General features: G+C 45.1%; 29 protein-coding genes and 1 pseudogene. 12 read left to right on the top strand and 18 right to left on the bottom strand.

Annotated elements, in window-relative coordinates:
- The 3 genes and pseudogenes from ACO0K1_RS16085 to ACO0K1_RS16075 form a co-directional block, all read left to right on the top strand.
- Positions 1–98, top strand: a 98-nt coding sequence (locus tag ACO0K1_RS16085) for a transposase domain-containing protein (protein WP_423027520.1), incomplete at its 5' end; no start/stop codon positions are given.
- Between the two features lie 28 nt (positions 99–126).
- Positions 127–489 (top strand): annotated as a pseudogene (locus tag ACO0K1_RS16080) (DDE-type integrase/transposase/recombinase); the annotation flags it as partial.
- Positions 490–571: 82 nt separating this feature from the next.
- Complete coding sequence (locus ACO0K1_RS16075) at positions 572–1,366, top strand: TRAFs-binding domain-containing protein (RefSeq protein ID WP_423027518.1); 795 nt, start codon at positions 572–574, stop codon at positions 1,364–1,366.
- 115 nt (positions 1,367–1,481) lie between these two features.
- Here ACO0K1_RS16075 and ACO0K1_RS16070 read toward each other — a convergent pair whose 3' ends face one another.
- From ACO0K1_RS16070 to ACO0K1_RS16030, 9 genes are all read right to left on the bottom strand, one after another.
- Positions 1,482–3,797 carry a DUF4062 domain-containing protein gene (locus ACO0K1_RS16070; RefSeq protein ID WP_423027516.1) on the bottom strand — a complete coding sequence of 772 codons (2,316 nt, stop codon included), beginning with the start codon at positions 3,795–3,797 and terminating at the stop codon, positions 1,482–1,484.
- A gap of 235 nt (positions 3,798–4,032) precedes the next feature.
- A complete protein-coding gene (locus ACO0K1_RS16065; RefSeq protein WP_423027514.1) occupies positions 4,033–4,716 on the bottom strand; it encodes a hypothetical protein in 684 nt (227 codons plus the stop codon).
- Between the two features lie 36 nt (positions 4,717–4,752).
- Positions 4,753–5,583 carry a hypothetical protein gene (locus ACO0K1_RS16060; RefSeq protein ID WP_423027512.1) on the bottom strand — a complete coding sequence of 277 codons (831 nt, stop codon included), beginning with the start codon at positions 5,581–5,583 and terminating at the stop codon, positions 4,753–4,755.
- A 59-nt stretch (positions 5,584–5,642) separates the two neighbouring features.
- Positions 5,643–8,912, bottom strand: a complete 3,270-nt coding sequence (locus ACO0K1_RS16055; RefSeq protein ID WP_423027510.1) for a type I restriction endonuclease subunit R — start codon at positions 8,910–8,912, stop codon at positions 5,643–5,645.
- 22 nt (positions 8,913–8,934) lie between these two features.
- Positions 8,935–9,972, bottom strand: coding sequence for a PDDEXK nuclease domain-containing protein (locus ACO0K1_RS16050; RefSeq protein WP_423027508.1), 1,038 nt, complete (start codon positions 9,970–9,972; stop codon positions 8,935–8,937).
- A gap of 224 nt (positions 9,973–10,196) precedes the next feature.
- On the bottom strand, positions 10,197–11,546 hold the full coding sequence (locus ACO0K1_RS16045; RefSeq protein ID WP_423027506.1) for a restriction endonuclease subunit S: 1,350 nt from the start codon (positions 11,544–11,546) through the stop codon (positions 10,197–10,199).
- Positions 11,543–12,562, bottom strand: a complete 1,020-nt coding sequence (locus ACO0K1_RS16040) for a PDDEXK nuclease domain-containing protein (protein ID WP_423027504.1) — start codon at positions 12,560–12,562, stop codon at positions 11,543–11,545. The genes ACO0K1_RS16045 and ACO0K1_RS16040 overlap by 4 nt, the downstream gene beginning before the upstream one ends.
- Entirely contained in the window at positions 12,559–14,892 is a 2,334-nt protein-coding gene (locus ACO0K1_RS16035; protein ID WP_423027502.1) for a type I restriction-modification system subunit M, read from the bottom strand. The genes ACO0K1_RS16040 and ACO0K1_RS16035 overlap by 4 nt, the downstream gene beginning before the upstream one ends.
- 254 nt (positions 14,893–15,146) lie before the next feature.
- Positions 15,147–15,878: a tyrosine-type recombinase/integrase gene (locus ACO0K1_RS16030; RefSeq protein ID WP_423027500.1), complete on the bottom strand. Its 732-nt coding sequence runs from the start codon at positions 15,876–15,878 to the stop codon at positions 15,147–15,149.
- Positions 15,879–15,952: 74 nt separating this feature from the next.
- Between ACO0K1_RS16030 and ACO0K1_RS16025 the strand changes: the two genes are divergently transcribed.
- Positions 15,953–16,210, top strand: coding sequence for a hypothetical protein (locus ACO0K1_RS16025; protein WP_423027498.1), 258 nt, complete (start codon positions 15,953–15,955; stop codon positions 16,208–16,210).
- Between the two features lie 510 nt (positions 16,211–16,720).
- Positions 16,721–19,675, top strand: coding sequence for a hypothetical protein (locus tag ACO0K1_RS16020; protein ID WP_423027496.1), 2,955 nt, complete (start codon positions 16,721–16,723; stop codon positions 19,673–19,675).
- A gap of 401 nt (positions 19,676–20,076) precedes the next feature.
- Here the strand turns inward: ACO0K1_RS16020 and ACO0K1_RS16015 are convergent, their stop codons facing one another.
- From ACO0K1_RS16015 to ACO0K1_RS15980, 8 genes are all read right to left on the bottom strand, one after another.
- Positions 20,077–21,285, bottom strand: coding sequence for an alpha/beta hydrolase family protein (locus ACO0K1_RS16015; protein ID WP_423027494.1), 1,209 nt, complete (start codon positions 21,283–21,285; stop codon positions 20,077–20,079).
- Positions 21,286–21,844: 559 nt separating this feature from the next.
- Positions 21,845–22,477, bottom strand: coding sequence for a glutathione S-transferase family protein (locus ACO0K1_RS16010; protein ID WP_423027492.1), 633 nt, complete (start codon positions 22,475–22,477; stop codon positions 21,845–21,847).
- 32 nt (positions 22,478–22,509) lie between these two features.
- Positions 22,510–23,385: a glutathione-dependent disulfide-bond oxidoreductase gene (gene yghU / locus ACO0K1_RS16005; protein ID WP_423027490.1), complete on the bottom strand. Its 876-nt coding sequence runs from the start codon at positions 23,383–23,385 to the stop codon at positions 22,510–22,512.
- A 293-nt stretch (positions 23,386–23,678) separates the two neighbouring features.
- On the bottom strand, positions 23,679–24,566 hold the full coding sequence (locus ACO0K1_RS16000; RefSeq protein WP_423027488.1) for a patatin-like phospholipase family protein: 888 nt from the start codon (positions 24,564–24,566) through the stop codon (positions 23,679–23,681).
- A gap of 22 nt (positions 24,567–24,588) precedes the next feature.
- A complete protein-coding gene (locus tag ACO0K1_RS15995) occupies positions 24,589–25,182 on the bottom strand; it encodes an OmpA family protein (RefSeq protein WP_423027486.1) in 594 nt (197 codons plus the stop codon).
- Positions 25,183–25,491: 309 nt separating this feature from the next.
- Positions 25,492–26,922 carry a saccharopine dehydrogenase C-terminal domain-containing protein gene (locus ACO0K1_RS15990; RefSeq protein ID WP_423027484.1) on the bottom strand — a complete coding sequence of 477 codons (1,431 nt, stop codon included), beginning with the start codon at positions 26,920–26,922 and terminating at the stop codon, positions 25,492–25,494.
- On the bottom strand, positions 26,915–28,123 hold the full coding sequence (locus ACO0K1_RS15985; RefSeq protein WP_423027482.1) for an MFS transporter: 1,209 nt from the start codon (positions 28,121–28,123) through the stop codon (positions 26,915–26,917). Before ACO0K1_RS15985 ends, ACO0K1_RS15990 begins: the two co-directional genes overlap by 8 nt.
- A gap of 45 nt (positions 28,124–28,168) precedes the next feature.
- Positions 28,169–28,624: a cache domain-containing protein gene (locus ACO0K1_RS15980; RefSeq protein ID WP_423027480.1), complete on the bottom strand. Its 456-nt coding sequence runs from the start codon at positions 28,622–28,624 to the stop codon at positions 28,169–28,171.
- 764 nt (positions 28,625–29,388) lie between these two features.
- Between ACO0K1_RS15980 and ACO0K1_RS15975 the strand changes: the two genes are divergently transcribed.
- The 4 genes from ACO0K1_RS15975 to ACO0K1_RS15960 all read left to right on the top strand — a co-directional run bounded on the left by ACO0K1_RS15975 (position 29,389) and on the right by ACO0K1_RS15960 (position 36,363).
- On the top strand, positions 29,389–33,447 hold the full coding sequence (locus tag ACO0K1_RS15975; protein ID WP_423027478.1) for a Pls/PosA family non-ribosomal peptide synthetase: 4,059 nt from the start codon (positions 29,389–29,391) through the stop codon (positions 33,445–33,447).
- A 17-nt stretch (positions 33,448–33,464) separates the two neighbouring features.
- On the top strand, positions 33,465–34,097 hold the full coding sequence (locus tag ACO0K1_RS15970; protein WP_423027476.1) for a 4'-phosphopantetheinyl transferase superfamily protein: 633 nt from the start codon (positions 33,465–33,467) through the stop codon (positions 34,095–34,097).
- A gap of 473 nt (positions 34,098–34,570) precedes the next feature.
- Positions 34,571–35,461, top strand: coding sequence for an alpha/beta hydrolase (locus ACO0K1_RS15965; protein WP_423027474.1), 891 nt, complete (start codon positions 34,571–34,573; stop codon positions 35,459–35,461).
- Positions 35,462–35,517: 56 nt separating this feature from the next.
- Positions 35,518–36,363 (top strand): SGNH/GDSL hydrolase family protein, encoded by an 846-nt coding sequence (locus ACO0K1_RS15960; RefSeq protein WP_423027472.1) that lies wholly within the window; start codon positions 35,518–35,520, stop codon positions 36,361–36,363.
- Positions 36,364–36,564: 201 nt separating this feature from the next.
- Here ACO0K1_RS15960 and ACO0K1_RS15955 read toward each other — a convergent pair whose 3' ends face one another.
- Positions 36,565–36,792: a hypothetical protein gene (locus ACO0K1_RS15955; RefSeq protein ID WP_423027470.1), complete on the bottom strand. Its 228-nt coding sequence runs from the start codon at positions 36,790–36,792 to the stop codon at positions 36,565–36,567.
- 307 nt (positions 36,793–37,099) lie between these two features.
- Between ACO0K1_RS15955 and imuA the strand changes: the two genes are divergently transcribed.
- The 3 genes from imuA to ACO0K1_RS15940 are packed head-to-tail and all read left to right on the top strand — an operon-like array spanning position 37,100 to position 42,739.
- Complete coding sequence (gene imuA / locus ACO0K1_RS15950) at positions 37,100–37,870, top strand: translesion DNA synthesis-associated protein ImuA (protein ID WP_423027468.1); 771 nt, start codon at positions 37,100–37,102, stop codon at positions 37,868–37,870.
- Positions 37,871–37,879: 9 nt separating this feature from the next.
- Positions 37,880–39,502 carry a Y-family DNA polymerase gene (locus ACO0K1_RS15945; protein ID WP_423027466.1) on the top strand — a complete coding sequence of 541 codons (1,623 nt, stop codon included), beginning with the start codon at positions 37,880–37,882 and terminating at the stop codon, positions 39,500–39,502.
- An 18-nt stretch (positions 39,503–39,520) separates the two neighbouring features.
- Positions 39,521–42,739, top strand: a complete 3,219-nt coding sequence (locus ACO0K1_RS15940; RefSeq protein ID WP_423027464.1) for an error-prone DNA polymerase — start codon at positions 39,521–39,523, stop codon at positions 42,737–42,739.
- Positions 42,740–42,907 lie beyond the last annotated feature (168 nt).

Here is a 42,907-nt window from a genome sequence, read left to right as displayed (position 1 = left end):
TCGCTTGGCTTAAAGATACGTTGGAAAAACTCCCTACCTGTAAAAATAATCGTATTGATGAATTGCTGCCGTTGCGATTGAATTCGTCAAATCACTGATTGTTTAGGTGGATCTGTCGGACGCATACGCAAGGTGTTGTCATGGCGATTGTCGAATACGATGGATGCAGGGTTTTGCGTGGACTGCCTGGAAGAAGCAATCAGGCACTATGGAAAACCAGAGATATTTAATTCGGATCAGGGATCGCAATTTACCAGCGATAGTTTTACTAAGGTTCTGCTGCACCGCGACATCAGGATCAGCATGGATGGTCGAGGTCGAGCGTTGGACAATATCTTTGTAGAACGGCTGTGGCGCAATGTGAAGTACGAGGACATCTACTTAAATGGTTACGCTACGGTGCCGGAGCTGATGCTTGGTTTAACGAAATACTTTATGTTTTACAACGAAGAACGCCCACATCAGGGTTTGGGCTATCAACACATTTAAATATGAGCACCTTGGGACAGACATTGGATATCGGGAAGCGATAAGAGCGAGACTCGAACTTGAGAACCTAATCAAGAGCGCGATGCTATCTCAAAAACCCGATAGCCCAGTCTACACCTACATACCAAAACTTAAGCAACCCATGCTTTCTGATGAGCAGTATAAAGAACTGGTCAAAGAAACCGAAGCGTTTCAGGATAATCTTTCCAACCTCATTGAAGCTGGCAAACACGCAATGAGTGCAAGTTCATTTGGCGATGCAATTAATGCATTTAGCAGAGCTAATCGACTAACACAAAACGATCCATTTGTTTTACAGCAACTCGCTTTAGCAACCTATAAATTTAAAAAACCAACAGAATTAGAAGCCTTGCATGCTGGCTTAGCGATTATCAAGCAACTGTTGCCTGACGATACTAACGACCCTGAGACATTAGGAATAACGGGAGCGATCCACAAGCGACTCTGGTTAGCGACAAAAAACGCGACACATCTTGATTTCGCTATTCAATACTACAACCGCGGCTATGAAGTACGTCGAGACTACTATAACGGCGAAAATTTAGCCCTCTGTCATGATTATCGATCAACGTTGCAAGACAATGCTGAAGAGAAAATTTATGATCGCATTTGCGCAAGAAAAACACGAGAGGCTATCTTGGCGTCTTTGATCGTGTTGATGAATTCCCCATCCTTTGATGATCGGTCAGATAAAAAGTGGATTTACGCAACCGCTGCAAACTGTTGCTTTGCTTTGGGTAATGAAGAACAGGGAATGAAACATGAAAACCAATTCTTTGCTTTACTGCCAGCCGAATGGGAAATCACTACTTACAGAGAAAACAAAACCCACACGCTAAGTTTCATCAACCAGTAGCGATATAGCACCATTAAAAAATGTCATTGTCATGTATCGATATACTTTTGAATACAGCGCAATAAAAGCAATACGAAGACCTGACAATGACAGTCATATTAAACAACTCAAATTTTTACGGGAAATAGGCCTTTTTTCTTGAAAGCTTGATTTCGCTTCCATTCTTCTGCTCTACACGAAATAATCCGAGATTATTTTTTATCTGAAGTAACTCATCATCGATAATGACAACGGTCATTCCTAATTTTTTGGCATAAGTGTCGATCGTTTTCGTATCTACAACGACCCAATCACCTATCCGTGCGCTACGAATACCCGTAAAAGGCATCACAACTGATAACAATGAAATCGCCTTCTTTTCGAAAATATCAATCGCATCGAGTAACTGCTTTTTCACACTAACAGCTTGGTTCTGTATTTCAGAGATATTGTCTTCAATCGTTTTAATCGCCAGATTTAATCGACTGATATCCGCTTCGCTTTGCGCTATTTGCTTACGCAGCTGTGGCAATCGAGAAAACGCTCTGAAACCATTACTCAAACCATAGGCGGCAGTAACAGCGGCTGCTAACTGAAAGAATGAAAATTCCATCCAAGGAAATGCACAAATAGCGCCAATGGCACCGAGCGCAAATCCTCGTCTTTGAGAATTAATTTCGTTTTTTTCCTTCTCTCCTAAAATTGATTTCTCACGCACTTTCCGAGCAAGATCTTCGTTGTAGTTCTGTTCTTTGGTTCTGTATTCTTTTACCGAAGTAGACGTAAGCTTAGGACTCCACGTTAAAATTTTGTCCTGTCCAGTAAACGTAACATCCTTCACTTTGGACATACTACGAATCTCGAGAGAAGTTGGTGCAAGCCACGTATGGATGACTGTTGAACCAGAAAGACGATAACAAAGCACCACGTCGCCAGTGGCGAACGTCTTTCCTATTTCTGGCGCTTTGGTAATTTCAATGATATGTTTGATGTTTAAGGTCATCGCACCGACGTCCAGTGCATACTCATCACTCTCGCAATGTATTTCCCTGCGCATCCTATTTGCCTGGATATAGTCTACTGCTTTCGCACGAATGTCTCGCAATTGACGTCGAATCATGCGTCTGCAGGAGAAAATTCTCTGAGACAGGACTGGGCTCGACATGAAGCTCTGATCTCTTGAGTTAGATCGACCTAAGATGTCAGAAATTTTACTTTGTGCGAACAGAATATTTTGCGCAGGAATATCTATCTCTGTCTGAATCCCGTTGATAAGATTCTCAAGATCCGCTCTGTGTTTCTCAAAAGCGAGATCACCGAGAATGTTGTCTAGAACAATTGGATGACAGTAAAAGGCTCTTTTCAATGACGCCTTCGAATCGACTATCTTTCCAGCATGAATACGCTGCCGGGCAAGTTCCAAATGTGCTTGTGCATACCATCCGGCTTGCTCAACAGCGCTTTCTGCGTAGCTCTGTGCCTGTTCTTTATCAACATCTGATCTTGCGCGAGCGGCAAGAATTAATGAAGTAGCAGCACGTAAAGGCTGATCCGTTTTTTCATAAATTCGGGCCGCTCTCTCTGCGTATTTGCTGGCCTCTTGCGCCACACTTTTTTTACCCTTACTTAACAAAACACGAGCGAGCCATTCGTTCGTAACAGGATCCAACGGTCTGAGTTCGTACGCCTCTCTCAGATGTTTCTCTGCAATTCCCCTCTCACTAATTTGCAGTGCAAGCTGAGCTTCACGCAATTGTTCATCTGCAGCAAATGCCCTCTGGTTTCGGGCGATATCTTGTGCTGATTCAGCGGAAGGTGGCTTGAGTAGTAATGCAATCTCCGAAATTGGTTCCGGACGAATTGAAGTTAACTTTGTCAGCTCGGTATCAGATATTCCAGTGACATCGTCACCGATTTCCCAGTCTGTTTCCGCCGTCTGTTCATTGTCTTGAAACCGAATTTCCCAAACGGTACGAATAATAGTGTGGACAATGCTATCGATAATCAATTGCAAATCGTCTTCTGTCTTGGGGCGATCATAAACCGCAGCGCGTTGATTACTCAGCACCTCCGATTTAAATTCGGCAAGCTTTTTCTCATCAAAAGAAGAAGCGGAGCCTTTCGGCGATGATGAAATGAAAAAAGGTAAAACGCGTGTTTCGCTCCCCTCCTCCATTGCAGTACGATATTCAATATGTGTACAGCTCAAATCAGTGCCTTGAACAATAGGCCCGTAGGTATCACCAACAATCAGAATCAATAGCTCGGAGCGTTTTACCCAATTGATGCAAAGTGATGAGGGTGATTCGGTATCAGCACCGTTATCATTGAGCTCAATAGGATGTAAAGGGACATAGGCAAAATCATTTAATTTCCGCGCTATCGCCTTACGAAGATCGTTGAATTCAGCAAAACGAGATGAGATAAAAATTCCTATATGTTGAACTGACAACTAATTTCCCCTTACATCAAAATAAGATTTTTAAAAATGAAAAGCGATATATAACGTGTCGTGTGTCATGACAAACTTTTTTTACTGACGACGCTCAACGTCTGACAGCTTCTACGTCACTTATTAAATCAAGTATAACGTGTGGCTATACGAAGAATCACCACCTAAACGAGTGGAATAAATGACTTAAATTTGGCGAGCATGCGTTCACTTGTTCAAATGGACGCTTGGAGTACTAGCTTAAGCCTAAAGATACTTTCAGTGCGTTCTGTGCGCCGTCTTGAAATTCACTAATCCTCGACATCAGTCCCTCATCATCCAAAAATTCTTCCAAGAGATAAGATTTGCTATAACGACGAATGTTGTTATTTAGATTTTCTTTTTTGAAGTTATCTAGAAAGTCGGCTTTCGATGCATTTGGCTTGAAAATACTGTCGTACCAATTCAACTTTTCTGTCCGATCAACGTCATTAACATAGATCGACAAAATCAGGCGACTCTCGGCAGATTCAGGCGCCGCAAACTTTAAAGGGTCAGGTTCGGATTTTTGTTTAGCATAAACGTCTGAAAAACCGCTATCAGATACCAGCAGAATATGTAAGAGCATTTCGCCCTTCAACGGATTGTTACTTTGGTCACCTGGGCGAGTAACGATCGTTCCATCTTCTTTTTTATTTGGCCTCAACATCAGCCACCCTGTTGTGACGGTAGGAAGTGCATCCCAAGCCCATCGTGTACAAAAATCTGAACCGCTACTTTTAGGCGCGATCCAATTGTCTGTGTAATAGAAAGTAAATCCAAGCTGCTCGTTAATTCTTTGTACTATATGAAAAACGCGTTTGTTATAGGCCCACAGTAAACGAAATGCTTTTCGCACGTCGGTGAGCGCTGCTTTTGTTTCTTCAGAAGATTGAGACATCGTTACCTTAATTTAATGAGTTTATGGGTTAATGATTTAATGTGATTTCCAAAAAAAGCTTGGTTCAGTCGTAATTTTTAATGAAGTAAATGTCGTTGAAACAGCGTCCACATTTTCAGACAGCAACTCCGTCGGCGTAAAACAAGTTGGAATGTGGCTGGGGAGCATACGAAATTTTTGCCAAGCCTCGTTAGTCAGTTCGTACAACCAGACTGGTGTAGACCTACTTAAGCCGTGTGCGTCCAGCGCTGACTCAATGTCGATAAAAATTCTTCTTGCGGCGTTGCTGTTTTCAAGTGACACACAGTTACGCGTGAGTTCAAGTAAATTCGCCCATGAAATACCAGCAAAACGAATATCAGCATTGCGAGTCTTAGATGGTGTAAGACCATCAAGAGCCGTAATAGTTTTTGCTTTTAATTCCCGTATCGTATTCGGTTGATCATTTCCCAAACCACCAACACAAAGGATCAAGATTTCTTTCTCTGTATATTTATTTTTTACTGCAAGATATTCTCGCGCTAGCTGCTCCGGATTTTGTTGAATTTGATAATCCCATCGCTTCGCTTCTATGACTACGATACATTCATTAAAAATAATGACGCAGTCAGGCTCGACTTGTTGCTGCGGCAACTCAAATTTCGGCCAAAATAAAATTTCTTGCACAACATCATTTCGATCATAGCGAAGTTCTGGCCATAATTGAGGCGATAGGAAAATATCTTGAAGCACCTTATCTTCAAAATAAAATAATCGTTCCAAAAATGAAGAAGTCAAAAGATCTTCAGATCCATCAAAGCTATCGTGCAAGCTCAGACCTGCTAGCCCACTTCCTACTTTTTTCCCGCTTAATATTGCATTGAGCACGTTCGACCTTACAAAAAAAAATTTCAATGGCTTCTTAAAAAAATATTGTCACTACCAAACTATCTTGTCGCGCTGGTCACAATCTCAAAAATAAGCTTAGAAAATAATCTAGCCTTGCTCGGATCAGACAACAACTGCATCATCTGATTCTGATGTGCGTCTGCACTACCCAAAATTGCATCATCCACCGCCCTAGGAAAATCCCCCAACATCGCCTGCTCCGCACTGTTATTGGCGATTTGCTGCATGACGATGTCATTTTCACGTACCTTGTCGCTAATCGTGTAGGCGTAGCTAACCAAATCGCCATCGGTGAGTTGATCGGTGATGAACAGCTCATTTAAGCGGTGAACAATTTGGGATAAGAACTCGGTCTTTTTGTCTTTCGCTTTTGCGGTACCTGCTCCCTCGCCTGGTTCCAGCTTGTATTCTTCGCTGTTCTCTTGTAGCGTTAAATGTTGTTGGCGAATTTTAGAGACGCGGTAGTGGCTTAGCACGATGCTGGATAAGTCGATGTCGTCGTCGTCCATGATCGTCTCGCGCAGCATGGGGCGCAGGTTACGGGCGTAGAGGCTGAGTTTTTCCAGGTCTTTGTCGTTGTAATCGACGATTTGCGACATGAACTCGTAAAAGCGCACAAAGGTGCCAAGGTCTTTTTTGAAAATCTCTAGGGCGTCTTTTGCACGCTTACACTCTTTGAAGCTGTTTTCGGCATTCGCAATCAGCACGGCGTCGTTCAATTTCTTTTGGCGCTCAAACATCTCTTTGGCTTGCTTGTACGCTTCTACTGCGTGCTTATAGCGCTTCTGCCAGCGCTCTACGGCAGGCTTGCAAATATTGGCGATTGCAGCGTTGCTCTTACTTTTAACGAAGAAAGCATCGCAGAATTGTTCGACTTCTGTCCAGGTAAAGATATCGGCAGCGCGTAGTTTGTCGTAGAGATCAAATATCAGATTAGGATTCGACACGTCTGCCAACTCCGCCGTCTGGAAGTACGGCTGAAACGCCGCCAGAATCTCTTCCGGCTCGTTAAAGAAGTCCAGAATGAATGTGCCCACCTCAGCCTTGCCCGGATAAGTACGGTTTAGGCGTGATAGTGTTTGTACGCACTCAACACCGCCCAGCTTTTTATCGACGTACATCGCGCACAGCTTAGGCTGGTCAAAGCCGGTCTGAAACTTGTTCGCTACGATCATGACTTGATAATCGTCCGTATCAAAGGCTTTGCGCATGTCGCGGCCTTTGAGATTCGGGTTCATATTGGTTTCAGTGAATTTCTGCCCAAGGAACATCTCTGCATTCGGGTCTTTGTCGTTGAACTCGACTTCGCCAGAAAACGCCACCATGGCATGGATCTGTTGATAGCCTTGCTCGCTCTTCATTTTTTCAATGAGATATTTATCAAACGCTTGTTTATAGCGCACCGCCTCTTTACGCGAGCTGGTGACCACCATCGCCTTCGCTTGGCCACCTAACAAGCCCATCACGTGGGTTTTAAAGTGCTCGACGATCACCATCACTTTTTGGCTGATATTGTGATCGTGCAGACGCACCCATTGATTGAGCTTGACCTTGGCTTTTTTGCTTTCGACTTCTTGGTCGACATCCTTCATCTTCATCGCCAGGTTATAAGCGACTTTGTAGTTGGTGTAGTTCTTCAACACATCAAGAATAAAGCCCTCTTCGATGGCCTGGCGCATGCTGTAGACATGAAATGCGGCTGGCTTATTGGTCTTAGAAGCTGGCTCTTCAGGGCGCGGCAAGCGACCGAATAATTCTAAGGTCTTAGTCTTAGGTGTGGCGGTAAACGCGAGATAGCTAAGGTTGTTAGAGGCGCGGCGTGAGGAGACGGCGGCATCCAGAATATCTTCTGTCGATAACTCATCCTCCTCGCTGGCGCTGCCATCGACCATCAAGACTTCTTTTAACTGCCGGGCAGTAGAACCGGTTTGCGACGAATGCGCCTCATCGGCAATGACGACGTAATTACGCTCTTTAAGGCTGACGCTGTTTTCGATCGCTTTTAATACAAATGGAAAGGTTTGTATCGTGACGATGATAATGGGCTGAGAGTTTTCTAATGCCTTGGCAAGCTTTTCAGATTTAGAACCATCGCCTTCTTGATTATTGATGCGTCCCACTACACCGTCAGTTTGCTCAAACTGGGCAATCGTGTCTTGCAGTTGCGCATCCAGCACCGTGCGGTCAGTGACGACGATCACCGAATGGAATAGCTTGTTACCTTTGTCATCGTAGAGTGACGACAATTGATGCGCTGACCAGGCAATCGAATTGGATTTACCAGAACCGGCGCTGTGTTGAATCAGATACTTGTGCCCCGGCCCTTCTGTGCGCGCGGCATCAAGCAACTTGTTCACCACATCCCATTGATGGTAGCGCGGAAAAATCAGGCTTTCTTTTTTGTACTTGCGCCCTTCCCAGTCTTCTTTGTCTTCGATCTGCAAATGCACATAGCGGCCAAGGATTTTGAGCAGGTTATCGGGCAATAAGACTTCGTTCCACAGATAATCGGTCGCGTATTGGTTCACGTCTACAGGGGCATCATTCCCCGCGCCGCCATCATGCGTGCCTTTGTTAAACGGCAGGAAGAAAGTGCTTTCGCCTTCTAAACGCGTGGTCATACAGACTTCGTACTGACTCACCGCAAAATGCACCAACGCACCGCGCTTGAAGGTCAGCAAGGGTTCTGGCTTTTTGGTGATTGGGTCCACGGGCAAACGTGTAGTGCGATACTGCTTCATCGCATTGTGTACCGCTTGCTTAAATTCAGACTTCAACTCCAACGTCGCAACCGGGATACCATTAACGAACAAGACCAAATCAATACGCCATTCTTTGGCTTTAACGCCCGTTTCTGCCAGATGCGCAGCGGTCGCCCACGGGCTGTACGTCAGCTCAGGCACCACGCGCAAACGGTTCTGCTTGTAGCGCTCCAGCGTATCCGGGTTGAGATCATGTTCCGGTGCAAACTGGCATAAAGTAAAGCGCGTGCTACGATCTTTGAGCTCATGCCGCAACACGCCCAGCGTACCAAAGCTGCGGATTTCTTTATTCGCCGCATTGGGGTCAGCCTTATTCAATTGCTGCGCCAAACGCTCCAAGAACTTTTGCTCAGGCTGCACCGGATACAAGGCACAAAATTTTTGCCATTGCTCATCTTGCGTGTCTTTGACAAAGCCCAGCACATCCTCAGGATACAAAGCCAGTTCGCGGTTGTAATGCTCTGCTTTGCCTAGCAACCAGCCGTTGGCTTGTAGCTGGCGGATCATGTCATTTTGAAAGGTCAGTTCGTTGGCTTTGCTCATCATTGCGCTCTAATTTCTATTGTCATTATGCATCGCTCTTTCTTTCGGCCAATTGCAATTGCACGCGTAATCGTTCGCGCTCTAACTCTTGTTTCAATTCGGCTTCGCTGGGGAGTTCGGTGAGGTATTTCGAACTAAACAATTGTTGGCTATCTTTTAAAACAGAGTATTTAGCCACGGTGTGATTGTGCTCGCTGCATAAAATTAAACCGATGGTCGGGTTGTCGTCGGCTCGGCGTTTTTGCTCTTCGTACATACGCACATACATATCCATCTGCCCGACATCTTGATGCGTCAATTTATTGAGCTTTAAGTCGATCAGCAAAAAGCACTTCAGATGGAAGTTATAGAACACCAAATGAATGAAATAGTCACCATCCTCAGTCTTGATACGCTGCTGTCTTTCAACAAAGGCGAAGCCTTTACCCAGCTCTAATAAGAATTTTTGCAAATTATTGATGATGCCATTTTCCAAATCGGCTTCCTGGTAAGCACCGCTGTCCAAATTCAGAAAATCCAAAATATAAGGATCGCGCAAATAGTCTTTAGGATGCAATTGCAGCGCATCGGTTTGAACTTTGGCTTCCAGCTCTACCGGCAATCGTTCCTTACTGGCAAGCAGACGCTCGTAGTAAAGCACGCCGATTTGCCGCTCCAAGGCTCTGGCACTCCAGCCCTGTGTAATAGCTTCCTGCGCATACCACTCGCGTGCGTCAGGATTTTCGATGCGAATCAGACAACGATAATGCGTCCAACTCAATTCGGTACGCAGTGCGTACCGAATTGGAAATGCTCGAAAAAAAGCACGCATATTGCGCAGGTTGCGTACATCAAACCCTTTGCCAAATTCATCGGTCAATCGTGTACTTAATTGCTCAAGTTGTTGCGCGCCGTATTCGGCCCGAGCCTCGCCCTGCTGTTCATCTTCCACAATCAAGCGGCCAATATGCCAATAAGTTTGCACCATCGCGCTATCCACACTGCGCTGGACTTGCTGGCGTGCCTGCTGAACTAGCTCACGTATGGCTTGCAGTAAGGGGTTTTGCGGGGCAATTTGATTCATTTTTGGAGTTCTCACTTCTCGATTGAACTATCTTGTTACGCTATAGAATTTAAGTTGACACCCATTTGAAATCCGAACACACCCTTCGTCATTCCCGCGAAAGCGGGAATCCAGCGGCTTTAACTTCGCATCGCGCCATTTTTGATAAGACGCTGCGCGTAAATTCACGTCACTGGATTCCCGCCAAAAACATGCGGGAATGACGGCGCGGGCGCTTGCGCTGCTCATGCGGCTTGTGCCTCTGACACAGGCGGCTGCCAATCGCGTACGTCGATTTTTCCTGTGACGGCGGCGGAGATTAGGGCTGTGCGGCGTTCCTTGATTACGTCTATCGCGTCTACAGCTCTCTGGATAAGATTATCAAGTCTGTTTGAGGTCGTCTGTATATGATTTACGATATTCAGTTGCTCGCTCATCGGAGGTACCAAAGCCCGCAAATACACAAGCCTTTCAACTTTTATCCCTAGAGCAGTTGAACCAGATGCAAACATAAACAAACTCTGCTGAAATTGATCCGACATAATTAAATATTTTAGATAGTCGTTACTTAGGACACCTGCATGACCATCAAATTTAATAATCCTCTGTGCTAAGGCGATATCTTCTCTATCTACGCTAGCAACTTCACCCAAAGGTGCTTCAGTTGTAAATAGGATCTCGCCAATTCGGGGTTTACCGCGACTCATTACAATCTCGTAGTCGCGTTCCGCGATGTATTCCTGCGATGCCTCATAGTTAATTTTCCCGTTTTTTATGTTGCGAGCGGTAACTAAAAAAACTCCGGAATCGCATTTCTCTGGTGTCTTTCCACGATAATCGACAATGTTGTTCAAGTATTTCTTAAATCCAGCAACGACCCAATGCGCTGGCACTTCACCCAGCCACTCAACGCCGGAGTCGCGCATGGGGGCGTTGGGGTTGAGGCCTTTGGTGACGGCATGACTAATCACCGCCTGCCGTTTTTCTTTCAGCAGCTTGATCAACTCTTGCTGCTTCGCGATCAGGGTATCAATCTTAGCGGTTTCGTGGTCGAGGAAGCTGGCGATTTTTTGTTGTTCAAGAAATGATGGCAAGGCTGCGGTAAAGTTTGTAATTACATCAGAAGGAACGCGTTTCAAGCCACCAGCACCGGTCATCGCTGCAGTAGCGACATCCATAAAGGAATCTTCCTGAAAGCGGTAAAACCAATATCTATTGCAAACGTCTCTTTTGGTTCGTATCACGTAAATTTCGGACGAGCCAAATCCAATTCCGTTCGCCAAGTTTTTTGCAACTGCAATATTTTTATTTTCAAAACATGGCGTCACTTTGGCCATCAATATGTCGTCATCTTGAAAATACGTGTAGCCATCATAAACGTCACCGACAACGCGGGATTCATCTAACATTATCGAATCGGTCTTAAGCTTTTCCATTGGAATGAAACTGCACTCCAAGCTTCTTTCTATGATGGGCTTCTTCGGCGTCAGTTCAGATATATATTTAACTCGCGTAAGCTTCCATTGAATAGGAATTTGCCCCAGCCATTCTACTTCTGAGTCTTTGTACTCAGGATAAGCCTTATACCGACTCATACCTCCCCCTCCTGCGCCAGATTCAACATATAAAACTCATGCAGCTTGGCTTGCAGCAATTTCTTATCGGGCAGTTGGGTTTGGTATTCAGCGATCATCGCGGGAGACAAGCTGCGGCTCAGTGCGTATTCGACGACTTCATCATCTTTGCTGGCGCACAGCAACACGCCAATGGCAGGGTTTTCGTGTGGCTTTTTGTGGTCGCGGTCCAGCGCTTCCAGATAGAAGTTGAGTTGCCCCAAGTGTGCTGGGCTAAAACGATCGACTTTCAATTCAATCGCGACCAGGGCATTCAAGCCGCGATGAAAGAATAAGAGATCGAGGGCAAAGTCCTGTTTGCCGACTTGGATAGCGTATTCGCTACCGACAAAACAAAAGTCGCGTCCCAGTTCGAGCAAGAAGTGCTTAAGCTTGGCGAGCAAGCCTTGGTGAAGATCCGCCTCGCTGTGTTGTTCTGGCAGACTTAAAAAATCAACGATGTAGCTGTCTTTGAAGACGCTGAGGGCTTCTGGGTGTAATTGTGTCACCGCTGGTGAGACTTTTATCGGATTCAACACCACCCGTGCAAACAAGGCGGTATTGAATTGTCGCTCCAGCTCGCGTTTGCTCCAGCGTTCTTGGACTGCCATACGCAGGTAAAAATCACGCTCTTCAGGGCGCTTGCTTTGGCTCAAGATAATCAGATTGTGTGTCCACGGCAATTGTCTCACCAGTGGTGCGACAATCTTATCATCCTGATATGTCTCGTAAAACTGCCGCATACGAAACATATTGGCACGGGTAAAGCCTTTGAGGTTAGGCTGCGTGGTCGCTAAGTGTTTTGCCAGTGCGTCTACCACGCCATCGCCCCATACTGCGGCTTTAATTTTATTGCTGATGATGGCACCAACCTGCCAATATAGTTCGATCAGGGTGGTGTTGACCGCTTGGTACGCTTGCTGGCGGGCGGCGGTGATCAGGTGGACGACTTCGGCAAAGTCAGGCTGCGCAACATGACTCACATTGACGTTGCTCATGAATGCACCTCTTGCAGCAGCTTCATGATTTCTGCGCTCACGGCATCCAGATCGGCGTCGATTTCTGCAAGATCGCGCGGTGGTTGGTATTGGTAGAAATGGCGATTGAACGGGATTTCATAACCGACGATGCCGATTTGCTGGTCTTTATCATCCTTCTTGCTGGCGTCGATCCAGGCGTCTGGTACGTGCGGCTGAACTTCTTTGTTGAAGTAGGCTTCGTTGATGTCGTTGACTGTTTTAGACGGATCGAGGGCGACATTTTCAAAATCCCGTAAATCACCATCGGCTTTGTATTCGATGGTTTTGCCCTCGACGTTAAACAAGCCGTAGATTGGGGCGACTTTGGCTTTGTGGATTTTTTTGATGACTGGCTGAGCCGACGGGTTTTTCCAGCTGACGGCGGATTCGATGGCTTTTTTGTCTTTGGCATCCAAGCTGATGCCTGCGGCTTTGGCTGCGCCAGCGATGGCATCGTCGTAGTGATTCATGTCGTCAAATTGCGCGTTGCCTAGCTTAGATTGCAGCGCCTGGGCTTTGAGCATGGTCGCTTTGGTACTGGTCCAGGTATCGCGATTGAGCAAGTCTTTGATTTGCTTTTCTTTGAGGTCAGCAAAATGGATCTTGATGTGGCGGCGAATCGCTTCTTCATGGCTGCTGAGGTCGCCGTAATGCCGACAATCCGCTGCGTCGCTCCACAGCGCGGCGGGTAGATGGGCGAATTCTGTGTAGACCCATTGCATCACGCTATTTAACGCACCGGATTCAAAACGCAAAGTGGCGATACGTTCATCGCTAAACTGATAAGACTGGCGCAACGGACGTTCTATGGTGATGCGGCGGTAGCCAAATTCATGGGTTTTGAAGATTTTGGCGGCGAAGGTTTTGGCGGCTTCTGTCTTGGGATTGGCAGATTGACGACCGCGATTGCTTTTAGCCTCAGTCGGTTTATCCAGCTCACGTGCATCGACGACTTCAAAGTGACCAAAGCATTGCGTGATGGTGCGGATATCGTCATCGCTCATCTCATTGCGCTTGCTACCCAAGGATTTGCGCATCTTGCCGCAGAGGTTGCTGCCGTTAATGAGTTGTACCAAGCCTTTACGCTCAGGTACTTTTTTGTTCGACAAGACCCAGACGTAGGTAGCGATACCGGTGTTATAGAACATGTCGGTGGGCAAGGCGACGATAGCTTCGAGCAAATCGGATTCTAAAATATAGCGACGGATTTCTGATTCACCGCTACCAGCGCCACCGGTAAATAAGGGCGAGCCATTGAGAATAATGCCGATGCGACCGCCTCCTTCTTTGCTATCGCGCAGCTTGCTGATTAAGTGCAGCAGGAATAACAAGGAGCCATCCGAGACACGCGGCAAACCAGCACCAAAGCGGCCATCAAAGCCTTTTTCAGTGTGTTCTTTGGCGATGTCGTCTTCGATTTTTTTCCAATCAACGCCAAATGGTGGATTAGAGAGCATGTAATCGAATGTGGTCGCGTAGAGCTGATCGTTAGACAGGGTATTGCCCAGCTTGATGTTGCTGACCTCTTGGCCTTTGATCAGCATATCCGCTTTACAAATGGCGTAGCTTTCGGGGTTTAATTCTTGGCCGAAGGCACGCATGACTGCGTTGGGGTTGAGCTCGTGCACATACTCCATACCGGCAGACAAGAAACCGCCTGTCCCTGCGGTAGGATCGTAAATGGTGCGGATAATGCCAGGCTTGGTCAGTGCTTCATCATCTTCCATAAAGACCAAAGAGGTTGTCAGCCGGACGATGTCGCGTGGGGTGAAGTGTTCACCTGCGGTGTCATTAGAACTCTCTGCAAAGCGCCGGATCAGTTCTTCAAAGACCAACCCCATATCATGATTCGAGACGACATTGGGGCTCAGATCAATGGTGCGTACCTTTTGTACGACCTTGTAGAGTAGATTGGCGTCGCTCAGTTGGCCGATGAATTCAGCAAAATTGAAGTATTCAAAGATTTCACGCGCATCTTTGGAGAAGCTTTGGATGTAGCTTTCTAAGTTGGCTTTGATACCGCTCTCACCAAGCTTGGATAGATCCATTTTGGACGTATTAAAGAAGCTCAATCCACCCGTCGAGCGCAAAATGAGTTTTTCTTGCGCTTCTTCTGGCAGATTCATCGCCTGTACTTTTTGGTGTTCAGCGAGTACTGCTTCTTTGCTTGCTTCCAGCACGCACTCTAAGCGGCGTAGCAAACAAAACGGCAGAATAATGCGGCCATATTGGCTTTGTCTGAAGTCACCGCGCAGCAGGTCGGCAATTGCCCAAGAGTCGGTGGCGAGGTTATTAGATGTTTGGGACATTTATTATTCTTTGTCTTTTGATTCGAGTTGTGCAATTGATAGCCCTCGTAAGTAGATCTTTAGTAAAATTATTACAATGACATCTAGCTACATAGAGGAACTTTTGTGAACGCAAAGATATTACTCTAAAGGCAACCTAGTGACTAGAGAATGAATCACTTTTCATTCACGAAGTGCTTAAGGCAAATGGATTACGTTTTTTATTGAGTTGGACAACACGAATTCTTCTGTATCACTGCCACTCATCGCAATTCCTAAGTAATTACCAAGCAAGTCCCACACCTCTTTAGTTTCCCGGCGTAATCATGGTGCAAATAATGTCTGTTCACCTTCTCACCCGGAACAACGTGATTTTGGCAGCGGTTGATAGTAACTAAGGGGATATTCAATCTTTGCATGATGGTGGAACCTGTCCGGCGAACGTCATGAGGTGTCCATTTGCCGTTTTCGCCACGGCCCAGCACCAGTGAGTTATCGTTCTTACGATTCTTCTTTGGGCGCGCTGGGTTACCGTCTGCATCAAGCTTAAACATCACTTGACGGTCGCTAATTTGATCTGCGATGACCTTTCTACCAATGCAGTTCTCACCTGTCGAGTCTGGAAAGCACCAATCACTGTAACCTGTAATTTCATAGAGCTTTTTGAAGTAATAAAAAGCATAGTCAGTCAGAAAGATCACGATTGCAGATACTTTGTTTTTAACGTCCTTTTTAGGGATTTGCCACGTTTTCGAGTCGAAATCGACATGTTCACAGCGGGACATACTTAATTCCCCTACCCTACAAATTGTCGACAGCATGATCCAGAATGCAAGTTGCGTCGTCTTTACTACGGGTCGTTCTGCAATACGGCGGTTAGACGCATTCTCATATTTCATTTCTTGGATTTGGAGGAGCATATTCAGCTCAAATATTTCATGATCTGACAAAATCCTTGATCGAATATTATCCATGTCGTAATCTGGGCTGACGATATTATCGATCATTGACCCCTCAGCCTACGTTAGATCGCCTTTTTGTCGTTCACAGCGCCACAAATGACAGGGCGAATGTGCGCAATTTGCTACTTCATTCTGCTCTTGGCAGTCAAAGCGATATAAACTTTGATCCTACTTTTCTGGATAATTTCCTCAACGACGACACTGCTCATATTATTGCTCAAAGCAATGATTATGACTGGACGGCACAATCACTCATTCTGTTATTCCATGGGGGTGATGATACGACTGTCCCCCATGGCAACACCGATTCAGCATTTCAAACCATGACACAACGAAGAGCGGCACCGCTGATCGAACGCACGGATTGCACGTCGTAGCCCTCGGAGCATATCCCCTGCGTGACAACGTTCTTAATCGACGACATTACTCGACTTGGGGCTTTGGCTAAAGGATTGTGATATAAAAACGGTTCCACATCGTCCTTCTATAAGAATGTTGGGTGCTTTGCTACTACTGCCATTCATTAAGTAGCCTAGGCTGCACTTGCTGGCAGGTGGCACAAAACCCTCGGCCGTCCTAAAGGCTAATCATCACGGTACCGTCCCACATTTTAAAAAGGAATTGATACATGGATTCGATAATGTCGTTTGTCCCGATTATTTCTAGCGTTGGTATTTTCGGATGTTTAATCAAGTTGGCTGCAAAACTTTAGCATTTAATAGAATAAATGAAACATTATGACTATATTTAATTCAAGCGAAACGAGGTTTTAGCGTCGCTAGGCATCTACGGAACATGCCAAGTTCTAGCTACAGCGGCATAATTTTTTCAGATTCATTTAAGCAGTGTATTTATTTTTTTGTTTTTTGAAGTTAATGGAGGCGGACGTGAAAAATAAGAGAAATAAAATTTTAATACCACTTATTTTTATTATTGTGGTTGGAAGTGCCGCAGCTGGGGTGGGTTACAAGCCTTTTCTCCCAAACTTATTGTCTGCGATCTTTGTTGCCCAGCAGGCTCTTCTTAATGTACAAGATAAGCTGGCTAATTTTTATTACGCTGATAATTCTGGCAAGGTAAGTAGCGAAGATTTACAGAAGAAGATTATAGAACCGATTGCCGGTATAGCTATGGAGGAAGAAAATGGCAAGCTAGAAGGTGAGAGTGATGAAGAGTATCAGTTGAGAGTAGCGACTTTATATAGGGCGATGGAAAGCAATGTAAGGGCATTTACTGAGGCTGAAACCAAAGTAAAGGGTAAAACGAAAAGACCTGAAGTGTATACTTGGGCGGATATTGAGCCTCGTCGATCAACCGTTGCCGATGTTAATCCTGGTGCTGAGTTAGATGGACAAGGTCAATCGTTGGCAATGTTCTTAAAAATTGCCACGCACCCCAGAAATCTGCTGATTTATTCAAGTTACTATGTCAGCGTAAAATTGCCGCAATTTGATGATAACGGTACAAAAATAACTCAAGGCGCAATTAATGTTCAAACATGGAAGGATCCATCAGCTAATGGGGGATTTTTCTGGTCGGAGAGCAGTAACCTGATCTATGTTGGCGAAGACCATTGTCTTGAATTAGATGGTGGATCGGCAAGTAGTTATGTTACGTTGAATTGGTGTACTTTAGATTCACCGAAACAAATGTGGCGCCGAATTGTTAAAAAGTACAGTCAAACGAATGGTGGCGCAGTTGCTGTCGCCTATGAGTCTTTAGCGTACCCAGGAAAATGCATGGGATCCACCGCACCAGGGTCCACATTGACAAGCCTTTATGCCTATGATTGCAAGTACGCCAACAGTGACCTATACCCAAACGTCATTTTTAGCTATGAGAGTGACGTGTATTTGCCGCCTCTGGAGACGACGACATTCAAGTATGGGCGTAGAGCGGGTGAGTTTGAGGCGCAACATACAAGTTTTTCATGCATACAAAAGCTAGTTGCTGCAGAACAAAATAGTAAAACTGATAATTCGCAAGTTTGTGAAAACTCCTCATCGAAAAGTCTATCTCGGCAAGTGCGCGCTACAAATGATAATCAAGATGTAAATCGAATCAACGGACAGGGCCCTTTCAAGGTATACCTTAGAACGGGTGGTGGTAGTACTCAGTTTTTGTTAGATCGCCATTATTACATGGGAACTAAGGCGATAGCCCCTTTACTTCCAGGCCAGTGGCGTAGCTATGTGATGAATATTGGTCAAGGATCCTTCACCGTTGTTGACGGTTATGCTTGGCCACATCCCGTGATTATTGATATGGGTTCAGCCACGAGAATTACCCCCGCAGGTGATGTTAAAAAGCATGCAGTGGAACTACTTAAATTTATGAACTGGACGATGCAGACCGGACAATCAATCAGAATCAAAATGGATCAAAGTGAAGTATCGAGCACTCATTATGTTCGTAATCCTATCCTTATCATTTCACATGGTGACTTTGATCACTATAGTTTATTGGAGTTTATGTTTAAATCTAGTGGCGACGACCCTAGTTTGACGAAATTACCCCAGCCCTTTGCCGTATATATTGGAGGTAGTCTCGAAAGTTTCAAAACAAAGTCGACATCAGCGGATGCACCATCTGTAAAAACTCGTACTTGGCTTACAGAGTTGGCGAGAGTAAATAGTGGGACACTATTTTATGAAAATATAAATTTCTCTGTTGGTCCTACCAATAGCAGCGGCCCTGAAAAGCTATTTGCGACTGATAATCGTGGGACTGAAGTGCAGATCGATGCCGCTATCCCGTTAGTATTACCTGTTCCTACTTCGAATACACAAACGGTTTCTTTGGAAGACCGAACAGATAGACCGTGGTTGTATTTTCTTGAATCAAATCCAACCGCAAAGGGTAAAAATTCTAAAAATCGACAGAGTCTCATCGTATCAGTTGCCGATGGTTTTTATAGTATCACCGCTCCGGGAGACGGAGATAAGGAAAATGAGGCCAATGCTTCATCAAGAGCGGCAAAGTTTGGAATACGAAATTTAATGGGCTTAGTGCTATCGTCGCATCATGGTGCGAAGACTAAAGGTAGTAATAGTCCCCAGTTTTATCAGGAATTTAAGCCCTCTAGTGTTATTTTTTCTGCTGGCAATTCCAATTCCTACGGACATCCAACTTATGAGGCGTATAAAGCAATTAAGGACAACAGCGGACAGTTATTGTGCCTAAGTGCTGATGGTCGCGGCAATAAAAATTATGTGGATTGCAATACCGATCGCGCACACGAGGGCTATATTGGCGAAGAACGTACGACATTTCCAAAGGGGGGGCAAGCCGTATTTTTGACTGATAATACGACTTATATCGATCCTAACGCCAAGGAGGATTTAAGTTTTCGGCAAGATATAGCTGTTGGTGGTGATATTGTGGTTACCGTAACACCCATAGGCGGTATGTTAAGTCAATACTATCCGAAGGGAAAAGTGGCTGACATGAAGCTGGGAGCAATAGTGACAATCCCAACGATTGAATATTATTTTAGTAACTATAAGACAGGCGTTCCATTGGGTACTGATTTGGTTCTCCGCGACTCTCCGACGCGATTATTTAATTCTTATGCAGGAAAAATACGGGAAAGCCAATACTGTTCAGATTTATATCTCGAGAGCCCTATTGGTAAAGATGGTATGACGCCAGGTTATTTTCATCGTACAGAGTCAAACACTGGTCCATACTATTCTGATAGGTATACCTTATTTTTGTCGGCAGGTCAGATGTCAAATTATAAATTTAATTTCCCAGACTCTGATACATATGGTAAGTATGATTACCTGAAAGACCGAGCGATTACGCAGATTCCAATGATCTGCAATGCAAGTCCCAGATAAGATTTTGGCTTCAATCGAATCATCGATCGCTCCGTTGGTGTCATTGATGATTCGAGGTGAATTTATGATATGGATAATCCCTATACTTATGCATCGATCGTTATCCCGCTCTGCCTGGACATCTCGATCAAAGTCACGAGTACAACGAATGCCGTTCACCTAATTCAACTGGTTGCCGTCTAATTCAACCAATCAAATCTCTGGAGACGCTTATCACACGGTCATTTGAACAATGCACTGCATAAAAAACAGTTTTCGGTCGCATGTACTGCTTGTTCACCGCCCTTTTTCGCTAAAACCGTTGCCGCTTCAGTTGAATTATACTCACGTCACTCTGTGAAAGATTGCCTTCAGTTGTTTCGGACATTACCTTCTTTCCATTTGATATCGCATTGAGCGTTTCACAATCCTTTAGCCAAAGCGCCAAGTCTCGTAATGTCGTTGATTAAGAATGGCGTCACGCAGGGGATATGCTCCGAAGGTTTTGCGGTGCAATCCATACGCTCGATCAGCGATGCCGCCCCGCGTTGCGTCATGGTTTGAAACGCAGAATCGGTGTTGCCATAGGGGACAGTCGTGTCATCACGTCCATGGAAGAACAGAATGGGTGATTGTGGCGTCCAGTCATAGTCATTGCTTTGAGCAATAATATGAGCAGTGTCGTCGTTGAGGAAATTATCCAGAAAAGTAGGATCAAAGGTTATATCGCTTTGACTGCCAAGAGCAGAATAAAGTAACAAATTGCGCACATTCGCCCTATCATTTGCCCCCAGATTTTTTAAAAATCCTGGACTGATGAGCGCGCCAAGGATAGGGTTATTTTTACGAACGGCATCCAGCATGGCATTTAATGTCAGAGCAACATCATAGGGACCTGCGCCAACAAATGTAGTGACCGGCAGTGTGGTACTCGCCGTCTTGTTTTGTGTTAATTGGCGCAGCGTTGCCATTGATGCATAAGCGCCTTCAGAATAGCCCGTTAAAAATACCTGTCCATTGTCAGCTATGGTATTCATCTGACGCCAGCGTGACGTGGCCGTCATAAAATCAATGACCGACGTTGCCGTCGGCGTTGCCAGCAAATACGGATGCGGCAGACCTTTGCTCGCTCCATAACCAACATAGTCAGTTGCACTTACCAGATACCCCATCGAGGCGAATAGCACCGCAGGCTCGTCGGGTGTTGCATGATTACTGGGCGCCCCAGCATCAGTTTTGATGGTGGCGTGTTGATAGCTTAAGACCGGGCTCGTCTGGCTGCTAGCCTTGCGCGGGATCGCCGCGAGGCCAGACGCAATAACACTACGCCCACCAGAATCAGTCGTGGTGTAAGTAATTTTGTAAGTATCAACTGAATACAGTGGTTTAACTGCTGCCGCCAGATCATTGGAAAGTGCCGCCGTCACATCTGCGACATTGACCGTAGTGATAAAAGTAGCGTTTTCAAAATGGCCGGGACCTGGTGGATTGGCGACATCGGGTGTCACGACTGGTGGCACGCCACTGCTTGACGAACCGCTTCCACCACATGCTGCGACCGCTGCAGAAGTTAAGATGGCGATTGCCAATGCTTTACCGGACGAGAAGGCATACAAAATATCAGATTTCATCGCTTTTCCAATGCAGAGAATTCAAAGAATAATTCGATATTATTTGGTTTTCTAATGAACGAACCCGCGTTACCGTGTTGTTAGATTAACTATCGCCCTTAGCGTCAATACATGGAGCGAGTCAGTTAAATTTTTTACTCGCGAAGGTAACGTTCAGCGTTGATTTTTTTGGCTGATCTGGCGAAATTCTTAAAATATCGGTATAAAGTTTTGATGCCGATACTTGCCTTTAAAATAATATATTAATTTAGCAATAATATACACTTAATGGCTAAGATTGATCGGATATTTTTTCGAGGCTGTCTGCATGACCAAGCTGCATTGTCCCCCTGCACTGCCCACCTGCCTTGACCGCCAGCATTTACAACCTTCACAAGCTTCTTTATTTCGTAGCCAAGTGGCTAATAATGAGGACTATTCATACCCCGTCGGAATATTTTCCAAGGGGATATGAAATCCAATAGATCTATCGAAACTAGCGCAGTCATTGAACAGAATTTTAGGGTAAAAAAGGGTGTTATTAACCTATACAAAACTCGGTTGCGCCACTTTGCCGCGTCTAGAGTGACATTGATTCACGCTGTGCCATCAATGCGCGCCAGCGTTGTATGTGAGGGTATTGTTCATCGACTTTGATTTTTACGACGCGCGCGAAATCAACCGTAACAACAGCGGTAATATCGGCAATACTGAAACGGTCAGTCGCAACATATTCCCGATCTGCGAGATGGGCGTTCAAGGTGACGAAAAATTGCTGTATTCGCGCCAATCCTCGTTGTGCCAGTTCTGGGATCTGTTGATAGTTCACTGGGCCTGGTAATGCGCGTTCCTTCATTGAAGGCGAACTATTTCGCAAGGCTTCTGCGATTGCAAGTAATCCTTCAAATTCAACCCGCCAGTTCCAACTCGCTATCTCAGCTTTTTCCTCGAAAGTTATACCTAAGAGTGCTGGCGCTGGGTATTGTGCCTCCAAATAGGCTGTGATTGCCGCGTTATCGGTTAAAACAGTGCCACTTTCAAGTTGCAATGCCGGAACCGTTGAGAGCGGATTGATGCGACGATACGCCTCTCCTAGTTGTTCACCGGTCTTTAAATCAACCTGGACGGTCTCATGGGAGATGCCTTTTTCAGCCAAAAGGATGCGTGCGCGACGTGGACTAGGTGCAGTGCTGCAGTCATAAAAAGTAATCATAGTGCGACTCCTCAGTGGGATAACTAAAAAGATCAGGCTGGCTTTGCGATTTTATCTTGTGTTTTCGTATCGAAATCACTTGCTTCATGGCGTTCATGTAGTTGGCTGGCGGGATCGCCAAAGGCACGATTCACCATACGTCCTCTTTTGACTGCAGGTCGCTGCGCAACTTGGTTTGTCCAACGCAATACGTTTGTATATTCTTGAACTTGCAAAAACTCTCCAGCTTCATACAGCTGCCCTTTTGCAAGGCTACCGTACCAAGGCCAGATCGCCATATCTGCAATGGTATAGCTATCCCCAGCGATAAATTGACTTTCTGCAAGACGTTTGTCTAACACGTCCATTTGCCTCTTGACCTCCATGGCATAACGGTCAATAGCGTATTCGATTTTGTCAGGGGCATAGGCGTAGAAGTGACCAAAGCCACCGCCTAAGAAAGGCGCACTGCCCATTTGCCAGAACAGCCACGACAAACACTCTGCGCGTTCTGCACCCGATTCAGGTAAAAAGGCGTTAAATTTCTCTGCCAGATAAATCAGAATCGCACCAGATTCGAATATGCGAACCGGTGTTGGACCGCTATGATCGACTAATGCTGGTATTTTAGAGTTGGGATTAATGGCGACAAAACCACTACCGAATTGGTCGCCTTCACTGATATTAATGAGCCACGCATCGTACTCTGCACCGCTGTGTCCTGCAGCCAGTAATTCTTCAAGCATGACGGTCACCTTGACACCATTTGGTGTTCCTAGCGAATAGAGCTGCAAAGGATGGCGACCGACAGACAACTCTTTGAGATGCGTCGAGCCTGCAATTGGCCGGTTGATTTTAGCAAACCGCCCACCGTTCTCTGTATTCGGGGTCCATATTTTTGGCGGTTGATATGTGGCAGGATGAGTCATGAGGGCACCTAATTTATTGAAGATTGCGTTCAATTCCAGGGGCTGAGTCTATCACTGTTATTCGAATTTCGTTGTTCTACGCAATATCCAATCCTGAGTTTCCTGAGCTTAATGAGCTTAATGAGCAATGTGTATTGGCGTGGATTGAATTCAGATAATTAGGGAGATTGCCTTCGCCTTCAAGCAAGTTTGCAGGGCTTCGTGCAAGTAGCAAATTGAAAAGCCGCCGGATATTCCTATGCGGCGGCTAGAATGTAAATCTACCAGGGTGGCTATGACACGCCCTCTTTTCGCTAGCCTGCAGCGGCTAAGGCTTCTTTGATTTGTGGAATGGCTTGCAACCCAGCCTGGAAGCCTGCGGCGATCAACTCTTTGCGTGATTGAAAATCAGTGCTGGAGAATTTTTTTAAGTCAGGATGAATCAATACATCTGCTTTTTCAGCTTCCAGACGTATCAAGGACTGTCCCATAATGTCAAATGACTGCATCAGCAATTCAAACATACCGTACAAATTAGGATTGTCTGTTTGGGCGCTCACATCGACGGCGATCACGTAATTTGCCCCCAGTTTTTTTGCTTCGTTGACTGGGAGCGGACTAATCAAGCCACCATCGACGAATTCATCAGCCCCTTGTCTTGCCGGGATAAACACACCTGGCATACTGCAAGACGCACGCACCGCGAAGCCAGCATTGCCGCTACGAAATAAATTAGCTTTACCGGAAATCAGATTGGTCGCAACAGCACAGAACGGGATGGGAAACGTTTCGATGGGTTTAGATTGCAGGTATTGATTAACGATATTTTGTAAGGCACTGCCAAGCACCATGCCGCGTTTGGAACCGACCGATAAATCGATGACTTCAAAGTCTTTTAGTTTCAGTGCCACTTCTTCCATTTGTGCACCGCTAAACCCTGCGGCATAAAATGCACCAATGATACTACCTGCGCTTGTGCCAACAACTAAATCGGGACGGATACGGTGTTTTTCTAAAGCTTGAATGACGCCTATATGGGCAAAACCGCGCGCAGAGCCACCGCCTAAAGCTAAGCCTACTTTCAGCGGCCGAGCAGCGGTGGCAGGTTTGTTACTGGTAATAGAATCGCTGATATTTCTTTGCGCCGCGCCTGCTGCAAATGGGAGACTGGCTCCCATCGCTAACATCATACGACGTTTCATTTGAATATCCATGAGTAACTTTCTATTTTCCCGGTGCTTGTAGTATGCCTTGATCAATCAAGCCTTTGAGTCTGCTAAACGCGGTTTCAAAGGATTCTGGCGACTCACCTTGCGTAATGTTTTCTACTTTTTCGTCAATGATAATTATTTCAGTGCGACGATTGAATTTTCTTCCTTCTTCCGTCGCATTAGATGCTACTGGATGGTGGAAAGAAAATCCTGTTGTTGTAATACGCTCGTCCGGCACATGCAAATCCAATAAAACTTGCTTTACCGCCGCCGCCCGTTGTTCTGACAATTTTTGATTAAATGTCGGGGAGCCAGTGTTATCTGTATGCCCTTCGACAGAGACAATTTTATTCGTTTTGGATGTCAGCAAATAGGCAATACGATCCAGATAGGCCTGCGACGCTTGTAAATTGACTTCGGCTTTACCCGAATCAAACAAAACGTTATCTGGCAAGACGATTTGGACGCCGCGGTCTAACTGAGCGATAGGCAATACAGGTACCGCTGCCTTTGGCGCTGGCGGTGCAGGCGGTGCAGGCGGTGTACTGCAGGCCGCAATAGACATTGCAAGTGCGGCACTGATGAATAATTTGAAGTGATTCTTCATGTCAAGACCCAACACAGAAATGATCGAGTAGCTATTATTCCATAACACTACTTAAAAATTGTCTTTATGTCACAATCGTTTTCATTCAATGACAACATTGCAAATGCGAGATCTTTCTAGAATTTTGAGGCGGTGGATTTCGAATAAAAGTGATGCAAATATTCAATAAATACAATGAGTTAACGCAACTGAACATCCGTCATTCAATAAATTTGTAGGAAGAATGTATTTGTTGATTTTTGGATTAATTCAGTGGGATATTTCATTGAAAATTACGCATTGCAGCAATCGAATTATTGCTTAAAAATTTCAATCGATAACCGCCGTATTTGTGCTCTCAACGATGCTTAAAAACTGATCAATTGTCCAATTCTTGCAGGATTGATCGCCACTCGGATGCCAGCGATGGAATTGCATCACCATCGGCTCCCAATAGGCCTTGGCATGTTGGTATATAAACGCATGATCAAGTGATTCAGATTCGATGATGCCACACCCCGTATTTTGCAACATCCATTCAAGTGCGGCCATAATGCTTCCGACGACTTGGAGTGACGTGGCATTGTTATAGGGTGCCATTTCTTTGGCTCTTTCGATGGATAATTGTGATCCTATCCATAATGCTGGAAATTGATCAGAAACAATCAAGACGCCTAATTCGTCGATGCCTTGAACCAGTTCTTCTTTCAGTACACGGCTCGATTTAATCTGACTGCGATCACCGCAATCAAGCAGCCTCAGGCTTTCGACGGCTTGTTTGCAGGGGCGATAGGCATAGTAGACGGTAGGTCGATAAATTGGATGATTTTCGTTAGCCAACGTAAAGTAGTGTGCAAGCGAGATTGCCTCGTTGTGGCTGATCAAGTTTCCAATAAATTCACCCGCGGCAGGTGCCCATGATTTCACTTCACAACGGACACCCATATGTTTGAGATAGACGGCAGCGCGGCAACCACTTGTATGCCTCCCTATTGAAGTAGCCAAAGGGCCTGATTCTTCATGCGATCCCCAACCAAGTTCAGCAGGTTGCAAAGCTTCGGCAACATAACCATCAACAGACCAGGTATTGACGAACTCTCCACTACGTCTGCTCACATTGGTTGCTTGTGTATCGCATTCAGAAATCTGGATAATCTTGACCCCCAGAGCCTTGGCTAATTCAGCCCATTGTGTTTGTGTTGTAGGAACGTCCGTTTTTTGAAGAAATTCTTGCTGCATTTTCAGCAGTCCTTGCTTAGCAAGAATCGACACAAAACCAGGATTGGCACCATGCCCAACGATCGCCGTTGATGATGGCTTTAATCCTGTCGATGATCTAAGTTGGTCTTGATTTCTGATTAAAGCAAGAATCTCTTCGCGCATCACATAATTTGAGTTTTCGTTGGTGTGCACGACGCCATCTTGATACTCCCAAGGATCAATGCATGTATCGAGATAGTATGCGCCTTGTGATTGCGTCCAGGTAATCAAATCGCGGCTACTAATGGAGGTTGCAAGGTTGAGAACTAAGGTGCGAGGTCCCACATGCTCTGACAGGACAGAATTGAAATTCTGCTGTGTAATTTTGATTTGCAAAAACGCCATTGCATATCGTTGAATGACCTCTTTCATTGCTGGTGTTAAGTGTTCGTCGATCACCAGGATTTGTTCTTTGATAAAGCGCATTCTGAGTAATGAGCTAAGAGCCTGACCGATGTTTCCAAAGCCCATCACAACGATGTTTTGATAATTGCTATGCATTTGAACATTCCTTTAATTTCTGTAGTTTCTCTTGTGAATTTTGACTCTTCTTTTGTTCCAAAAATAGTGCAAAAAGTAAGAAAACAGCCATCGAGAACACGACGACAGGGACCGACCAGCGCATATTTTTTACCATTATTGCGCCGGTAGTTAATGGTCCGATAATGCTGGCAATGCCCCACACCGAACCCAGTAAAGCAGTCATACGTAATAATTGATTGCCTTTAAATCTTTGCCCGCATGCCATCATCGACAATACGTAGATGCCGCCAGCAGATCCGCCCATGACGAATAATGCAGGCCACCAAAATAGCGTCCCAATATAAGTAGGAAGTAGTACAGCGCTACACAGTAAAATAATCGCACAGGCTGTATGAACACGAACCCGACCAAAACGATCAGCCAGTACACCAATAATGATTTCTAGCGCCGTATCACCTGCAAGCACCACTGATGCTGACAGTAGTGCGGTACTGGTGTCCATGCCCTGTGCCAAAGCATAGAGAGGCAAGAGGCCGAGAACTAGGGTGTCGAATAAAGCAAATAGTGCCGTGCTCACAACAACGACAGGTGCGGTAAAAAGATAGGCGTACCAAGATACAGAATCGCCACTGGCGCCCTCTTCGTCATCCAATTTTTGCGGACTCAATCGACGGTAAATGGGCCACGTCATCAACATAAGGATGCCGCACAATTGATATTCATGGCCTGCGGGCAATTGCTGTATTAAAATCGGACCACAAAGTTGGAATAAAGTGAATATTGTGCAATGTATTGCCAGCCAACGACCTCGCTGTCCTTCGGGTACCGCGACATTCACCCAAGTCTCTACCGTATTGAGCACGACACCAAGAAACAATCCGAGGATAAACAGCAAGACGGCAACAATGAACGGTTCCGTTAATCCTTGCATGAAGCAGGCAATGACAGCCGCGCCAACGCCAAAAAATTCGATAGTGCGCCTGGCACCATAGCGACGACAACTACGTTCGCCCAATAAAATGGCACAGACAAGACCCAGAGCGTGAATAGCGATCACCATGCCAATGGTGCTGCCAGATGATCCTGTATGCGCAAGCAAAATGGAAGTCAGTGGAAGCAATGAGCCTAGTGCTAAACCTACCATGGCAATCGCACCGGTCAGGCACCAGTAATCACTGCGTTGACTGGTATTCCATGTGGAAAATTGGGTATTTGACACGATCTACAGGCAATTTTCTGTTGGAATGAATACTTCGGGGTCTGATTATTTACCTTTGTAAATACCAGCTTCTAAAATAATGTCACCCGTTTTAAAAATATAGGTCGACTTATTTTCGATTTCTTTGGAGATCGGGTTGTTATAGCGGTAATCGACCCATCCCTTGCCTTTGGTTTTTGCTAAATTTACGATGTCTTTTCGGTAGAGTTTTCCATCGGCATCCGGCAACTCAAGCATATTTTTACCGATTAATTTTGGATTGATGGGATGGGCAAGGATGATGCCATCGATGCCACGCACATAAAGATAAATATCGCCATTCATAAAATCAGGATTTTTCTTGTTAATTTCGGCGATTAAGGCGTCTTTTCCATTTTTATCGATGTAGCTCAAACCTTTATCGACCATTGCAATAGCGTCAGCTGGTGTATCTGCTGCCTGAACAATATTTATGCAAAGAAACAAAAAAATACTGGTAAGAAAATTTAATATTGTTTTCATTTGTGTCTCCTAAAATTGTTTAATCTAATGAAGCTGTTTTAAATATAAGCAGACGAACGAGCGGAAATCAAAGGTCAAGTTATTGCAATAAAAAATTTTCTAAGAACGTTTGAGAAACGTTTGAGAAACGTTTGAGAAACGTTTGAGAAGCGTTTGAGAAACGTTTAAGAAGCGTTTGAGAAACGTTTAAGAAGCGTTTGAGACATGCAAAGAAAGGATATTTTCTTTTAAAAAATTATTATTTAGTCTACATCTTTTTTTAATAATAAAAATATCAATTTAATAACTTTGTAAATTAAATTTGCACCTCATAATCTCATACCAATATGACGTACTTATGAAGAAGTGAAAGGATGTAGCTGAACAACGCCCAAAAGGAAGCTAACGATGGATTGAATTAGTTATCAACTAAATAATCGTAGATTCAAGCTCCACTGTTATATTTTCTTAATGAATCTATGTGATAATCAAATTTTGCTTACAAATGAAATCAGACGCTGAATTGGTCTATGTTTGTGGTTACGTTTGAGGTTACGTTTGAGGTTACGTTTGAGGTTACCTTTTAGGTTACCTTTTAGGACATTTCCAGGCGACATGGATGCCTGATTCAGCCCTATATTTGAAAGCGTAAATAAAAGAATACTGCTCTGTTTCAGGGAATGATTTTTCTGAATTTAAAAAATATTTGCCATATTTACTCAGGTAATCCAGAGAAGATATAGGACGAATCAAATAACAATATTACAAGTTCCCTTATCGATTTTATGTCTTTGTTAAGCAGCACTAAGTTGAACCCCCAAATTTTATACGGCGCCAATTCCCCTGAGTTACTCCGTCGCGAAATTCTCGCTGACCTTCTGGAAAATACTGCGCGTAGAATTCCGCATAAAGTAGCATTAGAATTTCAAAACCAACAGTTAACCTATGCTGAGCTCGATGAGCGTGCAAACGTCATCGCTGCTGCACTGATACGGGCGGGTGTGCGCCCCGGCCATATCGTTGGCTTATGGCTGCCACGAGGCATTGATTTGTTGGTCATGCAGGCAGGTATTGCAAAATCGGGAGCTGCCTGGTTGCCATTTGATGCCGATACGCCTGTTGATCGTATTGCAGTTTGTCTGGCAGATGCACAGGCCGTCGGTTTATTGAGCTGCGCATCTTTTGCAGACGCCTGTCAGGATTTGTCATGTTCTTTGTGGATCGCGGAGCAACTATGCGTTGCAGATGCCGCAGATCCAACGACTCTTGTTCGTCGACAAGACGCCGATCCGCAAACACCAGCTTACGTTATTTATACGTCTGGCTCGACGGGGAAGCCAAAAGGCATCTTAGTTAGCCAAGCAAGTATTTGCCATTTTTTACGCAGTGAGAATGCGGTTCTTGGAATTCGGGAATCGGATAAGGTCTATCAAGGCTTTTCTGTCGCATTTGACATGTCATTTGAAGAGGTTTGGATCAGCTATTTGGTGGGTGCCAGTTTATGGATTGCCCCGAAAGAAATTACTGCTGATCCTGATGCACTCCCGCTCGCGTTAGAAATAAATCAGGTCACTGTGCTGCATGCGGTCCCTACCCTTCTGGCCTTATTTTCGCAAGATGTCACCAGCTTACGTTTAATAAATCTGGGCGGTGAGATGTGTCCGGAGTCCCTGGTAAATCGCTTTAGCCGTGCGGGACGCCAGATGTTTAATACTTATGGTCCAACCGAAGCAACGGTCTCTGCGAGTCTGGCCCAATTGCATGCAAATCAGCCAGTAAATATTGGTACGCCATTACCAAATTATTCGATGATGGTGATCGCCGCAGATGTAGAAGAAAATGGCTTACGTCTTTTACCTTTTGGTGAAACGGGTGAATTATGTATTTCAGGCCCTGGCGTGGCAATTGGGTATCTTGGGCGACCTGAGCTAACCGCGGAAAAATTTTTGCACAATCCTTGGGCAAGTAATGACAACGAACACCGCCTTTATCGCACAGGAGATCTCGCATGCATCCAAGCCGATGGCAGTATTCAGTGTTTGGGGCGCGCAGATGATCAGGTGAAAATACGTGGTTTCCGTGTGGAGCTTGGTGAAATTGAGGCTGTACTTGCACAAGAATCTGGCGTGGGTACAGTTGCGGTAATACTTCGACAAGATCAGGGTATTGACCAGATCATGGCGTTTATCGTTCGTGATGAGACAGCATCAGATCAATCACACAAAGGGCGTTCTGATGCCGAATTCAAGGCGTTCTTACGTGCGAAGTTAAGCCAGTTATTACCCCCGTACATGGTGCCATCAAGATTTGAGTTTTTGACCGAAGTGCCGCGACTTACTTCTGGAAAAATTGATCGAAATACACTTAAAAAAATGGAGCTGGCTGTTGCAGCTAGTTCTGGTGAGTCCGATATTCCTGAGAATCAAACAGAAGAAGTTTTATTCTCGGCGTTAAACAGCCTATTCCCCGGGCAAGCAATCCGGCGTGACGCTGATTTTTTTGCTGATCTGGGCGGTCATTCGCTGATGGCTGCGCGACTGGTTTCCGTATTACGAAAAAGCAGTCGTTTTGCCTATTTTAAAATTGCCGATATTTACCAACAACGTAGTATCGGTAAGATTGCTGAATTATTAGAAGCGGCAGGCGCTGTTCAGGATGTTTCACATGAAGAACAAAGCAGTTGGACGCCACCGCCAACCTGGAAACGTTGGGTATGTGGCGCGGCGCAGGCCTTGGTAATTCCGTGGTTAGTGGCGATCCGCATGGTGCAATGGTTAGCACCATTTTTTACCTATCATTTTTTAACAGGTGATCCTGACGATTCAAATACCAAAGCTATTTTACTTTCCGTTGCTACCTTTTTGCTGTTGACGTTGGCAGAGTTTGGCATAGCCATCGCCGGTAAATGGCTTATTGTGGGTCGATTGAAAGCAGGACGTTATCCTTTATGGGGAATCGCTTACTTCCGTTGGTGGTTGGCTGACCGTTTAATTGAAGCGGCGCCGACCTATATGTTGAGCGGGTCGTCATTGTATCCTTTGTGGTTACGTGCGTTAGGAGGGAAAGTCGGAAACGATGTCACGATCGGCTCTATCACATTGCGCGCGCCAGATTTAATCGATTTGGCGGATGGCGTCAGCATTGGTAGCGCAGTCAATCTCGAAAATGCGCGAGTTCAACACGGTGAGCTTATTCTCGGCACAATTTGCATGAGAGAGAATGCTTATGCCGGTTCTTATTCCGTGTTGGAAGGAAATGTAATTTTGGAAGCTGGTGCCCATCTGGATGGTCAATCGGCTTTGGCGGATGGCAATGTAATTCCTGCCAATCGGGTGTGGAAAGGGTCGCCTGCTAAAGACTTTTCAGCTTTTGATCACTCTGTATTACCGCCGCGACCTCATTTATCAAACGCACGTTCCATTGGTGAGTTCTTATTTTTTGTCGCTGGTGCGCTCCTCATTGGTTCACTATTTTTCGTTCCTGTGTTCCCAAGCTTTGTCATCATTGACTGGTTTGATAACGTAGATACATTTCCTTGGCTGCAAAGTAGTTCAATACCATTTCAATTGAGTAAATATTTTATTCTTGCGTTTCCTGCGACTGCCATCTTAATTATATGCACAGCGTTGCTTTCTGCAGGAATTCGTTGGTTCATTTTACCTAGATTAAAACCCGGTATATACAAGGTGCATGGCAATACTTATTGCCAGAAATGGTTAGTAAATCAAATTCAGGAATCAAGTTTGCACGTCTTGCACGGGATTTATGCGACGGTCTATGCACCGGTTTGGTATCGTATGCTTGGTGCCAAAGTTGGCAAAGGGGCAGAGATATCAACGGCATTGGGCGTGGTTCCCGATATGTTGACGTTAGGGGATGAAACGTTTATTGCTGATGCTGTTTTGTTGGGCGATGAAGAAATCGATGCGGGCTGGATGCAAATGCAGCCGACAGTGATTTCCCGACGCAGTTTTGTAGGGAATGGCGCATACATTCCAGATGGCACCGTATTGCCAGAAAATGTCCTGATTGGCGTCCATAGCTGCGCACCTGCAAACGCACTGATACATGCAGGCGATACCTGGCTGGGTTCTCCAGCCATCCATTTGCCTGCGCGTGAAGAAACCAAGGGCTTTCCAGAAAATTTGACATTTAAGCCGTCGATTCTCAGACGAATTGGGCGAGGACTGGTAGAAGCGTTTAGGATCATTTCACCGCATGCAATTGTGATTGCCGTTGGCTATACCGTGGTCTTGAATTTAATGCCACTGGCAGGCGATGATCGTTGGCTGGAAGTCTTTTTTTATTTGCTTGTTGCTGGCTTGTTTTATGGTGTCGGTAGTTTTGGCTTTGTACTCGTGCTTAAATGGCTGTTAATTTACCGCTACAAGAAAGCCAGCGTCCCAATGTGGACGCCATTCGTCTGGCTTTCAGAAGGTATTACCAATATGTATGAAGGCATAGCGATTCCTAATTTCATGCGCTATTTGCGCGGCACGCCATGGCTACCGATCGCCTTTAAACTCCTTGGATGCAAAATAGGAAAAGGGGTTTATCTAGACACAACTGACATTACGGAATTTGATTGCGTCAGCATTGGGGATTACACAGAAATTAATGCCCTGGCCTGCCCTCAAACGCATTTATTTGAAGACCGCGTGATGAAGGTTGATCACGTGATTATTGGTGAACGCGTTTATATGGGGCCACGTAGCTCAGTATTGTATGGCGCAGAAGTTGGCAATGGCGCTAGCTTGGGATCATTAACCTTAGTGATGAAAGGTGAATTTATTCCTGCCAATTCGAGTTGGCGTGGATGCCCGGCCGCGATGACTGGCACTTAATTTGTTATTTATCGTCTATGGAAAACGCTCTTTCTGCATTTTTATGGCCTCTCCAGTCACAAGCTGCACTGGGGAGCTTTGCAGAAAATAAAATTGTCGTTATCCATCACAAAATTCCCAAAAACATGCCACGCGATGCAGTCAGACAGCATGTGCGTTTGGCAATCACAGAATTTTTGCTCGCGGCGCTGCCCTGCCCTGCTGATCAATTGCGTATCACAAGCGTGGTTGGCGAAGGTTTGTTCGTCTCATTGGGTGCCAACGAGTTATACGTTTCTACTAGCTATGAGGCTGAAATTGCTGTCGCCGCAATTAGCTGTATCGGACCGATAGGTATTGATATCATGTCAAACGCCCCGCAAACAGGCTGGGAAGATATCGCTACACTCTATTTAGGTGAACAAAAAACGTCTGAACTTCAGCAAACGCCTCTACATTTGCAGGCAACGAAATTCGCGCACTCGTGGACGCAACTCGAAGCAAAATTTAAATGTGCGGGGCTTGCGCTGACAGAATACGAACATCAAAAAATACCTTTGTTTATCAATAGGTTCTCCGACATCCAGTTATATGCAGTGAGTGTGCCAGTCCAATATATCGCCAGCCTCGCATTGCGAGTAACATCTTCTGAGAATTTGAAAACGCAATAAGCCTCGGTAACCGTTATTTTCTGCGCAGCTACATTGGGGATTTACTTCGGCTAGTTAGGGTTAAATTCAATCATCACTTTGGTTTGCCCAGTTTGTTTCAACGATACATCACTGTCATCTAACTCTGCGAGTTCAGCGTTGCATTTAAAATAACATTTATTCTATAACTTACGATCATTATTAAGTCAGGTATTCGTCAATGCAAAAAAACGTTTGATGGCTCGTTAGCAATCAGAAATTTACCCATCCTAATCAAATTTGAACTCTTATGGTGCGCGGCTACCAAATCGAATCTTTAGTCTGGTAGATTAATAGATTGCAATGGAATTATGTTTAACCACTCATGGTTAATATGCCTGTGACGCCGTATCTTTCGCTCACAAAAATAAACTCACTTATCCACTATTCAAGACACTATGATAAAAATGCTCAAATTTGTTTCATTTCTTATTCTAATGTTTAGTTCGATGTCTATGAGCGCGCAGAACATTGATAGTGCACCCATTGCATCGACAATGCCGTCTGTGCAATCAGGTAGGATTGAGCGCCTGCCGCTGTTTCCATCCAAGTATGTAGATCCGCGCAATATCGATGTCTGGTTGCCGGCAAATTACAATCCCAAAAAGCGCTATAACGTGCTGTATATGCATGACGGGCAAATGCTCTATGACGCCTCTACAACCTGGAATAAAAAAGCATGGCATGTCGATCAGGCGGTGACTAAACTCGTCAATAGCGGTCAATTGCCGGACACCATTATTGTAGGGGTTTGGAATATCGCGCCTTTGCGTCACAGTGAATATTTTCCTGAAAAAGCGCTGCAATGGATTGCGGAGCCAACTCGCGGTCGTCTGATTGAAAAAGGCCTCCAAGGAAAAGCGCGCGCGGATAACTATTTGCGTTTTCTAGTGGAAGAACTCAAGCCTGCCATTGATCGCCAGTTTTCCACCTTGCCTGATCGTGACCATACGATGATCATGGGGTCAAGTATGGGGGGGCTGATTTCTATTTACGCTATCAGCGAATATCCGGAAGTGTTTGGCGGTGCCGCATGTCTGTCAACGCATTGGCCGGGCACTTTTGAAGCCAACGCATCGGTTCCTTTGGCTTTTTTTAATTACTTGCAATTGCATTTACCAGATCCTGCACATCACCGTATTTACATGGATCGTGGCACGGCAACACTGGATTCTTTATATGCGGTACCACAGCCATTTGTTGACCTGATTGTGCGAGAAAAAGGCTACGACGATAAGCACTTTATAAGCCGTGTTTTTGAGGGAGCAAAACATGATGAATCAGATTGGTCTATCCGGCTTGAGCTGCCACTGAAATTCATTGCCAGCGGACAGCTTGTGAATTGATTGAGTGCTGCTCTACTTCTTTGCGAGCTCTAACTATAAAGTAAAAGGAACTTCATATGCGTAAAAATACGCCGCATAAAAGTGCAAAAGTGATCATTGCAATATTATCGCTATCGGTTTCTTTGTCTTTAATGGCTGGTAATAATGGGGCATTTCAGTCATCTAAGCCAATCGCACGCGTGGAATACTGGCAGCAACGTCAGATTCAGATTGAGCAACTTCTCTTGGACAAGCCTGCGTTATCGAAAGTGAAATTACTCTTTTTGGGGGATTCCATTACGGATTTCTGGATGATGGGCGAAGATCTCTGGGTTCAAAGCCAATGGCATGGCAAGAGAATTTGGGACGAAAGCTTCATTGGCACTCCACCTGAAAATACCGCACAAAATTTCGGCATTTCCGGAGATCGCACCGAGCACATTCTTTATCGCATACAGCCTAAAAAAGATGGTGGACTTGGTGAACTGGATAGCCCCGAATTAAACCCCGACTACATTATTATCATGTTGGGAATCAATAATTCATGGGCTCCCGAATATCCGGTTACGGATAGCATCTATGAGGGTGTCAGCACCGTTGTGCGCACCGTACATAAACTCAAACCTCATGCACACATCATTCTTGAATCAATCCTGCCAACCAATGATCCTGTAAAAAATGCGAACGTCGTCAAGCCTGTCAATCAACGTCTTGCAGCATTAATCATAAGCACTGAATTTTCAGGAAGCGTTTCTTATCTTGATTTATATCCCGCATTTATTGATGTCAGCGGAAAACAGATAGCAAACTATTTTGTACAAGATGGCTTACATCCTAATGAGAACGGTTACCAGGTCTGGCGTGATAAATTGTTACCATTTATGACCAGTGACCGCAAAAAGCGTTCTCAAAATCAGCATTAAGTTGGCATTGATTGCGCTGATGATAAAGCGTATCGACTCCATGACTGAGCTCTTTTACGCCAGATAACTTTTTATCTGGCGGGAGCCACTGAACTTTGTAGCCTGTCGCTGCGATGCTCAGATAATTCATACATGCTGAATGTGTACGTGATCTAAGCAAGCAACTTAATTACGCAACTTAATTAAGCAACTTGATAAAAATTACCAGTTTGCTTTAGACAAAATAATCAACCACTTTTTGCAAAATAGCACCTCCAGATGCCCTGCCTGAACACCTGTGGAGCAATCAAGCACAGGGTTGACATGGTAAGCGCGTTGTCTGAAATCGCGGCAAACAAAAATCTCACGGCGACCTAAGCGCATCAAAAAAGAAGTTGGTGCAAATTGCAAACTAAACCGTGTGTCAAATGTTTGTTCCAGGTGTGCCATGATAAATCTCCGTCTCAGTTGATAATGCAAAAATATCAGTAAGGACATCATTGAGAACTTCTAATCTTCACTCAGATCAACGTTTGTCCATGAAATGAACTGTAACACAAAATACTGTATATGCAATCAGTAAATTGTTTAATGTTGTTTAACGTAGACACTCAAAAAAATCATTAAAAAACACCAAGAAGCTTACTGGCATTAGGTTTTAAGGGTTTTTTCACTTTTCTAAAAAAATCTTTTTGAAGTTTGGATAGCCAAGTAATATACTGTATATTCATTCAGTATTTATTCAGTATTCATTACTATGTTGTCTCAGTCCCCCTTATCCTATCGTCACTCTCTTGCTCAACCCGGGATCGAAAATCACCATCCCGACGTTTGGCGCGCATCGCAATTAGCACGCGATCAGGGGACTACCGTAAATAGTGGATTTATCGCTTTAAACCGGGAATTGCCTGGTGGTGGCTGGCCGTTGGGACAACTAATAGAAATTTTGATTGCAGAAGCCGGCATTGCAGAATTCAAATTATTATTACCGTCACTAAAACATCTGGGTAAGCGCCCGATTGCTTTACTGGCACCGCCACATATTCCTTATGCATGCGCCTATCAAGGCGATGCATCCGAGCCACTTTCTCTATTGTGGATCGCTGGCAAGAAACATAGTGATCAGTTATGGTCCGCAGAACAAATTCTAAAAAATGGCAGCTGTGGCGCATTACTCCTCTGGCAAACGCAAATCAAAACAGAGGTATTAAGACGACTACATTTAATGGCACAAAAATCCCAAACCTTATTTTTTGTTATACGACCATTAAATGCAGCACAATCCCCCTCGCCAGCTATTTTACGTATTGCCTTAACCCCCAAAGCGTCAGGCCTACAAATCGATATTCTGAAACGGCGCGGTGCGGCCAGTGAAACACCTTTATTTTTATATATCAACGACCACCCTTACCTTTCAACCCGTCGTGTTGAAACAGTGCCGCTATTTGCCGAAGATATCTACCATCAGAGTAGTAATCGATACGAATTACCTACGATAATTCAACAAAAAAAGATCAACATCATTTAAGGCTGTGCCATGTCAAGCAAGCCTCAACCACGACCAGTTCAAGATTCACAAAAATCAATGTCACTATCTCAGACAAGAGAGTCGATGTGGATTGCCGTTCATTTACCATCCCTTGAGATGGAAGTGTTTGTGCCTCACTGGCAACAAGCTGAAAGTGCATCCGCTGTCGTCGTTTTAAAGCAAAACCGTGTGATCGCTATGTCTGCTGTCGCGCTGCAAGCGGGCGTTCGTTTCGGTATGCGCCGTGGAGGCGTACAAATGCTGATACCTGAAGTGCAGATTTTTATGCAAGATAGCATTAGAGAGTCCGCCGCTTTATCTGCAGTTGCACTCGCTCTGCTTCGCTATACGCCGCAAGTCAGCATAGCCGAAGATGCTTCCATTTTGCTCGATATCGGTGCCAGCATCCGCCTCTTTGGTGGTTTATCTGCTTTACGCCAACAAGTACGCGCGACAGTGAATATGCTCGGTTACAGCCTGACAACTGGCAGCGCCCCTACAGCGAAAGCGGCGTGGCTATTCGCTAGAAATGCAGCGCTTCAGCAACGACAGGGACAATTTTGTTTACGCACATCACATCTATTTGCTGCACTTGATCGATTACCGGTCACACTATTGAACAGTAGCGCAGACTGGCAAGATTTTCTACAAGGACTGGCGTGCCATCAACTAGCCGATTTACGCAAGCTTCCAAGGTCTGGTTTGCAGCGTCGTTGTGGCAAAGACTTAATAACGGAGATGGATCAGGTTTACTCTTTACGATCTTCAGCGCAACTATGGGTACTAGCGGAGCCTGAATTTCATGCCAAACTTGAGTTGCCAGACAGATTAGATAGCACGGATGCTTTATTCACTTATAGTCGTAGTTTATTGTGCCAGTTACTAGGATGGCTCAATGCGCAGAAATTGGCTGTCAAACATATTCGTCTTGAATTACAGCACGAACGTGGTCGTTTGGCCGTTCCTGCCACTATTTTAGACATACACATGGCGGTAGCTAGTTGGCAAGAGACACATTTACTACCTCTGTTCAAAGAAAAATTAGGTAATCTCAGTTTGCCTGCATCCGTCATTACATTGATGCTGAGCGCACCACAAACCGTTGCATTGGAAGTGCCAAGTGATTCCTTATTCCCGGAAACCGTCGTCAATCCAGCCAATCATCAACACCTGCTTACCTTACTTGTAGCACGTCTGGGAGCAAGCCATGTTTTGCGGCCAGGCAGCAAAGAGGATCATAGACCCGAGATCGCTAATCAATGGATATCGGTAATGGAAAATCATTCTGCATCGGGTAAGAATTCTATACCAACATCAGCACCCACCTCATTGCCATCATTGCCATCACTGCCATCACTACTAAGGCCAACATGGTTGCTGGCAAAAGCAATCGCACTGGAGGTACGCAGACACAAACCTTATTTCGGCTCGGAATTAAATCTGATCTCCCCCGCTGAACGTATCGAGGCAGGTTGGTGGTCAGATCAAACGCAGGTGCGTGACTATTTTGTTGCTATCAGTGCTGAGCATGTGCGCTACTGGATTTATCGTGAGCGACCATCCCATGCAAATAATGCTGACAATGCAGACAATGCAGAACCAGCCTGGTTTTTACATGGCATATTTGGATAGCATGAACAAAGTCAGATCATGACATCGATTAATCCCAAATTAAACAAATTAGATCCAATGGTGGCAGGTACGATATTACCTGCCTATGCTGAATTATTTTGTCTGTCGAATTTCAGCTTTTTAAAAGGTGCCTCACACGCCGAAGAATTGGTTAAACGCGCCACCCAACTTAACTATCATGCGTTAGCCATCACTGATGAATGTTCCTTCGCTGGCATAGTCAGGGCACATGATGAAGCAAAGCTGCAAAAACTAAAATACATCGTGGGAACCTACTTTAAACTCACACCAAAAAATGATGACTTATCCCCTCTTACTTTAATTGCCTTGGCGACGAATCGGGAAGGATATGGAAATTTATCCGAATTAATTACCCTGGCTCGTAGCCGTTGTAGCAAGGGAAACTACCTACTGACACAAGAAGATTTTACTGCACCACCAAAGGGCTACGAGCATTTAACTGGCTTGCCTGATTGTCTGTTAATTTTAGTCGCTGAGTATCCCGTGCAAGCAGAAGTACTCGCCATGCAAGCAGCCTGGTGTGCAGAACATTTCTCAGACAGAATATGGATAGGCTTACATTTATTATTGCAACCAGCGGATCACTATCAACAACAACGGGTAACCCATATTGCCAGCGAGTATGGATTGCCGCTGGTAGCTCTCGGGCATGTGCTGATGCATGTACGTTCACGCAAGCCTTTACAAGATACATTAACCGCAATCCGTATCGGCAAACCTATTGCAGAATGTGGTTATGCACTGGCACCGAATGCCGAACAGCATTTACGATCACGACTCAGACTAGCCAATATTTATCCCCCTGAGACTTTGGCTGAGACCATCAAAATTGCGCATTTATGCCACTTTTCTCTCGATGAGTTGCGTTACGAGTATCCGGAAGAAGTGGTCCCAAAAGGTCAAACCCCTGCCAGTTATTTACGTAGTGAAGTTTATGCGGGTGCGCAATTGCGTTACCCGAACGGTGTTTCAGATAGTCTTAAAAAAACAATAGAACACGAATTACATCTGATTAATGAGTTGGCCTATGAAGCCTATTTTTTAACAGTGCATGACATCGTTAAATTTGCACGTCAACAAGACATTCTTTGTCAAGGGCGAGGCTCGGCAGCTAATTCCGTCGTTTGTTATTGCCTCTACATTACAGAAGTCAACCCTGAAGTGAATAGTTTGCTGTTTGAACGTTTTATTTCTAAAGAGCGTGGGGAGCCTCCCGACATCGACGTCGATTTTGAGCATCAACGACGTGAAGAAGTGATTCAGTACATTTACCAAAAATATGGCCGCAATCGCGCAGCATTGGCCGCCGCAGTACACACCTACCGGCCACGTGGCGCCTTACGCGAAACAGGTAAAGCCTTGGGTATGGATGAGGCACTCATTGATATGGCGGCTAAATCACATCACTGGTTTGATAATAAGCATGATTTGCTGGCGCGCTTTACAGAATGTGGCTTAGATACGAGCAGCATGCAAGCGCAACAATGGGCAAGTCTGGCTACTCAACTCTTACGTTTTCCACGTCATTTATCGCAACATACGGGTGGATTTGTGATCGCCAGAGGCAAATTATCCAGATTAGTGCCCATTGAAAATGCAGCAATGAAAGATCGTTGTGTTATTCAATGGGATAAAGACGATCTTGAATCTTTAGGTTTACTGAAAGTAGATATTCTGGCCTTGGGTATGCTATCTGCTCTCCAGCGTGCGTTTCAACTCATGAAGCAATTGCCCGGCAGACCAACCCGCATGCAGGATATTCCACGTGAAGACAAAACCACTTATGACATGCTATGCAAGGCCGATACGGTCGGTGTATTTCAAATTGAATCGCGCGCGCAAATGAGTATGTTGCCACGCCTGCGACCGAAAGAATTTTATGATTTGGTCGTTCAGGTGGCAATTGTGCGTCCGGGACCAATTCAAGGAGGCATGGTGCATCCCTATTTACGTCGCCGTCAGGGTTTGGAAGCAGTTGAAATACACCAAAATCCAGCGATGCAAAAAGCCCTCGGACGTACACTCGGCATCCCAATTTTTCAGGAACAAGTGATGCAAATTGCGATGCTGGCGGCAGACTTTACAGCCGGTGAAGCAGATGGTTTGCGGCGTGCAATGGCTGCCTGGAAACGCAAAGGTGGACTCGATGCTTATCATGACCGCATTGTGAACGCGATGGTAAAAAACAACTATACACTGGAGTTTGCTGAAGCGATTTTTGAGCAAATGAAAGGGTTTGGTGATTATGGTTTTCCTGAAAGTCATGCTGCCAGTTTTGCTATTTTAGCGTATGTCAGTAGCTGGATGAAACGCCACGAACCAGCCGTATTTTTGTGCTCGCTCTTAAATTCTCAACCCATGGGTTTTTATTCTCCGTCACAGTTAGTGCAGGATGCAAAAAGGCATGATGTACAAGTCAGAAGCATCGATGTGATGTACAGCAATTGGGATTCATCACTGGAAGCGCATGATCTACCGGAAAAGGTAAATACGTTCACACAAACCCACCAACCCGCTGTACGTTTGGGAATGTCCTTATTAAGTAGGATGTCAGAAGCAGCCGCGAACAGAATACAGATCGCTCGTGAACAGGCCACATTTACTGATGTTGCCGATCTGGCACGACGTGCTCAACTCAATCGACATGATTTGCACGTACTGGCGGCAGGTAATGCACTGCAAACGCTGGCGGGACATCGCCGTCAGGCATTGTGGTCTGCGGTCGGTGCGATGCCCGACAATGATTTACTACGACCAACGACGATACAAGAAGCTCGCCCTATTCTTGCTGCCCCTAGCGAGGCACAAGAAATTATGAGTGATTATCAGAGCACGGGTTTAAGTTTGCAACGCCATCCATTAGCCCTATTGCGCAAACGCCTGCTGAACAAACGTTTTTTACCCGCCAACTTGTTAAATACTTTTCAGCAAGGACAATTTGCCCGCGCTTGTGGCATTGTGACCGTCCGACAGCGACCAGGAACGGCCAAAGGCGTGATGTTTGTGACTTTGGAAGACGAAACCGGCACTGTGAATGTGCTCGTATGGCCAAATTTGGTTGAACAACAGCGGCGCGAATTATTAGGCGCCAGTTTATTGGGCGTCTACGGTATATGGCAAAGAGAGAATGAAGTTTGTCATTTACTTGCCAAGCGGCTGGTTGATCTCTCTCATTTGCTTGGACAATTAGAGGTCGGCAGTAGGAATTTTTGTTAAAATTTATATATAAATTTAAATAAATTCAAACATAAATTTGAAACGCGAGTTCAACTATGAAGTGCAACTGAAGATAAATGGTTAAAGGTGGGAAGATGCAGTAGCATCCGGCCTTCCAGACCTCCAAGTCAAAGTTGCCCGAAATGACATACACACATCTTACCCAAG

This window comes from Undibacterium sp. SXout20W (assembly GCF_049340285.1).
Taxonomy (GTDB): domain Bacteria; phylum Pseudomonadota; class Gammaproteobacteria; order Burkholderiales; family Burkholderiaceae_D; genus Undibacterium.
The sequence above is the reverse complement of the archived record's forward strand: the minus strand, read 5'-3'. Positions and strand labels throughout refer to the sequence as shown.

Coding starts and splice junctions, on each gene's coding strand:
- ACO0K1_RS16015 (WP_423027494.1), bottom strand. CDS start 21,285: ATGAAATCTGATATTTTGTATGCCTTCTCGTCCGGTAAAGCATTGGCA.
- yghU (WP_423027490.1), bottom strand. CDS start 23,385: ATGACTCATCCTGCCACATATCAACCGCCAAAAATATGGACCCCGAAT.
- ACO0K1_RS16030 (WP_423027500.1), bottom strand. CDS start 15,878: ATGATCGATAATATCGTCAGCCCAGATTACGACATGGATAATATTCGA.
- ACO0K1_RS16035 (WP_423027502.1), bottom strand. CDS start 14,892: ATGTCCCAAACATCTAATAACCTCGCCACCGACTCTTGGGCAATTGCC.
- imuA (WP_423027468.1), top strand. CDS start 37,100: ATGTTGTCTCAGTCCCCCTTATCCTATCGTCACTCTCTTGCTCAACCC.
- ACO0K1_RS15990 (WP_423027484.1), bottom strand. CDS start 26,922: ATGCATAGCAATTATCAAAACATCGTTGTGATGGGCTTTGGAAACATC.
- ACO0K1_RS16075 (WP_423027518.1), top strand. CDS start 572: ATGCTATCTCAAAAACCCGATAGCCCAGTCTACACCTACATACCAAAA.
- ACO0K1_RS16040 (WP_423027504.1), bottom strand. CDS start 12,562: ATGAGCAACGTCAATGTGAGTCATGTTGCGCAGCCTGACTTTGCCGAA.
- ACO0K1_RS16065 (WP_423027514.1), bottom strand. CDS start 4,716: ATGTCTCAATCTTCTGAAGAAACAAAAGCAGCGCTCACCGACGTGCGA.
- ACO0K1_RS16055 (WP_423027510.1), bottom strand. CDS start 8,912: ATGATGAGCAAAGCCAACGAACTGACCTTTCAAAATGACATGATCCGC.
- ACO0K1_RS15960 (WP_423027472.1), top strand. CDS start 35,518: ATGCGTAAAAATACGCCGCATAAAAGTGCAAAAGTGATCATTGCAATA.
- ACO0K1_RS15955 (WP_423027470.1), bottom strand. CDS start 36,792: ATGGCACACCTGGAACAAACATTTGACACACGGTTTAGTTTGCAATTT.
- ACO0K1_RS15980 (WP_423027480.1), bottom strand. CDS start 28,624: ATGAAAACAATATTAAATTTTCTTACCAGTATTTTTTTGTTTCTTTGC.
- ACO0K1_RS15945 (WP_423027466.1), top strand. CDS start 37,880: ATGTCAAGCAAGCCTCAACCACGACCAGTTCAAGATTCACAAAAATCA.
- ACO0K1_RS15970 (WP_423027476.1), top strand. CDS start 33,465: ATGGAAAACGCTCTTTCTGCATTTTTATGGCCTCTCCAGTCACAAGCT.
- ACO0K1_RS15975 (WP_423027478.1), top strand. CDS start 29,389: ATGTCTTTGTTAAGCAGCACTAAGTTGAACCCCCAAATTTTATACGGC.
- ACO0K1_RS15965 (WP_423027474.1), top strand. CDS start 34,571: ATGAGCGCGCAGAACATTGATAGTGCACCCATTGCATCGACAATGCCG.
- ACO0K1_RS16045 (WP_423027506.1), bottom strand. CDS start 11,546: ATGAGTCGGTATAAGGCTTATCCTGAGTACAAAGACTCAGAAGTAGAA.
- ACO0K1_RS16000 (WP_423027488.1), bottom strand. CDS start 24,566: ATGAAACGTCGTATGATGTTAGCGATGGGAGCCAGTCTCCCATTTGCA.
- ACO0K1_RS16010 (WP_423027492.1), bottom strand. CDS start 22,477: ATGATTACTTTTTATGACTGCAGCACTGCACCTAGTCCACGTCGCGCA.
- ACO0K1_RS15995 (WP_423027486.1), bottom strand. CDS start 25,182: ATGAAGAATCACTTCAAATTATTCATCAGTGCCGCACTTGCAATGTCT.
- ACO0K1_RS15940 (WP_423027464.1), top strand. CDS start 39,521: ATGACATCGATTAATCCCAAATTAAACAAATTAGATCCAATGGTGGCA.
- ACO0K1_RS16050 (WP_423027508.1), bottom strand. CDS start 9,972: ATGAATCAAATTGCCCCGCAAAACCCCTTACTGCAAGCCATACGTGAG.